Here is a 57,671-nt window from a genome sequence, read left to right as displayed (position 1 = left end):
TTTGAGTTATCTTTTTCAATTTTAGGAATAACAATTAATAAAAATAAAAATAGGATTATAACCGAGATAACCGAGAATAGTATTAAGTTTAGATTAAACGAACTTTTTATATCGCTCTTATAAACATTATAAAATAATAGTAATGGTAGGAAAACTTTAAAACAAATTGTATTCATTGAATTTAAAGTCTTTAAATCTAAAAGCTTTATATGCTTTAAATAATATCCAAGTGACATTACTAGAAATAGTGGAGAGACCACATTAAAAGATAGAATTAAATTATTCATACATATACTCCTTTATATTAAAATGTCAGTATACTCTAGTGTAAAAAAAATTATATGAAAAATCAATGAAACTCATATAAAAACACTTAAAATACACTAGAAAATCAATAATATAAAAAGTATGATTAATTTAAGGTAAATTATGCTAGAATAACAATATATTGTAAAATAGTTTGGAAATATATAATAAATAAAATAATTATCATAAATATATTAAATATGCTAAAGATGATAATAATAAATAATAGAATAAAATAAAAATTAATAAAATTAAATTTATAATTAATAATTATAATGTTTTAGAAAATATGTAGTATATATTTAATAATAAGAATTTTATGAACTTAATATAAAAAAGTAAATAGGAGGACTAACATGGTACCAGGACTTAAAGAAAGTTTATTAGGACTAATAAATGATCCAGCATACAATCCTCTAAAGAAAGAAGAACTTGCAGTTATATTTAATATACATCCAGCGGAGATGGCAATGTTTTTTAATTTTTTAGATGAATTAGAAGAAGATGGATATATATGTAAAAGTAAAAAAGGAAAGATAATGTCATTGAATCAAATGGGATTATTTGTAGGTAAATTCGTATCTCATAGAAAAGGATTTGGATTTGTTGAATCTGATGAAGAATTTACACAAGACTTATTTATACCAGCAGAGTATGTAAATACTGCAATGCATAACGATAGAGTTATAGCAGAAATTATAAACCCTGCAACTGAAGATAGAAGAGCAGAAGGTAAAATAATAAAAGTAGTTAAAAGAGAAGTTACTCAAGTTGTTGGACTATTTAAGCCAAGCAGAAACTTTGGATTTGTAATACCAGATAATAAAAAATTTAATCAAGATATATATATTCCTAAAAAGTTTTTCTTAGGAGCAAGAGAAGATGATAAAGTTGTTGTTGAAATAACTATATGGCCTTCAGAGGATAGAAAGCCAGAAGGTAAGATAGTTGAAGTTTTAGGACAAAAAGGTGAAAGAGGAGTTGAGATTGATTCTATAATTAAGGCTCATGGACTTCCAGAAGAATTCCCTAAAAAGGTTTTAGAAGAAGCTGAATTTGTAGCGGTTCCAATACCGAAAGAAGAAATAGAAAGAAGATTAGATATAAGAGAGTTAAAAACATTTACTATAGACGGTGAAGATGCTAAAGATTTAGATGATGCTGTATCTATAGAAAAATTACCTAATGGAAACTTTAAACTAGGAGTTCATATAGCAGACGTTACTCATTATGTAAGAGAAAAAAGTAAATTAGATAAAGAAGCTTTAAAAAGAGCAACTTCAGTTTACTTAGTTGATAAGGTAATACCAATGTTACCTAAAACTCTTTCTAATGGAATGTGTTCACTAAATCCATTTGAAGACAAACTTACTTTATCAGTATTTATGGAAATAGACCATAAAGGTGATGTAGTAAAACATGATATACATGAAACTGTAATAAATTCTAAAGCTAGAATGACTTATACAGAAGTATCTGACATACTAGAAAAAGACGATGAATTATTAAAGAAAACTTTCTCTCATATGGTTGAAGAATTTAAAATGGCTGAAGAGCTAGCTAGAATTCTTATGAAGAGAAGAGAAAAAAGAGGAGCAATAGACTTTGACTTCCCTGAAGCTAAGATAATTTTAAATAAAGATGGAGAAGTTGTAGATATAAAACATTATGAAAGAAGAATATCCAACAAGATAATAGAAGAGTTTATGCTTATAAGTAATGAAACTGTAGCTGAACATTATTTCTGGTTAGGTGTACCTTTCGTTTATAGAATACATGAAACTCCATCAGCAGAAAAAATGGAATCACTAAGTAAATTTGTTGCTACTTTTGGATACAATATAAAAGGTGATTTAGAAGAAGTTCATCCAAAAGCATTACAAGCAATAGTTGAAAAAATAAAAGGAACTAGAGAAGAAGAAGCAATAAGTACAATATTACTACGTTCTTTAAAACAAGCTAGATATGAGCCAAACTGTATAGGTCACTTTGGTTTAGCAGCTAAGTATTATTGTCACTTTACTTCTCCAATAAGAAGATATCCAGACTTACAAATACACAGAATTATAAAAGAACAATTAAATAATAAATTAACTCAAAAAAGACAAGAACAATTAAGCGGAATTGTTGATTATGCATCTACTCAATCTTCTGAAAGAGAAAGAGCAGCAGAGCTTGCTGAAAGAGATGTACATGATTACTACAAAGCTTGTTACATGGCTGATAAGGTAGGTCAAGAATTTGATGGTATTGTTTCTAGTGTAACTAACTTTGGTATGTTTGTTGAGCTAGAAAATACTGTTGAAGGTTTAATTAGACTTGCTAATATGGCTGATGATTATTATATTTACGATGAGATGACTTATACTATTATAGGTGAAAGAACTAAGAAAACTTATAAGATAGGTGATCCTGTTAGAATTAGAGTTGATAAAGTTAACGTAGACTTTAGAGAAATAGATTTTGCGTTATTAGGTAAAATAGATGACCAAGAGTAGTTGGGAGCTTCGGGGTAGGTGTTATGGAGTTTTCTTCCATGCAAAGTAAAGGGCGCTTTGCGAATGGAAGGAAAACTTCCATAAACACCAATCCCTTCGCTTTAGCTACTTTATTGGTCAACGTATTTTAAGCTTGAGAGTTAGGATTAAAAGATTTTTTTGTTTATATTTATTGGTTTGGTTAAGATTAAATTTTTTATTATTGGTGCGTATATTTATGTTGAGTTATTTTAATAATAAGCTTAGAATATAGTTAGTTATGTTGACTATAAGCTATAAATATGGTATATTTTTACTTATAATATGTAATTTATATTAATGAAATTTTTTTGTGAAGAAGGTGAACTTGTTGTCAGGTAAAAAGGTGTTAGCTACAAATAAAAAAGCAAGACATGAGTATTTTATAGAAGAAACTTATGAATGCGGTATAGAGCTTAAAGGAACAGAGGTTAAATCAATTAGACAAGGTAAGATTAACTTAACTGATGGTTTTGCATCTGTTGATAATAGTGAAGTATTTTTAAAACAAGTTCATATAAGTCCTTACGAGCAAGGAAATAGATTTAATGTTGATCCTCTTAGAGTTAGAAAGTTATTACTTCATAAGAGTGAAATAAGAAAACTTATAGGGGCAACTACTATAAAAGGTTATTCTCTTATACCACTTAGTATGTACTTAGTACGTGGTAAGGTTAAGCTAGAATTAGCTTTAGCAAAAGGTAAAAAGCTATATGATAAGCGTCAAGACTTAGCTAAAAAAGATGCTCAAAGACGTATAGAAAGAGAAATGGCTGGAAGATACTAAAAAATCCATTAGTTAACATTGATTTTTGTTTTCAAAAATATTATATTATATATACATTCTTAATTAACAAATAAAAACTGAATATAGAAATGGTGAAGTTTGCGAAAGAAAGACAGTCTTAAGGACTTTAAACTACCACGGGGGCGTAAAGGTTTCGACGTGGGTTTGGAACTTGGGGCTGCGTGCCGTGTTACTCTGGGTCACGTAAAAACTGGGGAACTTAAAATAAACGCAAACGATAATTACGCTTTAGCAGCTTAATTGACTGCTCGACCCGCCTAAGCCCTCCTGCCGGCTAGGCCTGGTCGTCATTTATGCAGGGAACTACTTTTGGGATGTCTCGACCAAAAGCGGAGTAATCGAGACTGGCCAATCACATAGCCTGCCGCTTGGCGATGTGAGAGGCGAGACGATAAGTAAAGTCGGCTACGCACGTAGATGCAATGAGGAAAAGACTTGCGGACAGGGGTTCGACTCCCCTCGTCTCCACCAATATTTGCCTGAGTAAGGCTACATAGATTGGAATTACTAGATTTTTAAAATTGGTAGTTCCTTTTTTATTACTCAAATAACACAATAGTAACACAACTACAGCTAAAAGTATAAATTTATAAAATAATAGGAGCGTAAGAATGAAAAAAAATATTTTAAGTCAAGATTTTTATGAAGACACCATATCTCGAGAATTAGTATCTATATTAGAAAAAGAAAAAAATTATTTTGATGAATGCACAATATTTTATAAGTATCCTGTATTTAGAGAGCTTGACGAAGAGCCTAAAATTCCAGATTTATTATTAGCATCTCCAAATTATGGGATAGTTATATTTAAATGCGATTCAACAAGTAAGGTTAGGGATGAAGAGTCATTAAAAGAAGTAGTAGAAGAATTATTGTGGATGGAAGATAATATTTTTTCTAGACTACTCCAAAGTTCTAATAAAAGATTAAAAAGTGGGAGAAGAAATTTGTCTTTTAATGTATCGAGTGTATTATTTGCACCTAATCTAGAAGATGTAGACATGTTAGAACTAGAGTGTTCCGTAATAACTAATAAAAGTGAACTTTTAAGTAATTTTGATAATATACAAAAAGATATGGAAAAAATAGATAATGAAATAATTTTAGATGCATTAGCTATAATAGAGGGATCAATAGCAATTACAAAACCTAAGGAGAGGGATTTAGGAAAAGGAGAAGATATAACTAAAGCTTATATAATGAGGAAGCTAGAAGAAGAGATAGCTAAATTTGATGATACTCAAAAATATGCGGCATTGTCTCAAATAGATGGGCCACAAAGAATACGAGGATTAGCAGGATCAGGGAAAACGATAATACTATGTATGAAAGCAGCTTTGTTACACCTTAAATATCCAACTAAAAAAATACTATATACTTTTATGACGAAAAGTTTATATGATTATATAGAAAAACTTATAACTAGGTTTTACAAGGTTATTGGAGATGGATCTCTACCAGATTTTGAAAATTGTATTCATATTAGACATGCATGGGGAGGAGAGAACATAAGAGGTGTGTATTATGAAGCTGCTATAAGAAATGGTATAGATTCCATAAGCTTTTCGGATGCTGCAAGAAAAGTTGGTAGAGGGGATGCATTTAATTATATATGTGATCAACTACTTTTAGATAGAAGAGGCAACTTAGAAAAAACATATGACTATGTATTTATAGATGAAGCCCAAGATTTTGGACCAGCCTTTTATAAACTATGTAGGTCTATAGTAAAGAATGATTGTATAGTTTGGGGATATGATGAACTTCAAAACATATTTAATATAGATATGCAAGATACAAATACGATTTTTAAAGACGATAGAATAAATTCTAAAGGTATTGATTTAGTAGAATTACAAAAGCAGTATCCAGATATGGACAATGATATAGTATTATCCAAATCATATAGAAATTTAAAAGAAATTATAGTATTAGCACATGCAATCGGGTTTGGTATATACAATGATACGTTAATTCAAAGTTTAGAGAATGATGAGCATTGGAGAGATTTAGGATATTCGATAATAGAAGGAACATGTGAAAATGGACATGAGGTCAAGATTGAAAGACCTGATTCAAGTAGTCCATTAGCGAATTGGTATGATAGAGATGTTGATGATATTATAAAAATGAATCTAGATGCAGATTTTGAAGAAGAAATTAAATTTGTATGCGATGAAATAGAGAACGCTATTAAAGTTGATAAACTTAGAGCTGATGATATTATGGTTATATGCTTGGATGATAGACATGCTAAAGGATATTTTTATGAAATTAGTGAGGATTTATATAAAAGAGGTATTTATACACATAATTTGACATTAAATTCTTATGAAAAGGGGTTTATAGAGGATGATTGTGTAACTTTAACAACTGTATATAAAGCAAAAGGTAATGAATCAGCAATGGTATTTATAGTTGGATGTGATGTATTTGAAAATAATAAAGATAGCATATCTATGAGAAATAAACTATTTACTTCTATTACTAGAGCAAAAGCTTGGATAAGATTAAGTGGATTAACTAAATCTCTTCAAAAGGAGATTACAAAAGTTAAAGACAAGAAATTTATATTAGAATTTACATATAAAGATTCAAAAATAATAAAGAGAGATTTAGCTGAAATCAATGCTAAAAAATCTCAAATTAGGGATAAGATAAGTGATCTTATATTTAATCTAGAAAAAGATGGTTATTCAAAGGAAGATATTATTAAATTTATTGAAGATTTTGATAAGGATGGTAAATAATCAAAATGAATGAAGCTAAAATTAAGGATTCCATACATAGGGCAATTAAAATCTTAAAAGAGGTTGATTTGTATTATAGTGAAAATAGATCTAGAAAATTTACATTAGACAAACATAAGTTTTCAGATAGGTTTATTAGTGCATCACAGACAGATGACTATAATTTAATATATAAAATAGGTATGGAAGATGCTGCATATGATATTCTATTGAAAGATAATTCATTTTTACAGTTCTCTATGGAGATTGAAAATAGTAAAAATAATGAGTTTAAACTTAGATATGCATATTATCAAAGTCCAAATAAAGTAAAAAATTATGAAGATTTTTTAGAAAGTATAGGTTTTGATTATGAGGAATGTGGAGATGCATTTCTTAATGATTACGACCAGTATGTATGGGAGTCACAAATTAATAAAGGGGCATGCCCTATAAGATATGATTTTGATTATGAGCTTTATAAAGGATTAAATCACTCTATATCACATATTCATATAGGACATAACAATGAAGTAAGAGTATCAACAGGAAAAATACTATTACCAGAAAAGTTTATTTTGTTCATAATTAGAAATGTATATCCAAATATATGGATATGCATTGTAGAAAATAAGAAATTATTACAGGAATGTTTAAAAATAAAAGCAAAATGTGAAGATATAGATTATGAGAGATTTTCAATTGAAGAGCGGAATTTATTGCATTTAACATAGAAAATGAAGTAGAAAGTGCTACTTCTTTTTCTATGTTATCAAATTTAAAATATAATCATTGCTAATTAGAAATAATAATTATTTGTAATTTAATATTTAATACTTAATTAAAAATCCAATCTAACTATAGTATAAAAATTTCATTTAATTTATCTATAGCTTCTAACTTAGTATCCTCCATAACATGAGTATAAATGTCTAACGTAATACTTATATCATAATGGCCCATTAACACTTGAACTGTTTTAGGTGGAACATTAGCTTCAAATAATCTAGTAGCATAAGTATGCCTTAATCCATGGAATTTAATAGGCTCAATATCGAGTTTGGTTAATGTACTCTTTAAATTCCTAGCAGGTCTTTTATCATCTATAGGATAACCTAAATTATCACAAAATACATAATCATTATTAGAATATAAATCTCCAAGTTTTAACCTGTTTTTACTTTGTTCAACCTTATGATCTTTGAGTTTGATCAATATATTCTTAGGAATAGGTATGGTCCTTATAGAATTTTTAGTTTTAGGTAATTGTTCAATAACTTTAGACTCTCTATTACCGTTTCTATCTATTTGAGTAACTCTTTGTAATGTTCTATTAACAGTTAGAGTACCAGTATTAAAATCTATATCACTCCATTTTAAACCTAATATCTCACCAAGTCTCAAGCCTGTACTAAGTGCAACTAAAAATAATACTTCTAGGTTATGACCTTTTATAGCTTCAATAAATAACTTTTGTTGATCTGAACTTAATACTTTGATTTCTTTAGTTGTATTATCTTTAGGTAGGGTAACCATTTTACAATAGTTCTTTTGGATATATCCTTGTTTTTCAGCTTCTGCAAGACAAGGTTTAAGTCTAGTATTTAAGCTTTTAACGGTTGATACAGGCTTATTATATAAGTCTATAAGCTCATTATAATGTTTTTGTAAGTGTGTAGCTCTTAAATCTTTTAATTTAATTTTACCTATGTTAGAGCCTTTAATATAGTTTCTATATATCCCCTCATATTTTTCAAATGATTTAGGTTTTAAGTCTTTTATTCTATAATCAAATAGCCAAGTATAATACCATTGTTCTAAAGTTAGCTTATCATCAGATGGCAAAGCTCCTAGACTCATTTGTTTCTTAAATTCCTCTAATTTTTCCTTAACTTCCTTTTGAGTTTTACCATAAAATTGTTTTCTAATATATTTTCCATTCTCATCTGAGCCAATTGATATAGAAGCTCTCCATCCTTTATTTACTCCATTAACTATATATTTACTTATAGAGCCTTCGCCATTAGCTCTTTTATTGGCCATTTTACTCACCTTCTTTATTATTCTTTAGCCGAAGCAAGTTTTTTAGATTTATTAGCTCGTCGTTCTACTTTTTTTAAATCTTCATGAAGAGGTAATTCTTCTGGCATTGTTCCGCCAAGTTCTTCTATAGTCTGTCTAACTTTTCTACCAACTTCAAAATGAGTTTCATTAGCTTTATATTTTCCCTGTATATTTTCACGTCTTAATTTTTCTTCTGTTTGAGTAGCTCTGAATAGGTTGGCTGCTAATTCAGTACTGCCCATATGATCTAATAGATCCTTTTTTTCGGATAACCCTTTTTTAGCCTTAATATCTTTATTATCTAACCCTCCATATAATCCTTTATAACCATGATTTTGAAAAATAGCATAATCTAAAGGTGTTTTTACGCCAGCATCTTTAGCTGCTGCAGCTAGCATTTTATTATGGGTTTTCATTTCTCCTCTTAGCTTTAATCTTTTTTCATCTTCTGATAATCTAGGGAACTCTTCTGCAAGTTCTTGTTTTCTAGTTTGAATAGCAAAATAACTTTGAGCTAAAGCAACCATTTCTTTTCTAGGATCTGCATTTTGAACAGTTAAATAACAAGCATATCTTGAAAGGAAATAATCCTTAACTTCTCTAATTGCACCTTTAGCTAAATTTATCATTTTGTTGGCATCAACAAAATGATCAGATACATTGATATTGCTATTTTCACATGCTATAATAGCCTTTTTTATAGCTGTTTCAAAATTTCTAAATTCTTTATATTCAAGGGCATCTTGTAAATCTCTAGCACTCCAATATTCATTTCCGTTTTCATCTATGTTTTTTATATTTTCAAATATAGTGTTACTCATATTTTATCTCCTCCAAATAAAATTTAATATAGTATTGTAGTTACTAGATAACGAATTTCAGTAACTACAAAATAATCAAAAAAATATTTATATTTAACTTTGGTATGAAAAGCTTAAGTTTATTGTGTAGTTATATTTTTAGACAAATGCTTAATATTATATGTCACTACAATGTTAATAGATGACGATATAAAAATTTCGATTAATTAGAGTAAAGTAAAGTTTATTAGATTAACGAAGTTTTACGTTCATCTCAATATTGAGTAATTCTCATAGTGTAAGTTTTATATTTATACTTAGCAAAATTTGTAACTACAATGTAATAGATGACCAGGGAAAAATCTTGGTTAATTATATTAAAGTAAAATTTCTGAAAACGAAAAATTACGTTCTCAAAATTGAGCGGTTATCATAGTGTAAGTTTTATATTTATACCTAGAAAAATTTGTCACTACAATAGAGTGTTAATTTACTCAGAATCCAATTTTGGATTTTTAGTTTTAATGTAGTGGTTACTAATTATCGGATTTATTTTTTAACCTCATTATTTTCTTTTTCTATTTTATACAATTCATATTCAACTAAATCAGTTACTTTTTTTATTATAGAATTAATTTGATCATCTGTTAAATATTCTAATACATCATCATTATGATCATCGTTATTATATGAATCTATGGATAGTGTAGTGTAAAAATCTTCATGACTTTCTAAATAGTTAAGAATAGAGCGGAGTAAGAATTTAGGGTTATTTTCAATACTGATAGCATAATCCTTCCAAGATTCTCCACACTCTTTCCAGGCTTCACTATTTTTCTTATGAATTTCTACAACGGACAAATCGGCATTACTAGAATTGTAAATTTTTTCAAAATAATTTTGAATTTTAGTCTTATTATCATTACTTATTCCGTTATAAAATAACTCGTCAAAAGGCTGTATATCTAAATCTGCTCGATTTGAAGTTATCATACAATTAAGTCGTTCAATGTCATTTATAGGATCATATCTTTTAATATAAGATTCTTTTTTTTGATAAAAATCATATTTTATACGAAGTAGCAATATCCAATTGTAAAGTTGGGTATCTGTTAATTCTAAAATATTTGCAGTTTTTAAGAATAATGTTTTATCTGAGAAATCACATTCGAAAAAACTAGAGAAAGATTTATCATTATGATTTGTACCTAGTAAAAGTGCTAATTCCTCTAAGAAATAAAAACCGTAAAATACTCTTTCTAAAAAATCAAATACATCTGGATTTGAATTTAATATATCTGTCCAACTTACAAGTATATCGAAATCAATAGATAATGCTTTTGCAATACTCTTTAAGGTGCTTAAAGAAGGGGTTCTTTTCCCTGTTTCATATCTTCCCAACGTAGACACATTAATTTCTAATATATCAGCAAGTTTTTGTCTTGATAAACCATGGAATTCTCTATTTTTTCTTATACTTTTTCCTATATCCATAATTTCCTCCTAAAATTAGTTTATATAAGTATTATATATGTATTAGTGCCGAAATGGAACAAAAAATGAAAAACATATAAAAAAAATAGTTGACTAATGCCAAAGTGGAATGATAAGATGTAAGCATAATGAAAAAATGCCGATTTGGCACAAAAGGTAGGTGGATTATATGCACTATAAATTAAATTTGAAGCTACTAAACTTAGAAATGATAAAAAAAGGTTATTCAATTAATCAGTTATCTAAAGAGAGTGGTGTTGGAAAGGCTACTATATCAAGATTAACAAGAGAAAAAGTAGTATCAAGGCCTAGTACTATATACAAGATAGCTAAAGCTTTAGAAATTAATGTAGAAGAAATACTTGAAGAAATAGAATAATAGGAGGGGATAATTTATGAGTAATACAAACTTAGATATACTAAAAACTCTACAAAGTACCCTTAATGTTTTAGTAAGTCAACAAGAGGAAGAAAGAGCTAGGGAGCAAGGTTATAGAGAAGTAATGACATATAAGAGAAATAAAGCAGAACTTATGACAGCTAAAGAAGCAGCAAAGGAATATCCTATAGGAGAAGCTAAGTTTAGAGAACTTTGTAGATCAACAAATAAAGGATTCCCGAGCATTAAAATAGGGTGTAGATATTACATAATAAAAGATAAACTAGATGACTGGTTTAGAGCTAATGCTGGAAGCTGTTTGTAAGGAGGTAGATAATATGGAAGATTTAAAATATATAATTTTTGATGGAGAAAAAATTCAAAGACATTATAACGATATATTTAATGAGCAGGGATCATATTTAGAAAGTGGATATTTAGTTGGTGTAAAAATATGTGACAAAGAATTTAATGTGTTTGTTAGTGATAATGAGGAAACAAAAGAAAGTAGGAGGTATGTAGCATTAGGAGACAATCAATTTGGGACAGTAACAGTAATAAAAGCATTAAAGAAGCTTATTAAATTTTTAGAAATGGGGATAGATATTGGTTTCTCTAGTAATTCAATAGAGTAGGTGAGTCGATTTGAAGGAAATTAATAAATATGATTCAATGGCTAAAACATATGAAGATCAATATCTTACAAAAAATGAAAAGTTAATATATGTGTACTTGATATTACTGCACAATAATATAAAGGGATACGCATATCCGAGCTATTCATCTTTGAAAAAAGCTTTATCAACTACAAGGGATGACACAGTATCAAAAGTAGTTAAATCATTAGAAGAAAAAGAGTACATAGAAAGAGATATTTCTCCAGGAAGAAATACAAAGTATTATCTATTAAAAAATATTAAAAGTACTACGAAAAACGAGAGTACTACAGAAAATGAAGGTACTACGAAAAGTGAAGGTGCTGCTACTACGGAAAATGAAGGTATACCCCTACGAAAAGTGAAGGACAATAGTATTAATATAGGATTAAATAATAATATTAATATAAGCACTAATAAAAAAGCTTCTAAAAAAAGCAATAAAACTTATATAGATTTATCACATATGGAGATTGAATATATAAAACTAACACAAGAGGAATATAACAAGTTAGTTGAAAAATATACAGAGGGATTAGTTAAAAAGAAACTTATAGATATGGAATCTTATGAAGCTAATAGGAAAAAGAAGTATTTAGATCATTATAAGGCTTTATGTAGTTGGTTAAATAAAGAAAAACCAAAGGAGCAACCGTTATATGAGAAACCAAGGGGAAAAGTTATAGAAATGAAGATAGGAGAAGGATAATATGCCAGAGCATTTATACAGTCAAGAAGCAGAGCAAAGTGTACTAGGGTGCATGATATTAGATAGTAGAACTATAGACTATATAAAAAATTTAAATGGTGATGATTTTTACTATGAATCTCATAAGGACTTATTCAACTCTATTATGCTGTTAAATAAAAAAAATAAGCCTATAGATTTAGTTACTATAGTGGAGCAATTAAAATCTATAGGCAAGCTAGAAGATGTAGGAGGAATTAGTTATATAACGAGCTTATCAACCATAGTTCCTAATACTTCTAGTATAGGGCATTACATAGATATTGTAAAAGGATTTAGCGACAAAAGAAGAATGATAATAGCTTCATATAAGTTTATAGAAAATATACGAGGTGGTAAGGATATCGATTCATCTTTAGAGATATTTGAGAAGTCAACAAATATTATTGATGAAGTTAAGGAATATAATAACACTCTTGATTACATAATGAGCAATATTTTTGACAAGTTAAATGACAAACCACAAGAAAAAATTAAAACTAATATAGCTATTATTGATAAACATACTAATGGAATTGGGAAAAAAGAGTTAATAGCTATCGGCGCTGGTAGTGGAGTTGGTAAGAGTGCTATAGCCTTAAAGATATCAATAGAAGCTTATAAAAAAGGCAAAAAAGTTATGATAATAAGTCGTGAAATGAGTAAAGAGCAAGTAGCTGAACGTATAATCTTGTCAGAGACAGGAATATCTAAATTAGATTATGAAAATAGAAGTTTTACAGAGAGTGATTGGGTAAAGTTAACAAATACTATGAGCAATTATTATACTAAAAACATAATTATAGACGATCAAATATCTACTATACAGGGGATAAAAAGAGCTATAAGAGTCAATAAGCCGGATTTAGTTATAGTTGATTATGTTCAATTATTAACTCCAAGCTCAATTAAAGATACAAGAGAAAGACAAGTAGCAGAACTTTCTAGAGAGTTAAAAAATATAACTTTAGACTTCGGAGTACCAGTAATTCAACTAACACAATTAGCAGAAAAGGGAAATGGAAATTTTAGACCTAGAGGAGAAAGTTATACAAGAGAATCAAGAGCTATATATCATGACAGTAATATAGTTATATACCTTCACAGAGTAACAGAAGAGAAAGAGCTTAATGAGGCTTATAAAAGGACTATATTTAATGAAAGAGGAAGCTTTGATGATATGAAAGCAACTATTGAAGCTCAAGGAATTAAGGGGAATAAATTCTTAGAAATTATAGTTGATAAAAATAGAAATGGTACAACAGGAAGTAATTATTATTGGTTTAAAGGCTCAGATTTAAACTATTATCCAATAGTATAAAATTTTAGAACGATATAAATTTTTATATATGAACATATGGAGATTGATAAATGAGTATTCAAAAATTAATTACAGAAATAAATAGAAAAGTTGGAGCATTAGAAATTATAGAGCATATAAGGGTTAAAAGATCTATATCCAAAAATAAAGATTTACTAGTTGGAGCTTTTATTGTAGAAGGTGGATTTTTAGAATTTAAAGGAGTTTCAGGATTAGAAATTGAGATTAAGATAAATAGATTTTTAAAGTATGAAAAAATAAACTCAGATATATATAGAATATATAACCAAAATATTAATCTATTAATTAGACCTTTAGAATAGTAAAAATATCTAAAATTTAGTACTTATAAAGCTTTTTAGACTTATTTTAGTATAAATCTACATTATGAATATAAAAAAGCAGTTACACACGGTAACCACTCTATCTACAAATAGAATTGTACCACGTGTAGTTGCTCTTAGTAAAGGAGTAAATGTATATGAATTATAATAAATTTAAAGTAATAAAAGAGATATTGATAAGAGCTAAGAAAAATTTCAAGAGTAAAGAAACTTTAGAAATAGCTATAAAATTAAATAAATTAAGATAAAACACACACATACTTAGGGAGATTTAGGACTAATGATAACAATAGCAATAGGGATAGAAGAACCAACGGTAACAGTTGAGATACATCACAAAGAGAATTTTTACTATCATGAAATTCAATGTGAGAACTTCAAAATAGCTCAAGAGGTAGCTGAAAAATTAAGAAAAGGAATACAAGATAAAATAAATATGTATAAATAAGGGGATGAATAAAAATGTGTAGATATAAAAATTACTATGTTTATGTTATAAGATATACCTTTAAGAATGGTTCTAGAGGAGAGCAGAAAATATTAAGTAAATGTGATAACATTGATAAATTAGTTTCTATTTTTAAAAAGCAATTAGATAGAGCTAAAAGAGCTAAGTTTAAAGTTTTAATAAATAAAAATACAAGCTGCGGAAAGCAAATTTTTAAGGTTGTTGATGGTTGGCTTTTAAATATGGATATAAGTAATTTCTATATAGAGTTAATGTAATGTTCTAAAGTCCTAGTTTTATACTAGGGCTTTTAATTAATAAATTAGTAGTGTAGAAATAATGTTTAGTTAAAATGTAAATTTACACTATATGGAGGTTGAGATATGTTTTGCAAAATAAGAAAGGGAAAAGAAACATATAGTATTTATATATGTGAAAGATATAGAGAAAATGGGAAGGTAGTGTCAAATGATAAGAAGATTTGTACATATGGATATCATAGCCTATATGATGATTTTGAGGATTACAATCCTAATTTTAATGAACTTCCAAAATCATTAAAAAAGATACTAACAAGAAGGATATTAAAGATTTATACGGTTGAATTATATAATGATTTAGAATGCAAATTGTTAAAGCTAAAAAAGGAATATTATCCTAAGTATGAGCAGCTATGTAGAAAGATAGATTTAAAGTGGGCAGAAGAAAAGGCGCAGAGAGAAGAAAAGTATAATGAATTTAAAGAACAATATAGAGATTTGTATTATAAAGAGATATCAGCTAAGTATCAAGAGGGTTACTTGAATGGTCAATTATCAAGTGCAAATTTTGGTAGTGGAAATAGTTTAGACATTGACAGTCAAGAAAAGTCACTACTTAAAGAAGCATTTAAATTATTAAGTCATAAATATCATCCAGATAAAGGTGGGTGTACTGATAAAATGGCTTCTATTAATAATTTAAAAGAAAAGATATTATAGATAGGAGAGGGTAATATATATGAGTAAAGGATATGAAATTTTTTTATAATGTAATAGGATTTATGCGATATATAAAGCATGAGCTACATTTGAAAATAATTAAATAATATTGAACAAGGTGTTAGTATGATGACACCTTGTTTTTATATATATATGGATTTGAGATTGTATGAGGTCATATGAATATATTGAAATATTTGGTATAATTTGGAGTATATAGATTAATTTAAATAGAAAAGGAAGTATTAATGCTTAAGAAATATATAGAAAATGAATTTAAAAGTTTGAAATTATATCCCAACTTTTGGTCTAGCAATGAACAATATTTATGCTTAGAGCTTGGAAGGGATATAAGTACATCAGATAATGATTATATAAAAGTTGTATATGATAGAGCTGTTAGTGTATTTAAAGATTTATTCAACGATAATGATGATATAATTTTTGTAATTAATGTTTATACATGGCTAGACTGTATCAATAGGTATGAGGAAAGTAAGTGTTGTGATTTATACTATAGTAGTGTTGAGAATATAAGACTAAAACAGTACTTAAGACATAAAGCAGAATTAAAAAAAGTTAATGTTTACTCAGAATATATATCTTGTGAAGATACGGATGATAATCTTAAGAAAATAGATCATTATTATGTAAAATGTAAAGTCAAAGATATAAAATATGGATTATTAATTGAGCAAATAACTAAAGAAGATCTAGGATATAGATTTAAAGGGTTAGCAGATTATTTTATAATAAATATTAATAAGCATTATGTATATAGAATGTGTACTGATGAATATATAGATTTAGTGTTTCTAAATAATGAAGATAGATTGAAAATAAGAGCTAAATATATAGATATAAATGATGATCAAGAAAACTATTATTAAAATAATATAGCTATACTTAATAATAGTTAAAGAATTATTTGTATGCTTAGTATTTTGTTAACTGAATGTAACTTGAATAAGATGATAGTATACATATAAAATAGAATTAATAAGGGAGGAGGAGTAAATATGAATAGAAGCATAGAAAATCCTATGTCAGCAATTTTTAAATGTCTAGCTACATCTGTATTATTTATGTTCATAGGTTTTATGTTTGGACAGATATTTATACCGGTTAGTTTTGCATATTATGCAAATATGATATTTACTTTTTTAATGATAGGACTTTTAATAATGTCTTTATTATCAAGAAAAAATATAATTCCTATAAGCTTTTCTATGAGTTTTGTTTATGCATTTACTTTTATTGATGGTATTCTTACATATCCATTATTACAATATTATTTAGAGGATTTAGGGACAGGTGTATTTACATCCATATTGGTTGCATCAATAGCGTTATTTGCAGTATTAGCTAAATTATCAAGTAGAAAAGAAGCTGGACATTATCTGGGACTAGGAAGTATATTATTCGCTGGACTTATAGGTATACTAATAGCATTGATAATTAATATATTTATAGGGGGAGCAATGCTTAGTTTATTAATAAGCATAGTAGGTGTAGTAATATTTTCTGGCTATGTTCTTTATGATATAAGTTTAATAAAGCATGAGATAGAAAATGGTGAAATAAGAGAAAAGAATGATCTATCTCTACATGTTTTAAACCTTTACTTAGACTTTATTAATATATTACTAGATTTATTGAATATAGCATCAATTTTAGATGATTAATATATAATATTTTTATAGAGGTGGCTAAACCCAATTTTAAAATGATTGGTTAAGCTATCTCTATTTTTATACATATAATGTTATAATAATTATAGTATAAATATAACAAAGGGGTGTTTATTATGATAACTAATGAAGATTATATAAGATATGAACCTATGGTATATAAGATTGCTAATAAATTTAAAAATAATATATATAAATTAGAGATAGAGGATTTAGTTCAAATAGGGTCTATGGGTTTTATAAGAGGGTTTAATACATATGACGATACAAGGGATTGTAAAAAAGATACTTGGATATATTCATGTATAAAGAGAGCTATATTAAGAGAATTTCAAAATTTAAAGAGAATAAAAAGACAATCTTTAGCTAATTCAATATCAATAGATACACCTATAGGTGGACTAGATGAGGATATAACAATAGCTGATACGATAGAAGATATAAATATAAATGTATCAGATGAAACTATAGATAAAATAACGATAGAAGCCTATAAAAAAGAAGTAAATATGATATTAAATGGAATAGAACATTATATTGCTTATGAAACCTTATTTACTGATAAGACATTAACTGAGGTATCAGCTTCAAAAGGAATAGAATACTCAAAGGCAAAGCATATACAAAATAAAGCATTTAGAGAATTAAAGTTTAAGAGTAAGTTAATACGTTCTAAGTATATGGAGTTAAAAGAGAAAGAGGCAGAGAATAACATAATTAATTTATATAAAGATCCTGCTAAATCAATTTATATACATGAAATAAGCAAAGAATTAAGAAATAAATACAGATATGAGCTTGATGTTATAGATACTATACAAACTATATTTGATGGACTAGATACATATAAGAGGAATAAGGTTATACAAGGATTTATATTAAGTTTAGATGATATTGTAGAAGCTAAAGATTTATTTATATATAAAACTATTGCAAAAGGGAATAGGGATTCTCTAAAGGATAAATATAGCTTTAGTGATATTTATTTTGTAGAAGATAGAATAAAAAATACTATTTCTAAAAATAAAGATTTAGTATATGATTTATGTAAAGATTTTGAGTATGGAAAATTTACAAATATAAACAAAGATGATGGTATTATAGACAATATAACGTATAAAAGCAGCTGCATATGATATAACTAAAAAACAAATATTATTATTTATTTAAGCTAGTCGATTTTTCGGCTAGCTTATTTTTTACATGAATGTTTAAATTTTTTTATATTAAATGTTAATATATCCAATTTTGTACACTTAACGACCAGTTATGCACTATATATTTACAAAATTTTACGAATAGAGCTAAAATTAAGTTAAATCATACTTTCTTAATTAAAACTATGAAAAGCCAAACTTTAAGAAATTAAAGGATGGAAAGCTAAGGAGCTAAGGGTAGAATACCTATGCTAGCAGGATATCAAGAGGAGGAGATTAAAATGAGTTTAAAAAAGAGAGTAAGTAAAGGGATAGCGTTAGTATTGATTGGAATAATATTTTCATTACCAGTATCAAATACTGTATTGGCTGCAGGTTTAGAACAAGAAGAGTCATATGATATGAGTTTGGATGAAGAAGTTTTAAATACAGATATAAATTCTATCATAGAAAATGAGTCAGATTTAATAGCGTCATATGGATTGAGTAAAGATCAAGTTATTCAATTAAATGAAGAGAGGGAATCATTTGATGTAGATACAAAATTATCTGACATGTTTTCTGATGAACAAGTGGAATTATTAAAGTTAGAATTTAAATCTACATATGGTGATGAAGATTTACTAAAAAAAGTAAGAGAAGAAAATAACATATTAACGGAAGTTAATGGTCATAGAGGAATAATTAAAACTACAATATATGATAATGAAGGACAGGTAAAAGATACAGTAGAAATTAATTACTTTGAATCATTAGAAAATTTAAATCAAGTAGGAAAAGAAAATAATTTAGAAATTATGTCTAGATCAACTACAGTAGTTCCATCTAAGCAGTATGGATCAGGAACTGTGTCTAGTGTATTTTATCCTTATATTAAGGTAACAAGAGATACAAAAGATAGGATATCTATTCATGGGATAAAATCAGGTCAAAAAAAGAGTTACTCTAAAGAAAAATATAATTGGAATAGTGGTAATACTTTAAATTTCTATAATAGTGTTAATAATGCGTCTGTACACTTCAATAAAATAGGATACAAATTAAGTGGAGCAGTTTTATCAAAATATATAAGTTACGTATCAGGTTTAATAGCTGCAACAACATTTGCACCAGCACTAGCAGTTGTTACAAGTGCATTAGCAGCTTTAGGCATAACTGTTAGTGGATTTGACATAGCAAAAGAAACTATAGCATTTCTTTATGACTTTGGACAAATAAATAAATACTATCATAAAATATAGAGGGCGTTAGAATGAAAATGTACTTTCCTTATATTATAGCTGGATTAGTTTTGATAAGTGTTGTATTTCTTATTTTTGGTTCTATAAAAAGCTTTAAAAAGGTTTACAACATGAATTATAGTAATAATAAAAATTTAATATATATAATAATATTTATGATTATATTATCCATTATAATTGTATTTTTATAATCATTTATTTTAAAAGAAAATAAGAATGAGGATAAAATTAACTTTATATATATTTTCATGATTATTATTATAAATGTCATTTTTAATTAAATGACTTGTAATATTGCAAACTAAACATTTGGATTAATTATAAAAGGTGCACCTATTTTAATTTAGGGTGCACTCTTTTTATATATTAATAAGGATTTCCAAAATGATGAATAAAAAATTACGAAATCAACTCACAAAACAAATAACTCAAATAAAAAAACGCGGTTAAATGGCTATTTATCAAGTTTTAAGTATTGTAATATCAATGTTGTCAAATGTGGTAGCAAAAGGAACGTTGTACACTTTTTATGGAGTACTACGAACGGAACGTTCCGATTGGGTGCACCTATAAAATAAGCTACAATACTGTATTTTACTTGGGTTTAAGCTTCTGAATCAATTTAGTATAATAAACAGTATAAATTCGCTTAGTATTTAGGTTATTATGGAGGTTATATATGAATGTTATTGATATAAATAATATAAAAGATTTATCAGGAGCATACTCAATAAAATTCGGTAAAGAAAAGAAATATGTAAATATAGAGGATGAGAAGATAACATTATTTGGTCGTATAAAAAGTTATGCTCATGGAGGTTGGTGTAACTACAGAATACAAGATATATTTATATCTAAGCAAAAGACAGGTTTTGGAGAAAAGAAATTCTTTGTTTGCCCAGAATGTGGTGAGCGAAGAACTAAAATTTATTGTTATGAGAATAAAGAAGTATTTAAATGTAGAAGCTGCTTAGGTAAAAATATATATTCTGAAAGATGTAATTTATATGATGGAGTAGGTACAGCTCTTATTGAATATAAGTTTTTTAATTTAATATCGGAGCTTGATTTAAGCGAAACCTCAAAGAAAAGACATATACCTTTTGATAGTAGATATTATGGATCATGCAAACCTAAATATATGAGGTATGAAAAGTTTGAGTTGATATTAAAGCAATTAACGGCCCTATCTGCTATGAGAGATACTGTTATATTGCAAAAATGTTCATATAGTACTAAGTATATTAATGGATTATTAAATAGTAATGCACTAAAGAAGCTTAAGTTAATAGATATACCTGACGCTATATGGTTTCATAAAGTATAAATTAACTATATCCGGTTGTACCCTTGTAAAACTTTTTACACCCTAAGTTTTTTTACCTTTCGAAATGGACTCAATTAATAGTATTAAAATGTAAAATATTGAAAATGCTAGTTTTATCCTTAAAAGGTTTGAATAATATTTGTTAGTATAATTATTTAAATGATTATCTACATTTTTTATAGGCCTTAAAAAGTAATCTGACGTTTCTGACTCCCTAAAAAGAGAAGTATTCGGCATTTTCGGCAGTCCTAAAAAGGGATTTTGAACTTTATGAATTCCATAAAAAATAAGTATTTGGAGTATTTAAAAAGGTAATGCTCACAATTCATAAATTAATAAATGAATATAGTTACTTATAATATTGCAGTCATAATATTAACTTAGTACTACTTAGTTAATAGTCATAAGGTTTAGATTTGTTGGAAAATGAGAGTGAAAAATAAGCTTCTTAATACAATAACAGGAGAATTATGTAAAAAAATAGCTTTTAAGATTTAGCTTATAATAAAATATAAAGCCTTAAATTAGACTATAAGGTACTTACATTATATTAGTAATGTATTTATACCTTGTAATGTTTAAAATGGCATATAAAAGATATAACACAAAATAACACAATAGTAACACAACTAATATGAAAAATAGTAGAAAATATAGATTTTAAATTATTTAACTGTACCAGTGTATATATTGGTATAACTGAATTTGGTTGAATATAGAAAAATATTAAAAATATAATTATAGAATCCCCTCGTCTCCACCATTAAAATCCACGAAAAGTCATACTAAATTTAGTATGATTTTTTTGTATGAAAGAATTATATATTTATTAAAAAAATGTTAACTCTATTATAACTAAGTTAAAAGTATATAAACTAAAAAAAAATATGCTAGTATGTTAAATAGGCTATGTTAAACTATTTGTTCAACATAGTCTATTAAAAAAATAAATTTAGTAGAGGTAATTAAGTTATGATAAAGAATTTTGCACATCGTGGATTTAGTGGTAAGTATCCAGAAAATACTCTTTTAGCATTACAAAAAGCGATAGAAATAGGTAGTGATGGCATTGAATTTGATGTTCAGTTAACAAAAGACGGACAAGTTGTAATTATACATGATGAAACTATAGACCGTACTTCTGACGGAACTGGATATGTATGTGATTATACTTATGATGAACTAATAAAATATGATTTTTCAGGACGTTATATGGGGAAAGTTGAAAAACAAAAACTACCTCTTTTAAAAGACTACTTTGAAATGGTTAAAGACACTAACATTATTTCAAATATAGAATTAAAAAATAGCATTCTTGATTATAAAGATATAGAACAAAAAGTGTATGGATTAATAGTGGAATATGGTTTAAAAGATAAAGTTATTATTTCATCTTTCAATCATGAAAGTATAATTAGAATGAAAAAAATTGATGAAAGTATTGTATGTGGTTTTCTTGTAGATTGTACTATGTTAGATGCACCAATGTATATCAAAAAATATAATGTTGAGTGCTTCCATCCTTCAGGATATAGCTTAACAAAAGAAAAGGTAGAAGCTCTACAAAATCAAGGTATATTGGTTAATGTATGGTTAGGAAGTCATAACATGGATTACAAAGAACTAATAGATATGGGAATAGATATACTAATATCAGATAATCCAGATCAAGTAAAAGAAATTATAAGCAACTTATAGGAGGGGATATGAAAATATTAGACAACCATGTGCACACTAGTTTTTCAAGTGATGCAAAGGATTCTATGGAAACTGTAATAAAAATAGCTATAAAAAAGGGATTAAAGTATTTAACTATAACAGATCATGTAGAAAATCATATTACAGGAGAATGGATAGACTACAATGACTATATACCTGTATTTAATCATTATAAAGAAAAGTATAAAGGTGAGATAGAGTTATTGCTGGGTATAGAAGTTGGATATGAAAGTGATAGACACGAAGGTCTTGAAAAAATAGTAAAATCTTATCCTTTTGACTTTGTAATTTGTTCTACTCATTGTATAGATGGTAAAAAAATACATGATAGGAGCTACTTTGAGGGAAAAAGTAAAAAAGAAGCTTATGATAGATACTTTGAGTATGTGAGAGACTGTACTAAAAAATTTAAAGAATTTAACATATATGGTCATCTTGATTACATCATAAGATATGGGACTTATGAAAATAATGAGATATGTTTTGAAGAGTATAAGCAAATAATAGATGAGATATTAATTAATATAATAAATAATGGTAGTGGGATAGAGCTTAATACCTCAGGCTATAGATATGGATTAGATAGCACTCATCCAAATATTAAATTTATAAAAAGATATAAGGAGCTAGGGGGAACTATCATTACTTTAGGTTCAGATTCCCACAGGGCTAAGGATTTATGTGCTGATTTTGATAAAGCTTGTGAAATTTTAGCAAGTTGTGGATTTGAATATGTATGTATATTCAAAAATAGAAAACCTAAATTTATTAAAATAGAAGAAAAAGATAAAAGTAATATTGCTTAGATAAGGCTGTATCAAATTTATTTGGTATAGCTTTTTTCCTATTGAGAAAATTATATTGTCTTACTTATATAAAAATTACTATTTTTTGGTTAAATTAAATTTAATAAATTTAATAAACACTTAATTAAGTTAACTATGTATTAACTACTACTTAATAATCAGTTAACAAATACACTATAAAATATAATTAAGTTGAGTAAATGAAACAAAAGGACAAGTTAAGGGAAATAAAATATTAGAATGAAATGGGAGTTAATATGGCAAAGATAATTTTAGAAAATATTAAGAAAAGTTATAGCAAAAAAAATACTGTAATAGAAAACTTAAATTTAGAAATAGAAGATGGTTCATTTACAGTATTAGTAGGTCCATCAGGATGCGGGAAATCTACAACTTTAAGAATGATAGCAGGTCTAGAAGATATTACAGATGGAAATCTATTTATAGGTGATAGGGATGTAACTAAGGTAGATGCAGGACAAAGGGGGATATCAATGGTTTTCCAAAATTATGCTTTATATCCTCACATGAGTGTAAAGGAAAATATAGAATTTGGATTAAAAAATAATAAAGTAAAAAAAGAAGAGAGAGAGAAGCTCATAGCAGAAGTTTCTTCAGTAGTAGGATTAGATGAATATTTAGAAAGAAAACCATCTGACTTATCAGGAGGTCAAAGACAAAGAGTAGCTTTAGCAAGGGCTATGGTAAAAACACCTAAGGTATTTTTAATGGACGAGCCTTTATCAAACTTAGATGCAAAACTAAGAAATCAAATGAGAAGTGAGCTTATCCAACTTCATAACAAGTTAAAGTCAACATTTGTATATGTTACTCATGATCAAGTCGAAGCAATGTCTATGGCAGATAAGATAGTAATAATGAATAAGGGTGAGATAATGCAAATAGATGCACCAAAAGAAATTTATCAAAATCCTAAAAATATATTTGTTGCTCAATTTATAGGAAGTCCAGCTATGAATATACTAGATATGAATGTATGCCACGAAAAATATGGATTTAGGCCAGAAAAAATTAAGTTAGAAGCAGATGATAATTTTGATGGAATAGTTTTAAACGGAACAATACTTACAAAGGAAATTTTAGGGTCAGAAGTGCTTTATTGTGTAAACGTACAAGGTAAAGATATAATGATAAAAACTGAAACTGATACTTTAAACTTTGATGAAAAAGTACAGTTATTCGTAAATAAATCGGATTTATATTATTTTGATACAAATGGAAATAGAATCGAAAATGAAAAACAAATACAGGGGTTATTTGAATTAATAAATGATAAGGAGAGTTTAAATGAAAAAGCAATATAAATCTTATCTATATATAATGCCTGCTTTAATAGGAGTACTTGTATTTGTAATATATCCAATATTGTACACAATATACTTAAGTTTTCAATCGGGAAGTTTGATGAGTCCAACTTTTACATTTGCAGGGTTAGATAACTATAAGGATCTTTTAAAAGATGGAGACTTTATAATAACTTTGAAAAATACAGCAATCTATACAGTAGCAATGGTTACTATTTCTATTTCATTAGCACTAGTATTTGCAGTATGGTTAAACAAACAAAGTTTTATGCACAAGCTTACACAGACTATAATATTTACACCTCATATAGTTTCTCTTGTATCAATAGGTGTACTATTTATGTGGCTTATGAATCCTGATTATGGATTTTTAAACTTTGTACTAGAGAAGATAGGTCTTGAACCATCTACATGGTTATCTAGTGATAAAACAGCTTTATTCTCAATAATACTAGTTGGGATATGGAAAACAGTAGGATACAATACTTTAGTGTTTGTAGCAGGTCTTCAAGGTATACCGAAGTATATTTATGAAGCTGCAAACTTAGATAATAGTGGACCAATAAAGACCTTCTTTAAAGTTACATTACCTCTACTATCACCAACAATATTTTTCCTATTAATAACAACGACAACAGCGTCATTCCAAGTGTTTGACTTAATAAATGTTATGACAAAGGGAGGACCAATAAACTCTACAAATATGTTAGTTTACTACATTTATGAAGCAGGGTTTAGATATTACGATATAGGGATAGCATCGGCTGCAAGTGTGTTCTTAATAGTATTAGTAGGTATTTTGACTTTTGCACACTTTAAACTATTATCTAATAAGGTTCATTACCAATAAAATTAGTAGGAGGAAAGATCTTGGAACAATTACAACAATCTAGCGCTTATAAAGAAAAAATAAATTTAAAAGAAAAACTATCGATTCTTAAAGTACCGTTAAAATGTTTGGAGTATGTGGTATTGGGTTTAATGATAATGATATTTGTATTTCCTTTTATTTGGATGATATCAACATCATTAAAAACTACAGCTGAAGCAATACAAATACCACCAACAATAATACCTAATGAATTTATCTTTGAAAACTATTTAAAGGCATGGAATTCAGGGCCATTCTTTAGATATTTAGGAAATAGTATATTTATTACTTCAGCAATACTAATTATGCAGTTTATAATTATGGTTCCAGCTGCTTATGCTTTCTCAAAAATTAAATTTAAGGGAGAAAAAATATTATTTGGAATAGTGTTAGTCGGGCTAATGGTTCCACCACAAATAACTTTTTTACCTGTGTATATTATGATGAGTAAACTTGGATTAATAAATTCATATGTACCATTAATACTTCCTTTCATGACATCATCATTTGGAATATTTTTACTAAGACAAAACTTCATGCAAGTATCGGATGAAATACTTGAAGCAGCGAAATTAGATAATGCTTCAGATTTCAAAATAATGTGGAAGATTATGCTGCCTATAGCTAAACCAGCTATGATTACATTTGGGTTATTTAGTTTTATATATCATTGGAACAATTATTTCTGGCCATTAGTTATGAGTAATACTGATTTGGTTAGAACACTTCCTATAGGTGTTGCTATGCTTAAGGAAAGTGAAGGTATAACAAATTGGAATATAGTAATGGCAGGGAATGTAATGCTTACAGCACCAATACTAATAATATATACATTCTTAAATGGTCAAATTAAAAAGGCGTTTGCATATTCAGGAATAAAATAATATTTTATTATAGGGGAGATTTAAAAATGAAATTAAAAAGAACGATATCGGCAACATTGGCTCTTACATTAATAGTAGGAACATTAACAGGATGCTCAACTAAAGGACAAGATACAGCAGTGGACTCAGTAAGTGATGGAAAGGTTCAAGTAGAATTTTGGAATGCTTTAACTGGTACAAATGAAGAAATCGTAAAGAGTTATGTAGATAAGTTTAATGCACAAAGTGAAGATGTAGAAATAAAAATGGTATCTCAAGGAGATTATTGGGAGAATGGAACTAAATTACAAGCTGCAATAGCTGCTGGTAATCAACCAGACTTAACAATGCTTGAAGTAACTCAAGTTGCTCAATTTGCATCTGTTGGAGCATTAGCAGATTTAGAACAATATGTAAGCAAAGAAAAGATAGATGATTTTTTACCAGGGCTTATGAGAGAATCGGAATATGATGGAAAGACTGTAGCAGTACCTTTAAACAGAAGCACTCCATTACTATATGTAAATAAAGAAATGTGTGAAGCTGCAGGACTTGATCCAGAAGGTCCAAAAAACTGGGATGAATTAAAAATGTATGCTGAAAAGTTAACAAACGAAGCGGACGGAGTAGTAGGTCTTGCAGTACCAATAGATATATGGTTCTTTGAATCATTAATATACCAACAAGGTGGAGAAATGATAGATGAAAACAACAAAGTTGCTTTCAATAATGAAATAGGTTTTAATGCTTTAGGATTATGGCAAGATATGATGAAAGAAGGAATAATGCAATTACCTCCAGGGGAAGGGTATGATGCATGGGATGCTGCAAAGGATGCATTCGTTAATGGAAAAGCAGGTATGACATTCCAATCTACAGCAAGTTTAGCAGGACTTATGGAGCAAGCTGAAGGTAAATTTACAGTAAATACAGCGTTCTTACCAGGGGATTCTCAATATGGAGTTCCAACTGGTGGAGCAAATGTTGTTATGATGGAAGGTTCATCTCAAGAAGAAAAAGAAGCTGCTGCTGAGTTCATAGAGTTTATGACTGATGAAGAAAATGCAGTTCAATTCTCTATAGATACAGGATATATGCCAATAACTAACACTGCATTAAATAGTGAAACAATACAAAATTTATATAAAGAAAAGCCTCAATATTCAACTGCTGCTAAGCAATTAGAATATGCATCTCAAAGACCAGGTGTAGTAGGATACGTTGAAGCTACTGAAAAGTTAATGAACGAAATGAAAAAAGCTTTAATGGATTTAAATGTTGATGTTAAAGAAACAGTTGAAAAAGCAACTGCAATAATGCAACAAGTAGTAGACAAAAACAATAAATAGTACATCTTATCCTCTTAATTTAAAATATACAAAAGGTGATGTTATCATAATTATATATAAATATATAGTAAATTGAAAAGAGATTAATATGCATAATCGTGGGTGTGATTACTGCGATTCGTTTCCACCATTCAAACCCTCGAAAATGAGGATAAGGAACTACTAAACCTTATAGTTTAGTAGTTTTTTATTTTGCCTTTTACAAATATTTTATTAATATAAGCTGTAGTAAAATTTACGTCATTGGCATCTACTGATTGTAGTCCATGTGCAAAAGTTGAATAGTTCGACCCAAGTTTATTTATAACAATAAACAAAAGTTTCAAATAGAGAAATTTCTATGATTACATGATATAATGAATATAAAAAATAATAATGAGGTGATATTGTGGCGAATATGAATGATGTAGCTAAAAGAGCCGGTGTATCAAGAGGTACAGTATCAAATTATATAAATAATGTAAAAATAAAAGAATCTTTAAGAATAAAAATAGAAGAAGCTATAAAAGAACTGGGGTATATACCAAATATAGCTGCAAGAGAATTGAAAACAAATACAGCTAGTAATGTAGTATTCATAGTACCTACAGTATGGAATCCATTTTTCTCTGAACTTACATATTACTTGCAAATAGAATTGAAAAAAATAGGTAAAAAGATGTTATTATGTAATTCTCAAGACAATTACTTATCAGAAATAGAGTATATTGAAATGGCAAAACAAAACAAAGTGTATGGCATTATATCTGTATCTTATAGTAATATCTTACCGCATTTGACTGAAAATTTACCATATGTTGCAATAGAAAGGTATTATAATGAATCAATACCTTATGTAACTAGTGATAATATAAATGGAAGTAAACTTGCTGTAAATGAATTATATAAAAGAAAATGTAAAAATTTATTACACATTACAAGAGAAGTAGAAAATAATAAAGCTTTAATGGATAGAAAGTTTGGTTTTGAAACTACATGTAAGGAATTAAATTTAAATTATAGTATTTTTAATTGCCATTGCAAATCTAGTGAATTTAGAAAAGAAGTAAACAAGTTTATAAAAGAATCATATAGCAACAATAATAAATTTGATGGTATTTTTTGTGCTACAGATAGATATGCACAGTATGTTATTGAAGCTCTTGAAGAAATGGAAATAAGAATACCAGATGATGTTCAGATAATAGGATTTGATGGAGCTAAAAGTTATTCTAATGAACATCTAAAAATTTCTACTATGAAACAAAATATTGAAGGGCTTGCAATAGAAGCAGTTAACTTACTTCAATTAGTAGTAAATAAAAGTGAAACTATAAATAATAAAATATTACCAGTAAGTTTTTTAGAAATTGAAACTACAAAAAGAATAAATGAACAATAATCTAAAATCATAGTTTTTCAGAACTGTGATTTTTTTTTAGAAAAATTTAAAAAAATGGCAAATGTTTTCTTGAAATGATTGGGAATTTATATTACAATAAAAATATAAAATTGGAACGTTCCAAAAATAAGGGGGAGAAAAAATGAATTATAAAAACATTGCTAAAGAAGTGATTAAAAATGTTGGAGGAAAAGAAAACATAGCAAGTGCAGCACACTGCGTAACAAGATTAAGATTAGTATTAAAAGATACAACAAAGTATGATAAAGAAATACTCGAAAATATTGAAGGGATTAAAGGTGTATTTTTTAATAGTGGTCAATTACAAGTTATATTTGGAACAAAAACTGTAGATCTTGTACATGCAGCTTTGATGGAGATATTAGGAATAAAAGAATCATCTTTAGCTGATGTGAAAAATGAAGCTAATAAAGATCAAAATAAAATTAAAAAACTGTTTAAAGCTTTTTCAGATATTTTTGTAGGTTTAATACCAGCAATAGTTGGATGTGCAATGATTTTAGGTTTAAGATCTTTATTTCTTACTGAAGGTCTATTTGGATTAGAAGGTACATTAGCTGATACATATAAATGGGCAAATGATACTGCATCATTTTTAAATATTATAGCTACAGGGTTGAATTTCTTACCAGTACTTATAGCTTACTCAGCAACTAAAAGATTTGGTGGAAATCCAGCACTAGGTATAATAATAGGATTAATATTAGTTCATCCTGACTTAGGAAATAGATTTGAATATTTACAAGGTACAGCTACTAATGTAGAATACTGGAACTTATTAGGAGTAAATGTACCGGCAGTAGCATTCCAAGGGGGAATATTCCCAGCTATACTGACATCTTTATTTTTAGCTACATTTGAGAAATTTATCACAAAACATGTTCCGCAAGTACTTTCATTCGTACTTGTACCTACATTAACTATAATAGTATCATCTTTAGCTTTATTCATAGTATTTGGACCATTAGGAGATGCTATGGCATCAGCTATTGGATATGTGTGTGAGATATTATATATGAAAACGGGAATTATAGGTGCTTTTGCATTTGCAGCACTTCTTCAACCATTAGTTATAACAGGAACACATCATGCAATAGGAAGTATAGAAGCTCAATTAATTGCACAAACAGGATTTAATTATATACAACCGTTATGGTCAGTATCAATTATAGCTCAAGGTGGAGCTTGTATAGGAATGTTCTTATTAGCAAGAAAAAAATCAAAATTAAGAGAAGTATCAGTATCTAGTTTTGTACCTACATTAGTGGGAGTTTCAGAACCTGCAATATTTGCAGTAAACTTAAAAAATTCTATAGTTCCATTTGTATGTGCAGCATTAGGAGCAGGTTTAGGTGGAATATATATGAAATTACTAGATGTAAAAGCACTAGGTTTTGGATTAACAGGAATACCGGGTATAACAATAGTAAATCCACCAGTAATGTTACATTATCTAGTAGGAAACTTAATAGCATTTATTGCTCCTATAGTATTCTTAGTTATATATCATAAAGTTAAAGGAGTACAAGGTATAGAAAAGTCAAAAGTAAGTGTTGCATAAATGATGCAAACGATAAAATAGTTTTATAAATATAATAAAAAAATAGAAACTTAGGAGACATTATGAAATTTAAAAAAGTAGAAAAATACACATATGTAGAAGATAAACATAAACCTTATTTAAAAGAACTAAGTGAGTTTGTTAGTAAAAGTGAATACTTACCAAAGTATCACATTTATCCTAAAAGTGGATTAATGAATGACCCAAATGGATTGGCATATTTTAATGGAGAGTACAATTTCTTTTATCAGTGGTTCCCATTTGAACCTACACATGGTATGAAACATTGGGGACACTTAACATCAAAAGATTTATTAACTTGGGAAGAGAAAGATATAGCATTGACACCAGATATGGAGTATGAAAAAAATGGATGTTATTCTGGAAACTCTATAGAAAAAGGTGGATTATTATATTTATTTTACACAGCAAATTATAAAACTGAAAATGATAGAATACCAAAACAAGCTGTAGCGATTATGGACAAAGGTGGAAATATAGAAAAGTATATAAATAATCCAATTATAGATGGAGCACCAGATAATATGACTGGAGATATTAGAGATCCTTTTGTTTTTAGAAAAGGTGAAAAGTACTATATGCTATTAGGGGCAAAAAGCAAAAAAGAAAAAGGTGCATTATTACTATATACAAGTGAAGATTTATTAATATGGAACTATATGGGAGAAATAAATCTTCCAATAGATACAGGATATATGTTAGAATGCCCAAGTTTTATAGAAGTTGAAGGAAAAGATGTAATAATACTTTCGCCTATGGGTCTTGAAAAAGAAGAATTAAAGTATCAAAATCAATTTTCAACAGTATATTTAGTAGGAAAATTAGATATAGAAAATATGAAATTTGACCTAGAGTATATGGATGAAGTAGATAATGGATTTGATTTTTATGCATCGCAAGCATTTTATGGAAAAGATAATAAGCCTATGATGGTATCGTGGTTTGGATGTGGAGAACAAGATCTTCCAACTGATAAAGAAATGTGGAAGCATGGTTTAACTATGCCTCATACTCTTAGATTAGTCGAAAATAGATTGTGTAATTTTGTATCAGAGGAATTAAATGATCTATTTAATGATAAGAATGAATTTGACAGTAATATAATAAAAACAAAATCTAATTCCTATCATATTAAATTTAATATGCGTAAAGAAGATGAAAATAAATGGGTTAGATTTGGTAATGAAAATGATTATTGGGAGTTAAACTTTGATTTTGATAAAAATGTAATTCAAGTAGATAGAAGTAATCTAAAATTAAAAGTAGACATAAATAATGGATTGAAAAGATGTGCAGAAGGCTTAAATAAAGAAGAATATAAAGTTGATATTTATGTAGATAACAGCTTTGTAGAGGTATTTATCAATGAAGGAATGAAGTCATTTGTATTTAGATGCTTTAATCTAAACAATGAAGAACATAATATACAATTCACACATGCAAATAAAGGAAGTATAAATTACTACAATAAATAAAAAAAGGCTAGTTTATCTAGCCTTTTAACTATAAGAAAAGGAAAGATATAAATATGATATACACAGTAACTCTTAATCCATCTATAGACTACGTAGTAGAAACATATAAATTGAAAATAGGGGAAGTAAACAGAGCTAATAATGAAGAACTATATCCAGGTGGAAAAGGTATAAATGTTTCACTTATGCTTAACGAACTGAAAGAAGAAAATACAGCACTAGGATTTTTAGGTGGATTTACAGGAGAATATATAGAAAATACTTTGGTTTCTAGAGGCGTAAATACGGAATTTATAAAATTACAAGAAGGCTTGAGTAGAATTAACTTAAAAATAAAGGATGAAGATGAAACAGAAATTAATGGTAAAGGACCTCGTATAAGTGAGGATGAGTTACGATTATTATATAAAAAAATTGAAAAATTAAAAGATGAAGATATATTAGTTTTATGTGGAAGTATACCACAATCACTAAGTAATACATTGTATGAAGATATAGTTAGTATGGTGGCTAAAAAGGATGTAAAAGTTATAGTAGATACAACTAGCAATCTTTTACTTAATACATTGAAATATAATCCATTTCTTATAAAACCAAATATCCATGAATTAGAGGAAATATTTAAAACTAAAATAGGCTCTATAGATAAGACTATTTTTTATGCAACAAAGCTTAAAGATATGGGAGCTAAAAATGTAATAATATCTATGGGAAAAGATGGAGCATTATTAGTTGATGAAAAAGGAGAAATATACTTAAGTAATGCGCCTAAGGGTAACGTTGTAAATACAGTTGGATCAGGAGATTCTATGGTTGCAGGTTTCATTAGTGGATATTTAAGGACTAAAGATTATAAAGAAGCATTAAAACTAGGAGCATCTTGTGGAAGTGCTACAGCATTTTCAAGTGGAATAAGTGGAAAAAAATTAATAGATATTTTGAAAAATGAAATTGAAATTAAAGAAATTTGTAAAATAAATATGTAAGGTGGCAAATATGAAAAAAGTAATAAGTATAGGAGAAGCTTTAATTGATTTTATACCTAATCAAAAAAGTTGTGAACTAAAGGATGTAATAGGTTTTGAAAGAGTAGCGGGAGGAGCGCCTGCTAATGTTAGTGCTGTAGTATCAAAACTTGGTGGAAAATTAAATTTCATATCAAAGCTAGGTAGGGATGCTTTTGGAGATCATATAATAGAGGTTTTAAAAGAGGCTAATGTAAATACAGATTATGTATTAAGAACAGATAAAGCTAATACAGGATTAGCTTTTGTTTCTTTAAAAGAAGATGGAAATCGTGATTTTTCATTCTATAGAAATCAAAGTGCAGATATGTTACTAGAAGAAAACGAAGTAAAAAAGGAATGGTTCAAAGATTGTCATAGCTTACATTTTTGTTCAGTAGATTTAATAGAGTGTCCAATGAAGTATGCACATAAAAAGCTATAGAATTTGCACTAGAAAATAAAAGTATAATAAGCTTTGATCCAAATGTAAGGTTACCTCTATGGGATAGCGAAGAGTCATGTAGAGATGCAATAATAGAGTTTTTACATTTAGCTCATATAGTTAAAATATCTGATGAAGAATTAGAATTTATAACGGGGTATGATACTATGGATGAGGCTAAAGAAGTATTGTTTAAAGGTAATGTGAAGCTAGTTTTATTTACAAAATGAAAAGGTGGAGCTGAGGCATATACTAAGGATAAAATTGTTAAAATACCTGGGAATGTTGTGGATGTAGTTGATACAACAGGAGCAGGGGATTCATTTATTGGTTCATTTTTATTTAAACTATTACAAGATGATATAAATATGGAAAGATTTGATAGTATTAGTGCTGAAATGTTAAAAGAATACTTAGTATTTCCAAATTGTTATGCAGCCTACAGTACAACTAAAAAAGGTGCGATTGGATCATATGCTACATTAGATGAGATAATAAAGTATATGAATCAATAAATTAGTATATAAGTATGAATCTAGGGTATTACTCCTATGATTCATCTTTACCATTAAAATCCACGAATACCTATATCCTTTTGGATATAGGTATTTTTATATTTTAAATATAAATACTATTGATAAAACTATCAAAAAAGTATTTACTTAAAGTATAAGAATTCACATAAAAATTACAAAAATACAATAAAAGTGTTTCAAGGAGGGGTTATGGTTAGGATAGCAATTTGTGAAGATGAAAAAGAAACACAAATATTATTAGAAAGTAATCTTAATAATATATTAAAACATACAAATAAAGAATATGAAATAAAAAAATATAGCTCTGGAGAAGAACTACTAGAAAGTGAATTAAATCATATAGATATATTACTTCTCGATATACAAATGGGACAAATAAATGATATGGATACTGCAAGAAAAATAAGAGAAATAGATGATAACATGGAAATCATATTTATAACTTCATTGATAGATTATGTTCAAGAAGGATACGAAGTAAGAGCGTATAGATATCTATTAAAACCCATAGAATTAGAAGAATTAAAAAAACATATATTAACATGTATCAGAGAAATTGAAAAAAACAAAAATCAGTATATTTTAATAAAGAATAAATCTAACACATATAAGATTTATTCTAATGAAATAACTTATATAGAAGTTCAAAAAAAGGATATGCTAATACATACAATAAATAAAGATTTTAATGCTAGATATAGTTTAGAAAAAATAGAAAAAGATTTAAATGTAGAAGAATTTGTAAGATGTCATAAGAGTTTTATAATTAACTTAAATCATGTAGAGAATATAAAGTCAAATGTTGCAATACTAGATAGTGGTGAAGAAGTACCTATTAGTAGATACAGACATAAAGATATAAAGGAAAAATTCTTGAAATTTATTGGTGATAGAATATGCTAAATCCTATAAATGACATGTTATTAATATTATCAATATTTATACCAATGATTATACTAGAAAGTATATTAACTTATAATAAAGATACAGATAGGTCTAAAAAGATTTCTTTTTTTATTTTATTATTATTAAACTATATTATAGTAAAAATAATAATATTATTTAGTGTAGGTAAATTTTATGAATATAATATTATTTATATCTTAACTTTTATTATTTGGGGAGCATATTATAATTATTTTTATACACTAGGAATTATTAAATATATAGTTTCATTTTTTTTATTTGATGTATATCACTCTTTGATAAGGGATATTATATCTAGAAGTTTATTTTTTATAGTTACAGGTAATGTGATTTCGTCAAAAGAAGCTTTATTGATTTCTAATTATGATTATGCTAAAGTTGAGATATATACATATATAATAATAATATCTATCTATATGATAGCTTATTTGACATTTAGGATTTTAAATAATAAATTACAATTATATGAAGATAATAAGATAAATTATATATATTTATCGATTGCTTTAATGGTAAATTTACTTACTATAGTTATAATTTATATAAACAAGAAAATAGAGCGATTTGGTGGATATTCAGAACTATATGTAGTTGGGTATATTGTAACACCAAAGTTAATATTAGCAAGTAGTCTTTTTATTATTGTGTTGTTTATAAAAATAATTAGAGAGAATAGAATACAATCTCAAAATGAAATAATAAAAAACAAATTAGATATGCAGTATTCTCATTATTTAAGTGTTAAGGAATCACATATGAAGGTTAAGAAGCTTTATCATGATATAAATAATCATATATATTGTATAGAAAATCTTAAAAATAATAATAGAGAAATTAATGAATATGTAAATAGTTTGAAAAATGAGATCAAAGAATTTAAATCAATCTACAATACAGGCAATATTATACTAGATATTATAATAAATGAAAAAAGTGATATATGTATAAAAAAGGGAATTAAATTTATTTGCGATATCAATTTTTCAAAGGTTAATTTTATAAAACCAATAGATGTATCTAGTATATTTGCTAATATTTTAGATAATGCGATAGAAGCTTGTGATAAAATACATGATGAAAATATTAATAGATATATTAGAATAAAAGGAACTATTTCAAAATGTTACTTTGTACTAAAATGTGAAAATAGCAAAGTTAATAGTTTGAAGTTTAATAAGAATATTCTATTGACAGAAAAAAAAGACAAGTTCATACATGGAATAGGAATTCAGAGTATTAAATCATCTATACAAAAGTATGATGGAGAATTATTATTTGAAGACGAAAAAAATAAATTTACAATAACTATATACATACCGCTTAATCAAAATACTGACAGTTGGGGCTTTTAACCTACCAGTTGGGGCATATATATTGATACTGAATATAAGGGATGTTATCTTTTAATAGCAAAAGATAAGGTCCCTTTCTTAGTTTGTGATAGAAAGATCTAAACAATAAATGGAGGAATATTAGATGAAAAGTATTTAACAAGAATGAATAATCAAAGCGTGTAAAATATCTGTAAATCTACTTAAAAGATTAATTGGATAAATAATTTATAATAAAATGGGAGGCTTGTATGGGAATTTACTTAAAAATGTCACTAGCATATTTAAGGAGAAATAAAATTAGAACGTCATTTTTAATACTTGGAGTTGTATTAGGTGTAGTACTTATATTTGGAACAAATGTTATAAAAGAGTCAAATAACAAAAATGATTTAGAAGCAATAGACAAGCTTTATGGCGGACATCATGTAGAATTTAGTGATTTAAATAATGAAGGTGTAGAAAAATTAAAAAAGGATAAAGATGTATCAAAAATTACAACAGTTCAAAATTTAGGAAGTGTTGTAAATGATAAAGGAAATTATATATTACTAAGATCAGCAAATGAAGATTATATCAAAGGTAAAGCGAATAAATTAACTGGTAGGCTTCCTAAAAATAATAATGAGATAGTTCTAGAAAAAAGGGCTTTAGAATCAATGGGAGAACCTTATAAGCTAAATTCTACTTTAAACCTTATAGTAAAAAAGGATTACAAAGATTCTGAAGGTAATAATCAAATTTATACACAAGATCAAGAATTTAAACTTGTGGGAATTATAGAAAAACCAGAAGGTTACTATGACGTTGTTTGGACATATGAAGGTTTTACTTATGGTAATTCAGAATTGGATAATATAATTCCAACAGAATTAGTTACATATAACAGTATATTAGATTTAAAAACTGGGATAAAAAATCTTGATAGAAATGTTAAAAAAATTAGTGATAGAAATGACTTAGGAAGAACAAGTTTCTTACAAAATGTACCACTTGTACAGAAACTAGCAGATATTGAAATAGAAAGTGCTAAATCAAAAGAATCAATTCAATTAGAAGTATTAATTATAATTGCAGCAGTAATTTTTATATTTAATATGTTTAACATAGCGCTAAATCAAACTATGAAAGAAATAGGACTTTTAAGGTTAATAGGCTCAAGCGAAAAGAAGGTTAGATTAATATTAATATATCAAGCTTTCATTATTATGGTTATAGGCATAATTTTAGCGTTAATACTAGGAACTTTATATTCATATGTAGGAGTTAATACATATAATGTTGAGATATATAAAGAAGCCTCGATTGCTCCAAAACTATATATAAGTAATAGAAATATTGTAAAACCTATATTAGTAGGAATATTCTCAGTATCTATTCCTTGTATCATAGCAATGTGTAAGATTGGGAATATATCACCTATAGAAGCAATGAGTAACAATGAAAAAGTTAAAAGTTATAGTAAGGGATATAAATTAAATAAAGTTTTAAACAAAATATTTGGATTTTATGGATTTATGGGACTTAAAAATATTGGAAGAAATAAATCTAGGTCAATTATATCATTAATATCAATTGCACTTGGAGGATATATATTTATAACTAATTTCTCAAGCATGCAAGATGAAGTAGGTGCTAAAATTGAGGACATGCAAAATAGATATGATGTAGTTATGCAGTTTAATGGAGCTGTCTCATATTTAGAAAGCTTAAAATACACAGATACTGATGTAGATAAAATAAAGTCTGTAGATGGGGTAAAAAGTGTAAATACAATAAATGTAGTTAGTGGATTCTTTGATTTCAAAAAGGATGAAATAAATGAAGAGTTTGCAAAGTATAACGGAATAGAAAATACAGAGCATAAAATGGACTTAAAAATATATGGAAATAATTATATAAATAAAGATTTAAAAAATTTGTAGAGTACGGAAATCTAGACGATTTAGGAAAAGAAACTGATGGTTATCCCAATGTAGCAGTATACAATTATTTTTATGAAAGAGAAAAGGATTATACTTTGAAAAAGGTATTTAAAGATATAGAGGTAGGAGATATTTTAACAATAAAAGTTCCAGCCAAAGAAGACAATAAAACTGTATATAAAGAAAGTAAAGTAAGAGTATGCTCAACACTAACACTAGACTGGATGTCTATGGGAGATGGTCAATTTGGGAATAACTTTGAAATTGTAACTTCAAAGAATCATTCAGAATCATTAATAGGAGAACAAAAATATACAAAGCTAGGTATAAATTTAGAAGACCCGTATGATGAAGTTGTAAATGAAAAGTTAGAAGAAATTTCAGATAGAATTCATTTATCTACTTTTAAAAGTAGAGTAGGATATGTAGAGTGGGCTAGTGAGTCAAGCCAAGAATATATAAAATCTAAGATATCACTTATAGTATTAGTCTTAATAATAGCTGAAATTAATATTTTCTGTACAATAAGAACTAATTTGCTTGTTAGAAGAAAAGAAATATCAACACTTAGAGCCTTAGGTCTTAGTATTAAAAATATGAGAAAAATGATTATTTATGAAGCATTAGCCTATTCAATATTGAGTTTTATGATTGCTTTAATACCAGCTATAATAAACCTAATTAAATTTGTAAATTTGAATAATGATGCTTATATAAACTATGGTATAGAAAACTTTATGGAATTTACATTCCCAGTTAAAGAATCAATAATATTTTTACTTATATCCATTACTATGTGTTTATTAGCAGCAATGACAGCTAATAAAGATTTTAAAGAAATGAATATTATTGAAGGAATAAAAGAGAATGATTAATTAAGTTTTATAAATTAGATGATATACAAGGAGATAATATTATGAAAAATTTAAGAGTTATAAATTTAAAAAAGGTATATGGTAGGGGAGAGAGTGAAGTAAGAGCTATTGATGGAATAAGTTTAGAAATACAACCAAATAAATTTACAGCTATAATTGGAAAGAGTGGTTCAGGAAAAAGTACATTACTTCATTGTATGGCTGGTCTTGATAAACCGACATCAGGAAAAGTTTTCATAGATGATTTAGATTTATACACTTTAAATGATGATAAGTTGTCAAAATTGAGAAGTGAAGAATTTGGATTTATATTTCAAAGTTATAATTTGATATCAGTTATAAATGTTTACGACAATATAGTGCTTCCAATATCGCTTAGTGGTGGTAAAGTAGACAAAAAGTATATTGATGATTTAATAGAGAAATTAGGGATAAAATCTCAAATTAAAAAGTTTCCAAATGAATTATCAGGAGGCCAACAACAAAGAGTGGCTATAGCTCGTGCGCTTGCAAATAAACCTTCAATAATATTTGCAGATGAGCCTACTGGAAACTTAGATAGTAAAACAACTAATGAAGTTATGAATTTATTAAAGTTTTGTATAGAAGAATATAAACAAACATTGGTTATGATAACTCATAATGATGAAATAGCTAGTAGCGCAGATAATACTATAAATATTAGTGATGGTAAAGTTATATAGAATACATTGCATAAATATTTAATAGTGAGTATTATTCATATGATTCTTATTTAATAAAGAAACAATATATTTAACTTTATTAGAGGATAAAAAAGTGATATATTAGTAATTAATAATAATGTTTTAAATGTAGTCGCACAAGTAGACAAGTTTATTATGTCAGCTTATTATGAGATATATGTTATAAAAGATAATTATTATAATAATCATCAGCATTTTAATAATGAGAAGCTTCTTTATAGTTTTATTTATATACTTTTTAATTGTAAGACAAGGTTATTTAAATGAAATAAAAGAAGAATTAATAGATTAAGTAAATTGTGGTTATAATTTTTATTAATTATATCAACTATTATAGTTAAAAAGGGATTGATTGTAAAATCAATATCTTTTAATTTTTACTATTATAATAAATAGTATATTTTATTACACAATAACTAGAATTATAATCTATAAATCATGTATAATATAATCAACAAACTAATGTGTCATTTGAATCAGAAAACTTTAGATAGAATTCATGTATTTGATGCTATACAATCTATAAATTATCTTATAGAAGAAAATCTGTATTTAAAGTATTCTGATAATTATATATTTAAGAAAAACGTTTACAAAAGTATGGTATTAATAATATAAAAAATAGCAGATGCATTAGATAAAATTATATTTAATGAATCTGCTATTTTTTATGTTACTTTTTAAATATTCGTTTAATATTCAAATAACATATCAATATTGATAAAACAATTTCATTGGTATAAAATTAATTATCAGATTTGCAAGAAGTAACAAAGGAGATGGGGAAGATTCATATACTAAATAAAAGTATTACATTTAAATTATTCTTATTAATGTTTACATTTACGCTACTAATAGTTGGTTTAATAGTAACATGGATTATAAGTGATACAAATCAAATGACTAAAAAAGAAATGTACGAGATGAGAAATCAAGTTTTAAGTGAAATTTCTAATAACATATCAATACTATTGTCCAATGTAGAAACAATAGGAAATAATATAGTAGTGGATAGTGAACTAATAGATATATTAGATGTACCTAAAGAACAACTTCCTAAAGATAAATACTTAAAGAACAAAATGGATTCATATGTAGAGGGATTGTTGAATGATGAGGTTTGGGAATATGGTGAGTTCAATATGAAGCCAGAATTATACGTAATTGGTGAGAATGGATTAACTTATAGTACCTATTCTAAAACTAAATATGATATAGATAAAATAAAAAATGAAGACTGGTACAATAAAATAATACAGGCTGATGGTAACACTGTACTTATTAATACATATAAAGATGAAAATGGAATAGGTCCATATAAAAACATCTTCAAAATGGGGCGATTAATAAAGGACTTAATAACAGAAAAAACTCTAGGTGTATTAATAATAGATATAAGTGAAACTATGTTGTACGATAGATATGCTGAAGCATTAAAGTCAGGGTCTAATATTTATATTATAGATTCACAAGGAAAAATAATATCAAGCAAAGATAAAAGAGATATAGGTATAAATTATAAAGAAGTTACAGGTAGCATAGAACATAAAAATAACAACTCAAGTAATATAGAAATAGTTTCTGAAATTAACCGATATGGATGGAGTATAATACAAGAAATTCCATCAAATATTTTGACTAAGCTATCCATTGAAATAGCTCAAAGGCTTTTAGTAATATTAATACTAGTAAGTTTAGTAGCTTTATTAATAGCCTATAAGTTATCTGTACTTATTACTAAACCAATATATAATATTAAAAATAAGATGGATGAGGTAATGCAAGGAAACTTAAAAGTTCAAGTAAAAGTAGACAAAGATGATGAGATAGGACAACTAGAGGAATCTTTTAATAGTATGGTTAAATGGTTAGATTACTCTATATCAGAAATAAAGCAACAAGAAGAACAAAAAAGAGTAGCAGAATTAAGTTTTTTACAGGCACAGATAAATCCTCACTTTTTATATAACACTTTAAGTGGAATTAGATTTTTAATATCTATGAATAAAACAGAAGAAGCAGAGGAAATGCTTTATAGATTTACTAAATTATTAAGAAGTATATTACCAAAAGCTAGCGAAATGATTTCTTTAGAAGAAGAAATCAATAATATTGAAAACTATGTAGAGCTACAAAAAATGAGACATCCTAATTGCTTTGATGTTAGTTACGACATAGATCCAAGTATAAATGAATTTAAGGTTCCATCTTTTATTTTACAGCCAATTTTGGAAAATGCTATTTTGTATAGTATGGAAAAGGAGCACAATAAAGGAATTATTAGTATAACTGGCTATAGAAGAGATGATGGAGTAAGAATAGTAATAGAAGATAATGGAATAGGAATGACTCAAAATCAAGTAAAGGCTGTATTAAAAAAAGAAGAAAGTATGAATAGAGTGGGAGTAATAAATGTTCATGAAAGAATACAGTTAAATTACGGAGAAGAATATGGATTAAAAATAGAAAGTATAGAATCTGAAGGAACGAAGGTCATATTTATTTTACCTAGTTAGGGGGAGTGCAAGTTGTTAAATATATTAGTAGTAGAGGATGAAGCACCTATAAGGGACTGGATAGCTTATACTGTAGACAATATTTCAGAAAAATTTAAGGTTTTAGCATCTGCATCAAATGGAAAAGAAGCATATGAATTAGCAGTCAAATTTAACCCACAGGTTATTATAAGTGATATAAAAATGCCTATAATGGGTGGAATAGAGCTTACAAAAGAAGTAAAAAAAGTAATGCCAGACACTTATATAATATTACTTACAAACTATGCAGAATTCTCATATGCAAAGCAGGCTATAAGTTGTGGTGTACATGAATATCTTATAAAGTCAGATATAAGACCTAAAGAACTAAAAGATGTTCTTACAGGAATTTATGAGAATATAAAAGATAGCAATAATAGCTTAAATACTACAGGTACTGAGGTAAAAAATAACTATGAACTAGATGAAAATAAATATTCAAAAGCTATAGCAAAATCTATGGAATATATAGAGCTTAATTATAAAGAATCTATATCATTAGGAGAAATATCAAAGCATGTATATTTATCTCCTGAATATTTTTCAAGGTTATTTAAAGAAGAAGTAGGAGAAAACTTTAGCACATATCTCACTTTATTCAGAATGAAAAAAGCTGAGGAATTATTAAAAAATACAAATATGAAAATATGTCAAATATCTAATGAAGTAGGTTATGTCAATTCTAGTTACTTTTCAAAAACATATAAGAAGTATAAAGGAGTATCTCCAGAAGATGATAGATATTAAGAAAATGTCAATATTGTTCAATTAAAATCAATATTTTACAAATCTAATTAATGATAAGCCATAAATTTATCAATATAATGTTATGGCTTATCAATATAATTCATAGCAAGAAAACGTTATTTATAATAAAATACTAGTAAAGAAAGAGATACTTAGTTATCTGCTTTACTATGTATTATCATAGGAGGCAATAGTGATCAAATCTAAAGAAAATATAATAGTAGCTATTTCAGTATTATTAGTTCTATTTATAATAATAATTTATCCATCAGAGAATAGCGAAAGTAAGTTTGGAGATCTATCCAATGAAAATGTAACCCAAATAGGTGTAGTATTTAATAAGCATGGTCTAGGAGATAAATCTTTTAATGATTTATGTTTTGAGGGTATCTTAAGAGCTCAAGATAAATTAAACATAGAATTTGATTACTATGAATCTAAATCTGAAGAAGATTATGAAACTATAGCTAGAGAATATGCGAGTAGTAAAAAATACGACTTAATAATATCTATTGGTTTTGAACAAGAAGAAGCTGTAAAAAAAGTTTCAAAAGAGTTCCTAAATCAAAAATTTACATTAGTAGATTCTAGATTAAATCTCTCAAATGTAAGTTCAATAAATACATTTTGGACAGAACAAACATTTCTTAATGGTGTTATAGCTGGACTGCTCATGAAAGAAGATAAACTTCAAGATGAAGAAGTTAGTGGAATTATCCTTGGAATGGATATGAAACATCTAAGAGAAGGGGCTATAGGATTTGAAGCAGGAATTAGATATATAAATCCAGATGCAAAAGTTATAGTAGGAGTAGTTGATGATTTTTCAAATCCTGCTAAGGCAAAGGAAATGGCTCTTTCTATGTATAGAAAAGGAGCTAAATATATCCAACATATAGCAGGAGAATCTGGATTTGGAGTATTTGCAGCTGCAAAAGAAGTTGATAAATATGCATTTGGAATTGATGGAAATCAAAATTTTTTTGAACCAGATTATATAGTAGCGACAGCTATAAGGCATGCGGATGACATAATATATAACGAGATTGAATCAGTTGTAAAAAGTACTTGGTCACCTGGTATGCATAGTTTTGGAATCAAAGAAAATGTTATAGGCTATGAAATAGCAGGGTCTAATGTAGAGATACCAGAAAAAACAATACAAGTTGTAGAAGAAATAAAAAATGACATAGTAGAAGGAGAATTGTATATACCTTCAACCTATGAAGAGCTAGAAATATGGACTCAGTCCAATCAATATAAAAAATAAATATATAAAAGGGAGAAAGTTATGAGACTATACGATATAATATCTAAAAAAAGAGATAATAAGGAATTATCTAAGGATGAAATTGATTTCTTTATAGATGCGTATACTAGCGGAGAAATTCCTGATTATCAAGCATCTGCATTATTAATGGCGATATACCTGAATGGTTTTACAAAAGAAGAAACAGTTAATCTTACTATGGCAATGGTTAACTCAGGTGATGTTGTAGATCTTAGTATGATAGATGGAGTAAAATTAGATAAACATAGTACAGGTGGAGTAGGAGATAAGACTTCTCTTATATTAGTACCAATGGTTGCTGCAGCTGGAGGAAAGGTTGCCAAATTATCTGGTAGAGGACTTGGGCACACTGGTGGAACATTAGATAAATTAGAATCTATACCAGGATTTAATATATCAGTAAAAGAAGATAAATTTATAGATATGGTTAGAAATGCAGGGCTAGTTATAGCAGGTCAAACCCAAAATTTAGTTCCAGCAGACAAAAAAATATATGCACTAAGGGATGTTACTGCAACAGTAGACAGTATACCTTTAATAGCTGCAAGTATAATGAGTAAGAAGATAGCCTCAGGTTCAGATGCAATAGTACTAGATGTTAAATATGGAGAAGGCGCATTTATGAAAACAGCTGAAGATGCAGAGAAATTAGCAATAGCTATGGTTGAAATAGGTAATAGTGTAGGTAGAAATACATCCGCAGCAATTACTTTAAATGGAGAACCACTAGGATATGCAATAGGAAATGCTCTTGAGCTACAAGAAGTAATAGAAATATTAAAGGGTGAGGGTCCAGATGATTTAAGAGAGTTATGCTTACAATTAGGAGCTCAAATGCTTATGTTAGGAAATATAGAACCAGATGTTGAAAAAGGTAGAGCTAAATTAGAAGATATCTTAAAAGATGGAAGTGCATTAGCGAAATTAAGAGAATTAACAGTTCTTCAAGGAGGAGATCCTAAAGTTATAGATAATCCAGAATTATTTGAAATAGCGCCATTAACTCATGAAGTCAAAGCTACTAAAGAAGGATATGTATATGACTTAAATGCAGAAAAAGTTGGAGTTTCTTCATTACTTACAGGGGCTGGAAGACATACAAAAGATGATGAATTAGATTATGGAGCAGGGATAAGACTTAAAAAGAAAATGGGTGATTATGTAAAAGTAGGAGATGTATTAGCTATATTATATTCAAGTGATAAAGCTAAGTTTGAAAAGGCTGAAGAAGAATTGCTAAGTGCATACAATATACAGAGTGAAAAACCAGAAAAGACTAAGATAATACACAAAATAATAAGATAGTATATTAAAAATAATATCTGAATTTTAAATATAAGAAAAGTTGAAATCATTTATTAATCATTGTAATAAGGAGAAAAGAGCAATGGATAAAAAAGTAATTTTAAAAACAGTAGATCACACCTTATTAAAACAAACATCTACTTGGGAAGATATAAAGGTAATATGTGAAGAAGCAATAAAGTATGAGGTAGCTTCTGTTTGTATACCACCATCATTTGTAAAGAGAGCTAAAGAGTTTGTTGGTGATAAGATGCAAGTTTGTACAGTAATAGGATTTCCTAATGGTTATAACACAATGTCTGTAAAGGTATTTGAAACTAAAGATGCAATAGCAAATGGTGCAGATGAAATTGATATGGTAATAAACTTAGGTATGCTAAAAGAAGGTAAGTTTGATGAAATAACTGAAGAAATAAAAGCTATAAAAGAAGTTTGTGGTAAAAATATATTAAAAGTTATAATAGAAACCTGTCTTTTAACAGAAGAGGAAAAAATTCAGATGTGTAAATGTGTGACAGATGCTAAGGCGGATTTTATAAAGACATCTACTGGATTTAGTACAGGTGGGGCAACAGCTGAGGATATAGTGTTATTTAAAGAGAATATAGGAAAAGACGTTTTAATAAAAGCAGCAGGTGGAATAAAAGATATTGATACAGCTAAAGACTTTATAAATAAAGGTTCAGTAAGACTTGGTACTAGTTCAATAATAAAAATTATAAACAATGAAGAAGTAACAGGGTATTAATATGAAAAAGTTTAATAGAGTATTTTTAATAGTATTAGACTCTGTTGGAATAGGTGAACTAGAAGATGCAAAAGAATATGGTGATGTAGGGGCTAATACTCTTTGTAATCTAGCAAATAAGGTAGGAGGAATTAAACTTCCTAACCTTCAAAAAATGGGTCTAGGAAATATAGCATGTATCAAAGGTGTGGAAAAAGTAAAGGATCAAATAGCATATAGTACAAAGTGTGGAGAATTATCAAAAGGAAAGGATACAATAACTGGTCATTGGGAAATGGCTGGTATATGCATAAATGAACCTTTTAAAGTATTTACTGAAACAGGATTCCCAAAAGAGCTTATAGATGAACTTGAAGAAAAAAGCGGTCATAAATTTATTGGAAATATATCAGCATCAGGAACTGAAATAATTCAAAATTTTGGTGAAGAACATATAAAAACTAAAAGTTTAATATTATACACATCAGCAGATAGTGTTCTGCAAATAGCAGCAAATGAAGAAGTTATACCGTTAGAAGAATTATATAAAGTATGTGAAATAGCAAGAGAAGTTACATTACAAGAAGAATATAAAGTTGGTAGAATAATAGCAAGACCATTTGTAGGAACTAAAAAAGAAAACTTTAAACGTACTTCAAATAGAAAAGATTATGCTTTAAAACCACCAACAAAAACAGTGTTAGATGCTCTTTGTGAGAAAAGCTTAGATGTTATAGGCATAGGCAAGATAGGAGATATTTACTCTTACCAAGGGATAACTAAAAGTATAAAAAGTAAAAGTAATGAAGCTGGAATGAATGAAGTTATATCTATTGCAAAAGAAAATTTATACAACGGATTAATATTCTTAAACTTAGTAGATTTTGATGCTTTATATGGACACAGAAGAGATGTAGAGGGTTATAAGAAATCATTAGAGGTCTTTGATTATCAATTAGGAATTCTTATCAAAAATCTTAAAGAGGATGATCTTTTAATAATAACAGCAGATCACGGTAATGACCCGACGTTTAAGGGAACAGATCATACAAGAGAATATGTACCAGTTATAGTTTATAATAAATCTTTAAAAGATCCTAAAGAAATACCTAAGCTTAAGACTATGGCAGATATAGGAGTTACTATATTAGATAATTTTAGTGAAGAAAATCAAACTTACAATTTTGAAATCGGAAAATCATTCATGGATGTTATTAAATAATAAATTATAGGAGTGAATAGTATGAAAAACTTATATAACAAAATAGTTGAAAGTACTACATATATAAAATCGAAAATTAAAATAGTACCACGAATAGGATTAATACTAGGTTCTGGTTTAGGAGTATTAGCGGATGAAATAGAAAATCCAATAATAATAAGTTATGATGAAATACCAAATTTCCCAGTATCAACAGTAGAAGGTCACAAGGGTCAATTAGTTATAGGACAATTACAAGGAAAAGATGTTGTAGCGATGCAAGGAAGATTTCACTACTATGAAGGATACATAATGCAAGATACTACTTTTCCGATAAGAGTAATGAAAGCATTAGGTGTTGAGATTGTATTTGTGACTAATGCAGCAGGTGGAGTCAATAAAGAATTTATACCAGGGGATTTAATGATAATAAAGGATCATATAAATTTTGGTGGATATAATCCATTAATAGGATCAAATGACAATAGATTAGGAGTTAGATTTCCAGATATGTCTAAAGCTTATACTCCAGAATATATAGAAGTTGCTAGAAAATGTGCGAAAGAACTAGAAATAAACATAAAAGAAGGCGTATATGCATTCTTCACTGGTCCTACATATGAAACACCAGCAGAGGTAAGAATGGCTAGAGTTTTGGGGGCTGATGCAGTAGGAATGTCTACAGTACCAGAAGTAATAGTTGCTTCTCACAGTGATCTTAAAGTTGTAGGTATATCTTGTATAACCAATATGGCAGCAGGTATATTAGACCAACATTTAAATCATGAAGAAGTTATAGAGACTACACAAAAAGTTAAGCTACAGTTCTTGAATTTAGTTAAGAAAATAGTTAGTGAAATATAATTTTGATTGAAAAAATGATCACGTATATGTGTCATAAATAGAAGGAGATAGCATGTTAAAATTATTAAACGCCTTAGGAATATTTGTTTTGCTAGGAGTATTATATTTATTTTCAGCTAATAAAAAAGAAATTAATAAAAAGATGATCATAAAAGCTCTTGTTCTTCAATTTATTCTTTCATTTTTACTAGTAAAATTTCCATTAGGGAGAATGGTATTAGAAAGAGTATCAGATGTAGTAACTAACATATTGAGTTATGGAAGAGAAGGTTTAAGCTTCATATTTGGAGGATTGTCAGATTCAGCAATGCCAACGGGATTTATATTTGGAATACAAGTTCTAGGTAACATTATATTTATATCAGCACTTGTGGCGGCACTATACTATCTAGGTATCATAGGGTTTGTAGTCAAAGGAATCGGTGGGGTAATAGGAAAAATACTTGGAACTAGTAAAGTAGAAAGTTTTGTTGCTGTTGCAAATATGTTTTTAGGTCAAACTGAATCACCAATACTTGTAAGTAAGTATTTAAGAAGTATGACTGAAAGTGAAATAATGTTAGTTTTAATATCCGGTATGGGTAGTATGTCAGCTACAGTACTTATGGGTTATGCAGGAATGGGTATACCTATGGAATATCTTTTAATAGGAGGAGCACTAGTTCCGTTAGGAAGTATTATAGTATCTAAGCTTATACTTCCTGAAAAAGTAATAGAAACATCAAATATAGAAGAAATAGTTGTACATTCAGACGGAAATGCAGCTTCACAAGAAGCTACACTTGCTATGACAAAGTTAGCATCTGATGAAGTGAGTATAGACAATAAAGGTGATAATACAAACCTAATATCTGCTATATCTCAAGGTGCTAATGATGGGCTTAACATGGCTCTTGGTATAGGTGCATCACTTATAGCAATAATATCATTAGTTGCATTAGTTAATGGATTGTTAGGAGTATTTGGAGTATCATTAGAGCAAATATTATCTATTATATTTGCTCCTATAGGATTATTAATGGGTGTACCAAAAGAAAATATATTAACTGCGAGTCAATTACTTGGAAGTAAGTTAGTATTAAATGAATTCGTTGCTTTTGGTCAATTAGGTCAAATATTAAGCACATTAGATTATAGATCAGGATTAATGATGTCTATATCTCTTACAGGATTTGCGAATATATCTAGTATGGGTATATGTATATCTGGTATATCTGTATTTTGTCCAGAAAAAAGAGAAATATTATCTAGATTAGCATTAAAAGGTATGCTAGGTGGATTCTGTGTAAGCTTATTAAGTGCTTTGATAGTAGGTTTAATAGTAGCTATATAATTTAAAAAGTATTGTCATATATGACAATACTTTTTAAATTGATAAATTATGAATTTAGTCGGGGGAATATCATGTATAAACAATTAGAAAATCATGCTATAAATATAAGACAGAATATAGTTGAAATGATAACAGAGTCAAAGTCAGGCCATCCAGGTGGATCATTATCATCAGTTGAAATACTTACGTATTTATATTTTAAAGAAATGAATATAAATGAAAATAATCTAAATATGAAAGAAAAAGACTATTTTGTATTGTCTAAAGGGCATGCAGCTCCAGTACTATATGCTACTTTAAGTGAAAGAGGATTTATACCAAAAGAAGAACTTATGACATTAAGAAAAATAGGATCTAGACTACAAGGACATCCGGATAGTAAAAAGATAGATGAAATAGATGTATCCACAGGATCTTTAGGACAAGGTATATCAAATGCAGTAGGATTGGCATTAGGAATAAAGATTGATGATGGAAACTCTAGAGTATATACCTTACTTGGAGATGGTGAATTACAAGAAGGAATAGTGTGGGAAGCTGTAATGAGTGCTTCTCATTACAAACTAGATAATTTAGTCGCAATTATTGATTATAACACACTACAGATAGATGGTAAAAATGAAGATGTAATGAATATTAAGCCTTTGGATAAAAAGTTTGAAAGCTTTGGGTGGAATGTAATAGTAATAGATGGACATGATTTTAACCAAATAGAACAAGCTTTTGATATGGCTAAAAAAATACATGATAGACCAAGTGTTATAGTTGCAAGAACGACAAAAGGTAAAGGCGTATCTTTCATGGAGAATAGTATAGGTTGGCATGGAAGTGCTCCAAATACTGAGCAAAGAGATATAGCTATAAATGAATTAGAAGATGTGAGAAAGGAGTGTTTATAATATGGGATTATCAACACGTGAAGCATATGGAAAAGCATTAGTTGAATTAGGAAGAAATAATGATCAGATAGTAGTATTAGATGCAGACCTTTCAAAATCTACTAAAACATTAGAATTTGCAAAAGCATATCCAGAAAGATTTATAAATGTAGGTATAGCAGAGCAAAATCTTTTGGGAATAAGTTCAGGTTTAGCTGGGTATGGCAAGATACCTTTTACTAGTACTTTTGCAGTATTTGCAACAGGTAGAGCATTTGAAATAATCAGAAACTCAATATGTTATCCAAAGGCTAATGTAAAAATAGCTGCAACTCATGCAGGAATAACTGTAGGAGAAGATGGGGGATCTCATCAATCTATAGAAGATATAGCAATAATGAACTCCTTACCTAATATGAGTATATTAGTTCCTGCTGATGCTAAAGAAACAAATGAAATAATAAAGTATGCAGCTAAACATGTAGGACCCGTATATATAAGATTAGGAAGACTTAATAGCGTAGATATATTTAGAGATGATTATAAATTTGAATATGGAAAAGGTGTATGTTTAAAGGAAGGTAATGATTGTACAATAATTTCTACTGGACTTATGACAGACATGGCAAAAAAAGCTTGTGAAGAACTTAAAAATGAAGGAATAGATATAAGATTAATACATATGCCTACTATAAAACCGATAGATAGAGAAATAATAGAAAAAGCAGCTAAGGAGACCGGTTTTATATTAACTTGTGAGGAACATTCAGTAGTGGGTGGATTAGGACAAATAGTAGCTGGAGTTACTTCTGAAACATCACCAACTAAAGTTATTAAGTTAGGAATAAATGATGTATTTGGAGAATCAGGCACTCCAGAACAGTTACTAGAGAAGCATGGCTTAACAACAGAAAATATAATTAATATGATAAAAGAAAACCTAAATAAAAATAAATTATAATGGGAGAATTTATATGAAAATATTTATAGATACAGCAAATGTAATTGAGATAATAGAAGCTAATAGCTGGGGCATAATAGATGGAGTTACAACTAATCCGTCACTTATAGCAAAAGAAGGAAGAGATTTACAAGAAGTAATAAATGAAATTTGTACTATAGTTGATGGACCAATAAGTGCAGAAGTAATAAGTTTAGAAGCTGATAAAATGATTAAGGAAGCTATGGATTTAGTAAGATTACATAAGAATATAGTTATAAAGATACCTATGTGTATAGAAGGGTTGAAGGCAGTTAAGTTATTAACTGAAAGGGATATAAAGACAAATGTGACATTAATATTCTCATCTCAGCAAGCTTTATTAGCTGCAAAAGCTGGAGCTACATATGTAAGTCCATTTGTAGGAAGAGTTGATGATATAGGAATTAAAGGTAGTGAGTTAATAACTGAAATAGCTAATATATTTAAAACTCATAGTATGAAAACAGAAATAATTGCAGCAAGTATAAGGAATCCTATACATGTATCTGAATGTGCTTTAGCAGGAAGTGATATAGTAACTATACCATTTGGGGTATTAAAGCAAATGGTTAAGCATCCTCTCACTGATATAGGTATAGAAAAGTTTTTAGCTGATTATAGCAAGAGATAATTTGATTTACCTAAATATTATGATAGTTATAAATTAACTTTATATAATATTTAAGTAATTAAAGAATAATTAAATTTAAAATGATGGAGATTATTCATGAGATTCCCATTTAATACTGAAATACACAAAAAAGGTATTGATTTTTCAATCAATACCTTTTTTGATCACAAATTTTTCTATAATGAGTCAAATAAATTAATAGTGTTTATAGTATTGAAAAAATATATAGGCAGCAATATAATGAAATTATAACATGTCATAAAATGTAAAAAAGGGATGGGGAGAATTGAAAAAGACAATATCGTTAGAAGAAGTCATAAATATAGAATCATTTCAAAAGATACAAGATGATATAGCTAAAGCTACTGATACAGCTATAATAATGGTTGATTATACAGGAAGACCAATAACTAGTCATAGTAATTGTACTAAATTTTGCTCTAGAATGAGAGAAATAAAAGAATACTCAGTACTTTGTGAAAAGTGCGATTCTAGAGGAGGTATAGAGTCAGCAAGAACAAAAGAGGCATATATATATAAGTGCCATAAAGGAATAGTAGACTTTGCAGTTCCAATAATAGTAGGAGACCAGTATTTAGGAGCTATTATGGGTGGGCAAATTTTAGTTGAAGATGACGAGAGTTTAGATCTAGAAGAAGTTGTAAGAAGAAATACGGATTTTAGACATCTAGATGACAAAACAATTAAAGAGTTAGAAGAAGAGTACAAAAACCTTCCAACTGTTAAATTTGAAAAAGTAAAGGCAATAGCGCAAATGATGTTCCACACTAGTAATTATATAGTTCAAGCCGCTGTAAACAATAGATTATCGAATGAATCTATTAGAAAAGTAACTTTTCAAAAAAATAATGAAAGTACAATAGACGATGTATATATAGGTAGTGAAGAAAATATAAATGTTAATTTAAAAACTAACGAAAATGATGACGATTCACCAATAATAAAGGCAATTGAATATATAGATGAAAACATACATGAGAATATAACTTTAGATAAGATGGCATTTGTTTGTAATTTAAGTCAATGCTACTTTAGTAAATTATTTAAAAAGGAGACAGGACTGAATTTTATAACATATTTAAATGATAAAAAGATTGCAAAAGCTAAACAATTATTAAAAAATACAGATAATCCGATAAATAATATTGCTATAGACTTAGGATTTGAAGATTGTGGGTATTTTATAAGACTGTTTAAAAAGCTAGAAGGTATAACACCAAAAAAATACAGAGATTTATATAAAATGGGTAGTTCTATTTAATAATAGGACTATTTTTTTATACAAAAATTGTCCTATGCAAAAAAGTCCTATTTGATAAGTAAGTTAAAGACTAAAATTTTAAATAAAAAGACAAAACACTAGGATGTATTTGATTTCAAAAAAAGTTAAACTTATAACAAACGAAGAAATACATAACTTAAGGGGGAAATATGAAATTGAAATCAAAAAGATTTGAAGCATTAGCTAAACGTCCTGTAAATCAAGATGGACTTATTGGTGAATGGTCAGATGAAGGATTAGTAGCAATGGATAGCCCTAATGATCCTAAACCTTCTATAAAGATAGAAGATGGTAAGGTTATTGAGTTAGATAATAAAAAAAGAGAAGATTTTGATATGATAGATAAGTTTATAGCTGATTATTCTATAAACTTAGAAAAAGCGGAAGAATACATGAGTTTAGGCTCTTTAGAAATAGCTAGAAAATTAGTAGATATAAATGTTGGAAGAGAAGAAATAGTTGAAATAAGTACATCTATAACTCCGGCTAAAATAGTTGAAGTTGTATCACATATGAATGTTGTTGAGATGATGATGGCAATGCAAAAAATGCGTGCAAGAAAGACTCCATCAAATCAATGTCACGTAACAAATGTAAAAGACAATCCAGTTCAAATAGCTGCTGATGCTGCAGAAGCAGGAATAAGAGGATTTTCAGAACAAGAAACAACAGTAGCAATAACAAGATATGCACCATTTAATGCAATAGCAATACTTATAGGTTCTCAGGTTGGACGTGGAGGAGTATTAACTCAATGTTCCGTAGAGGAAGCAACAGAACTTGACTTAGGTATGAGAGGATTAACTAGTTATGCGGAGACCGTTTCTGTTTATGGTACAGAATCAGTATTCACAGATGGTGATGATACTCCATGGTCAAAAACATTTCTAGCATCAGCTTATGCATCAAGAGGATTAAAAATGAGATATACTTCGGGGACAGGTTCTGAAGCACTAATGGGATATGCAGAGGGTAAATCAATGCTTTACTTAGAAGCAAGATGTATATATATAACTAAAGGTGCAGGAGTTCAAGGGCTTCAAAATGGTGCTGTTAGTTGTATTGGAATGACAGGGGCAGTACCATCAGGAATAAGAGCAGTACTTGCAGAAAACTTAATATGTTCAATGCTTGATATAGAGTGTGCATCAGGAAATGACCAAACATTCTCACACTCAGATATAAGAAGAACAGCTAGAACTTTAATGCAGATGTTACCAGGAACAGACTTTATATTTTCAGGATATAGCGCAGTTCCAAACTATGATAACATGTTTGCAGGTTCAAACTTTGATGCAGAAGATTTTGATGATTACAATATACTTCAAAGAGACTTAATGGTAGATGGTGGTCTTAGACCAGTAAATGAAGATGAAACAATAGCAATAAGAAATAAGGCAGCAAGAGCAATACAAGCAGTATTCAAAGAACTTGAATTTCCAACTATAACAGATGAAGAAGTAGAAGCCGCAACTTATGCACACGGAAGTAAAGATATGCCAGAAAGAAATATAGTTGAAGATTTAAAAGCAGCAGAAGAGATGTTAAAAAATAGAATAACAGGGCTAGATATAGTAAAAGCATTAAGTAAACATGGATTTGATGATGTTGCGACAAATATATTAAATATGCTTAAACAAAGGGTTACAGGGGATTACTTGCAAACATCAGCAATATTAGATGAAAAATTTGATGTAATAAGTGCTGTTAATGATATAAATGATTACCAAGGTCCTGGAACTGGATATAGGATAAGTGAAGAAAGATGGAATGAAATAAAAAATATACCAAACATAATAAAACCAGAAGATATAGATTAAGGGGGTGGATATATATGGATAAGTTTGAAATGCCAGATCTTCAAATAGAAGAAATTGGAGATGCTAACGTTGGAACAAGATCAGATGAGGTTGTTATAGGTATAGGACCTTCATTTTTAAAGCATCAAACAAAAACTATAGTAAATGTACCACATGAAGAGGTTTTAAGAGAAATTATAGCAGGGATAGAAGAAGAAGGATTACATGCACGTGTAGTTAGAGTATTAAGAACTTCGGATGTTTCATTTATAGGAAATGATGCAGCAAAATATAGTGGTTCGGGAATAGGGATAGGAATACAATCAAAAGGTACAACTATAATACATCAAAAAGATTTACTACCGTTAAATAATATAGAATTATTTCCACAAGCTCCACTTTTAGATTTAGAAACTTTCAGATTAATAGGTAAAAATGCAGCTAAGTACGCTAAAGGAGAATCTCCAAATCCAGTACCTACTAGAAATGATCAAATGGCTAGACCTAAATTTATGGCAATAGCTGCGTTACTTCATATAAAAGAAACCAAACATATAGTAGAGAATAGTAAGCCAGTACAAATAGAATTTAAGTTTTAATTAGAGAAAGGAGATAGATTATGCAAACAATTAAAATGACTTCTAAAGAATACCCTTTAGCTACCAAGGTACCAGATATTATAAATACACCTACAGGAAGAAGATTAAATGAAATAACATTAGAAAGTGTCATTCAAGGTGAAATAAAGCCGGAAGATATAAGAATATCTAAAGAAACATTAGAAATGCAGGCACAAATAGCGGAACAAATGAATAGACACGCGGTAGCAAGAAACTTTAGAAGAGCAGGTGAACTTATAAATGTTCCAGATACAAGAGTGCTTGAAATGTATAATGCATTAAGACCATATAGATCTACGAAAGAAGAATTATTAGCTATAGCAGATGAACTTGAAAATGAATATGATGCTAAAGTAAATGCAGAATTTGTAAGAGAAGCATCTCGAGTTTACGAAGAGAGAAAAAAATTAAGAGTAGAGTAATAAAAGGATGTAACTGATATGAAAATAATAGCAGGTGTAGATATTGGAAATGCTACTACAGAAGTAGCACTTGCAAAAGTATATGATAATAAAACAGAGTTTATTTCAAGTGGTATAGCTCCAACAAGTGGTATAAAAGGTACTAAAGATAATATAGATGGAGTTATTGCATCCTTAAAAAGAGCACTTATAAGTGCTAATTTACAAATGAGTGATTTAGATTTAGTAAGAATAAATGAAGCAGCACCAGTTATAGGTGATGTTGCTATGGAGACTATAACGGAAACTATAATAACTGAATCAACTATGATAGGCCATAATCCATCTACACCTGGTGGACAAGGTCTTGGAATTGGAAAAACAATAAATATAAAAGACTTAGATTTGCTAAATGGTGATGATTTAGAGGAAAGTTATATTCCTTTAATTTTAAAAGAAATGAACTTTTTAGAAGCATCTCTTAGAATAAATCATGCAGTTGAAAATGGAATTAATATAACTGGTGCAATAGTTCAAAACGATGATGCTGTGTTAATAAATAATAGACTTAATAAAAGTATACCTATAGTTGATGAGGTAACTTTATTGGATAAGGTCCCTTTAAATATGCTATGTGCAGTAGAAGTTTCAGCACCTGGAAATGTTATAGATACACTTTCAAATCCTTATGGTATAGCAACTGTATTTAATTTAACTCCAGAAGAAACTAAGATTATAGTACCAATATCTAGAGCTTTAATAGGAAATAGATCAGCAGTAGTTATAAAAACTCCTAATGGTGATGTAAAAGAGAAAAAAATACCTGCTGGAAAAATGACTATAGAAGGCGAAAGAAGAAAAGAAGTTGTTGACGTAGAGCAAGGTGCAAATAAGATAATGAATG

The 57,671-nt window shown here is 28.0% G+C and carries 54 protein-coding genes, 1 other RNA gene, 1 pseudogene and 1 riboswitch (2 of these 57 only partly in view); of the genes and pseudogenes, 52 read left to right on the top strand and 4 right to left on the bottom strand.

Annotation, left to right across the window (positions count from 1 at the left end):
- Positions 1-287, bottom strand: partial view of an AEC family transporter gene (locus tag I2A66_RS06250; protein ID WP_195251246.1) — the start only. The gene continues 658 nt to the left of window position 1, outside the view; 287 of the gene's 945 nt are visible here — the first part of the coding sequence; its start codon is at positions 285-287; the stop codon falls past the left edge of the window.
- Between the two features lie 375 nt (positions 288-662).
- On the opposite strand from I2A66_RS06250, the gene rnr reads away from it, so the two are divergent.
- The 5 genes from rnr to I2A66_RS06225 all read left to right on the top strand — a co-directional run bounded on the left by rnr (position 663) and on the right by I2A66_RS06225 (position 7,093).
- On the top strand, positions 663-2,804 hold the full coding sequence (gene rnr / locus I2A66_RS06245; protein WP_195251243.1) for a ribonuclease R: 2,142 nt from the start codon (positions 663-665) through the stop codon (positions 2,802-2,804).
- Between the two features lie 349 nt (positions 2,805-3,153).
- The gene (gene smpB / locus I2A66_RS06240) at positions 3,154-3,609 is read left to right on the top strand and encodes an SsrA-binding protein SmpB (protein ID WP_147516193.1); all 456 of its coding nucleotides are present in this window, start codon (positions 3,154-3,156) and stop codon (positions 3,607-3,609) included.
- A 139-nt stretch (positions 3,610-3,748) separates the two neighbouring features.
- Positions 3,749-4,101: a transfer-messenger RNA gene (gene ssrA, locus I2A66_RS06235) on the top strand.
- Positions 4,102-4,241: 140 nt separating this feature from the next.
- Entirely contained in the window at positions 4,242-6,380 is a 2,139-nt protein-coding gene (locus tag I2A66_RS06230; protein WP_195251241.1) for a DEAD/DEAH box helicase, read from the top strand.
- Positions 6,381-6,385: 5 nt separating this feature from the next.
- Positions 6,386-7,093: a DUF2290 domain-containing protein gene (locus I2A66_RS06225; protein WP_195251239.1), complete on the top strand. Its 708-nt coding sequence runs from the start codon at positions 6,386-6,388 to the stop codon at positions 7,091-7,093.
- Positions 7,094-7,217: 124 nt separating this feature from the next.
- Here I2A66_RS06225 and I2A66_RS06220 read toward each other — a convergent pair whose 3' ends face one another.
- The 3 genes from I2A66_RS06220 to I2A66_RS06210 all read right to left on the bottom strand — a co-directional run bounded on the left by I2A66_RS06220 (position 7,218) and on the right by I2A66_RS06210 (position 10,717).
- Positions 7,218-8,402, bottom strand: coding sequence for a tyrosine-type recombinase/integrase (locus I2A66_RS06220; RefSeq protein ID WP_195251237.1), 1,185 nt, complete (start codon positions 8,400-8,402; stop codon positions 7,218-7,220).
- 17 nt (positions 8,403-8,419) lie between these two features.
- On the bottom strand, positions 8,420-9,244 hold the full coding sequence (gene dinD, locus I2A66_RS06215) for a DNA damage-inducible protein D (RefSeq protein WP_195251235.1): 825 nt from the start codon (positions 9,242-9,244) through the stop codon (positions 8,420-8,422).
- A gap of 528 nt (positions 9,245-9,772) precedes the next feature.
- On the bottom strand, positions 9,773-10,717 hold the full coding sequence (locus tag I2A66_RS06210; RefSeq protein ID WP_195251233.1) for a helix-turn-helix domain-containing protein: 945 nt from the start codon (positions 10,715-10,717) through the stop codon (positions 9,773-9,775).
- Between the two features lie 169 nt (positions 10,718-10,886).
- Here I2A66_RS06210 and I2A66_RS06205 point away from each other — a divergent pair, with 169 nt between their 5' ends.
- From I2A66_RS06205 to I2A66_RS05985, 47 genes and pseudogenes are all read left to right on the top strand, one after another.
- The gene (locus I2A66_RS06205; protein ID WP_195251231.1) at positions 10,887-11,096 is read left to right on the top strand and encodes a helix-turn-helix domain-containing protein; all 210 of its coding nucleotides are present in this window, start codon (positions 10,887-10,889) and stop codon (positions 11,094-11,096) included.
- A 16-nt stretch (positions 11,097-11,112) separates the two neighbouring features.
- A complete protein-coding gene (locus tag I2A66_RS06200) occupies positions 11,113-11,421 on the top strand; it encodes a helix-turn-helix domain-containing protein (RefSeq protein ID WP_195251229.1) in 309 nt (102 codons plus the stop codon).
- A 13-nt stretch (positions 11,422-11,434) separates the two neighbouring features.
- Positions 11,435-11,731: a hypothetical protein gene (locus I2A66_RS06195; protein WP_195251227.1), complete on the top strand. Its 297-nt coding sequence runs from the start codon at positions 11,435-11,437 to the stop codon at positions 11,729-11,731.
- A 10-nt stretch (positions 11,732-11,741) separates the two neighbouring features.
- On the top strand, positions 11,742-12,461 hold the full coding sequence (locus I2A66_RS06190; RefSeq protein ID WP_195251225.1) for a helix-turn-helix domain-containing protein: 720 nt from the start codon (positions 11,742-11,744) through the stop codon (positions 12,459-12,461).
- Position 12,462: 1 nt separating this feature from the next.
- A complete protein-coding gene (locus tag I2A66_RS06185; protein ID WP_195251224.1) occupies positions 12,463-13,800 on the top strand; it encodes a replicative DNA helicase in 1,338 nt (445 codons plus the stop codon).
- Positions 13,801-13,850: 50 nt separating this feature from the next.
- Entirely contained in the window at positions 13,851-14,123 is a 273-nt protein-coding gene (locus I2A66_RS06180) for a hypothetical protein (RefSeq protein WP_122639037.1), read from the top strand.
- A gap of 301 nt (positions 14,124-14,424) precedes the next feature.
- Entirely contained in the window at positions 14,425-14,592 is a 168-nt protein-coding gene (locus I2A66_RS06175) for a hypothetical protein (RefSeq protein ID WP_195251223.1), read from the top strand.
- Between the two features lie 14 nt (positions 14,593-14,606).
- A complete protein-coding gene (locus I2A66_RS06170) occupies positions 14,607-14,870 on the top strand; it encodes a hypothetical protein (RefSeq protein WP_122639038.1) in 264 nt (87 codons plus the stop codon).
- Between the two features lie 105 nt (positions 14,871-14,975).
- Positions 14,976-15,572, top strand: a complete 597-nt coding sequence (locus tag I2A66_RS06165) for a hypothetical protein (protein WP_122639039.1) — start codon at positions 14,976-14,978, stop codon at positions 15,570-15,572.
- 248 nt (positions 15,573-15,820) lie between these two features.
- Entirely contained in the window at positions 15,821-16,462 is a 642-nt protein-coding gene (locus I2A66_RS06160; protein WP_122639040.1) for a DUF3885 domain-containing protein, read from the top strand.
- A gap of 129 nt (positions 16,463-16,591) precedes the next feature.
- Entirely contained in the window at positions 16,592-17,257 is a 666-nt protein-coding gene (locus I2A66_RS06155; protein ID WP_195251222.1) for a Bax inhibitor-1 family protein, read from the top strand.
- Between the two features lie 122 nt (positions 17,258-17,379).
- Positions 17,380-18,399, top strand: a complete 1,020-nt coding sequence (locus I2A66_RS06150; RefSeq protein ID WP_195251221.1) for a sigma factor — start codon at positions 17,380-17,382, stop codon at positions 18,397-18,399.
- Positions 18,400-18,602: 203 nt separating this feature from the next.
- Positions 18,603-18,687, top strand: a riboswitch (cyclic di-GMP riboswitch).
- 14 nt (positions 18,688-18,701) lie between these two features.
- Positions 18,702-19,661 carry a hypothetical protein gene (locus I2A66_RS06145; protein ID WP_195251220.1) on the top strand — a complete coding sequence of 320 codons (960 nt, stop codon included), beginning with the start codon at positions 18,702-18,704 and terminating at the stop codon, positions 19,659-19,661.
- Positions 19,662-20,340: 679 nt separating this feature from the next.
- The gene (locus I2A66_RS06140; protein ID WP_195251219.1) at positions 20,341-20,988 is read left to right on the top strand and encodes a hypothetical protein; all 648 of its coding nucleotides are present in this window, start codon (positions 20,341-20,343) and stop codon (positions 20,986-20,988) included.
- Between the two features lie 972 nt (positions 20,989-21,960).
- Positions 21,961-22,686: a glycerophosphodiester phosphodiesterase gene (locus I2A66_RS06135; protein WP_122639047.1), complete on the top strand. Its 726-nt coding sequence runs from the start codon at positions 21,961-21,963 to the stop codon at positions 22,684-22,686.
- 8 nt (positions 22,687-22,694) lie between these two features.
- Entirely contained in the window at positions 22,695-23,513 is an 819-nt protein-coding gene (locus I2A66_RS06130) for a histidinol-phosphatase HisJ family protein (protein ID WP_147516194.1), read from the top strand.
- 257 nt (positions 23,514-23,770) lie between these two features.
- On the top strand, positions 23,771-24,838 hold the full coding sequence (locus tag I2A66_RS06125; protein WP_195251218.1) for an ABC transporter ATP-binding protein: 1,068 nt from the start codon (positions 23,771-23,773) through the stop codon (positions 24,836-24,838).
- Entirely contained in the window at positions 24,822-25,688 is an 867-nt protein-coding gene (locus tag I2A66_RS06120) for a carbohydrate ABC transporter permease (protein ID WP_195251217.1), read from the top strand. Before I2A66_RS06125 ends, I2A66_RS06120 begins: the two co-directional genes overlap by 17 nt.
- Positions 25,689-25,708: 20 nt before the next feature.
- Positions 25,709-26,593 carry a carbohydrate ABC transporter permease gene (locus I2A66_RS06115; RefSeq protein WP_243238674.1) on the top strand — a complete coding sequence of 295 codons (885 nt, stop codon included), beginning with the start codon at positions 25,709-25,711 and terminating at the stop codon, positions 26,591-26,593.
- Positions 26,594-26,619: 26 nt separating this feature from the next.
- Positions 26,620-27,921 (top strand): ABC transporter substrate-binding protein, encoded by a 1,302-nt coding sequence (locus I2A66_RS06110; protein ID WP_195251215.1) that lies wholly within the window; start codon positions 26,620-26,622, stop codon positions 27,919-27,921.
- A gap of 397 nt (positions 27,922-28,318) precedes the next feature.
- The gene (locus I2A66_RS06105; protein WP_243113325.1) at positions 28,319-29,302 is read left to right on the top strand and encodes a LacI family DNA-binding transcriptional regulator; all 984 of its coding nucleotides are present in this window, start codon (positions 28,319-28,321) and stop codon (positions 29,300-29,302) included.
- A 142-nt stretch (positions 29,303-29,444) separates the two neighbouring features.
- Entirely contained in the window at positions 29,445-30,884 is a 1,440-nt protein-coding gene (locus I2A66_RS06100; protein WP_147516197.1) for a PTS transporter subunit EIIC, read from the top strand.
- 62 nt (positions 30,885-30,946) lie between these two features.
- Positions 30,947-32,380 carry a glycoside hydrolase family 32 protein gene (locus I2A66_RS06095; RefSeq protein ID WP_147516198.1) on the top strand — a complete coding sequence of 478 codons (1,434 nt, stop codon included), beginning with the start codon at positions 30,947-30,949 and terminating at the stop codon, positions 32,378-32,380.
- Positions 32,381-32,433: 53 nt separating this feature from the next.
- Positions 32,434-33,366 (top strand): 1-phosphofructokinase, encoded by a 933-nt coding sequence (gene pfkB, locus I2A66_RS06090; RefSeq protein ID WP_195251214.1) that lies wholly within the window; start codon positions 32,434-32,436, stop codon positions 33,364-33,366.
- A gap of 10 nt (positions 33,367-33,376) precedes the next feature.
- Positions 33,377-33,829 (top strand): PfkB family carbohydrate kinase, encoded by a 453-nt coding sequence (locus I2A66_RS17595; protein ID WP_330615451.1) that lies wholly within the window; start codon positions 33,377-33,379, stop codon positions 33,827-33,829.
- Positions 33,826-34,344 (top strand): annotated as a pseudogene (locus tag I2A66_RS17590) (PfkB family carbohydrate kinase). The gene I2A66_RS17595 and the pseudogene I2A66_RS17590 overlap by 4 nt, the downstream one beginning before the upstream one ends.
- 210 nt (positions 34,345-34,554) lie before the next feature.
- Entirely contained in the window at positions 34,555-35,268 is a 714-nt protein-coding gene (locus I2A66_RS06080; protein WP_147516200.1) for a LytR/AlgR family response regulator transcription factor, read from the top strand.
- Complete coding sequence (locus I2A66_RS06075) at positions 35,262-36,644, top strand: ATP-binding protein (RefSeq protein ID WP_195251213.1); 1,383 nt, start codon at positions 35,262-35,264, stop codon at positions 36,642-36,644. The genes I2A66_RS06080 and I2A66_RS06075 overlap by 7 nt, the downstream gene beginning before the upstream one ends.
- A gap of 230 nt (positions 36,645-36,874) precedes the next feature.
- A complete protein-coding gene (locus I2A66_RS06070; protein ID WP_243238673.1) occupies positions 36,875-38,548 on the top strand; it encodes an ABC transporter permease in 1,674 nt (557 codons plus the stop codon).
- A gap of 95 nt (positions 38,549-38,643) precedes the next feature.
- Positions 38,644-39,423: an ABC transporter permease gene (locus I2A66_RS17145; RefSeq protein ID WP_243238671.1), complete on the top strand. Its 780-nt coding sequence runs from the start codon at positions 38,644-38,646 to the stop codon at positions 39,421-39,423.
- A 41-nt stretch (positions 39,424-39,464) separates the two neighbouring features.
- Complete coding sequence (locus I2A66_RS06065) at positions 39,465-40,127, top strand: ABC transporter ATP-binding protein (RefSeq protein WP_147516201.1); 663 nt, start codon at positions 39,465-39,467, stop codon at positions 40,125-40,127.
- A 779-nt stretch (positions 40,128-40,906) separates the two neighbouring features.
- A complete protein-coding gene (locus tag I2A66_RS06060) occupies positions 40,907-42,664 on the top strand; it encodes a sensor histidine kinase (RefSeq protein ID WP_243238670.1) in 1,758 nt (585 codons plus the stop codon).
- A gap of 12 nt (positions 42,665-42,676) precedes the next feature.
- Positions 42,677-43,432, top strand: coding sequence for a response regulator transcription factor (locus tag I2A66_RS06055; protein ID WP_147516203.1), 756 nt, complete (start codon positions 42,677-42,679; stop codon positions 43,430-43,432).
- A 193-nt stretch (positions 43,433-43,625) separates the two neighbouring features.
- Positions 43,626-44,702 (top strand): BMP family lipoprotein, encoded by a 1,077-nt coding sequence (locus tag I2A66_RS06050; RefSeq protein ID WP_195251212.1) that lies wholly within the window; start codon positions 43,626-43,628, stop codon positions 44,700-44,702.
- Positions 44,703-44,723: 21 nt separating this feature from the next.
- Positions 44,724-46,028, top strand: a complete 1,305-nt coding sequence (locus I2A66_RS06045; protein WP_122639064.1) for a pyrimidine-nucleoside phosphorylase — start codon at positions 44,724-44,726, stop codon at positions 46,026-46,028.
- Between the two features lie 82 nt (positions 46,029-46,110).
- A complete protein-coding gene (gene deoC, locus I2A66_RS06040; RefSeq protein WP_122639065.1) occupies positions 46,111-46,776 on the top strand; it encodes a deoxyribose-phosphate aldolase in 666 nt (221 codons plus the stop codon).
- A 1-nt stretch (position 46,777) separates the two neighbouring features.
- On the top strand, positions 46,778-47,977 hold the full coding sequence (locus I2A66_RS06035; RefSeq protein ID WP_195251211.1) for a phosphopentomutase: 1,200 nt from the start codon (positions 46,778-46,780) through the stop codon (positions 47,975-47,977).
- A gap of 21 nt (positions 47,978-47,998) precedes the next feature.
- Positions 47,999-48,820 (top strand): purine-nucleoside phosphorylase, encoded by an 822-nt coding sequence (locus I2A66_RS06030; RefSeq protein WP_195251210.1) that lies wholly within the window; start codon positions 47,999-48,001, stop codon positions 48,818-48,820.
- A gap of 52 nt (positions 48,821-48,872) precedes the next feature.
- Positions 48,873-50,153, top strand: a complete 1,281-nt coding sequence (locus I2A66_RS06025) for a NupC/NupG family nucleoside CNT transporter (RefSeq protein ID WP_122639068.1) — start codon at positions 48,873-48,875, stop codon at positions 50,151-50,153.
- A gap of 71 nt (positions 50,154-50,224) precedes the next feature.
- Positions 50,225-51,052: a transketolase gene (locus I2A66_RS06020; RefSeq protein WP_122639069.1), complete on the top strand. Its 828-nt coding sequence runs from the start codon at positions 50,225-50,227 to the stop codon at positions 51,050-51,052.
- Position 51,053: 1 nt separating this feature from the next.
- Positions 51,054-51,992: a transketolase family protein gene (locus I2A66_RS06015; RefSeq protein ID WP_122639070.1), complete on the top strand. Its 939-nt coding sequence runs from the start codon at positions 51,054-51,056 to the stop codon at positions 51,990-51,992.
- A gap of 13 nt (positions 51,993-52,005) precedes the next feature.
- Positions 52,006-52,644, top strand: a complete 639-nt coding sequence (gene fsa, locus I2A66_RS06010; RefSeq protein WP_195251209.1) for a fructose-6-phosphate aldolase — start codon at positions 52,006-52,008, stop codon at positions 52,642-52,644.
- A gap of 286 nt (positions 52,645-52,930) precedes the next feature.
- The gene (locus I2A66_RS06005) at positions 52,931-53,926 is read left to right on the top strand and encodes a PocR ligand-binding domain-containing protein (protein WP_122639072.1); all 996 of its coding nucleotides are present in this window, start codon (positions 52,931-52,933) and stop codon (positions 53,924-53,926) included.
- A gap of 170 nt (positions 53,927-54,096) precedes the next feature.
- On the top strand, positions 54,097-55,767 hold the full coding sequence (locus tag I2A66_RS06000; protein ID WP_164488988.1) for a propanediol/glycerol family dehydratase large subunit: 1,671 nt from the start codon (positions 54,097-54,099) through the stop codon (positions 55,765-55,767).
- A gap of 14 nt (positions 55,768-55,781) precedes the next feature.
- On the top strand, positions 55,782-56,345 hold the full coding sequence (locus I2A66_RS05995; RefSeq protein ID WP_122639073.1) for a propanediol/glycerol family dehydratase medium subunit: 564 nt from the start codon (positions 55,782-55,784) through the stop codon (positions 56,343-56,345).
- Between the two features lie 20 nt (positions 56,346-56,365).
- On the top strand, positions 56,366-56,788 hold the full coding sequence (locus I2A66_RS05990; protein ID WP_122639074.1) for a diol dehydratase small subunit: 423 nt from the start codon (positions 56,366-56,368) through the stop codon (positions 56,786-56,788).
- Positions 56,789-56,806: 18 nt separating this feature from the next.
- On the top strand, positions 56,807-57,671 hold the beginning of the coding sequence (locus I2A66_RS05985; protein ID WP_195251207.1) for a diol dehydratase reactivase subunit alpha. 953 nt of this gene lie beyond the right edge of the window; the window shows 865 of its 1,818 coding nt (coding positions 1-865); its start codon is at positions 56,807-56,809; its stop codon lies off the right edge, out of view.

The sequence above is a fragment of the Romboutsia sp. 1001713B170207_170306_H8 genome, from assembly GCF_015550495.1.
In the GTDB taxonomy this organism is placed as follows: domain Bacteria; phylum Bacillota; class Clostridia; order Peptostreptococcales; family Peptostreptococcaceae; genus Romboutsia_E.
This window is presented reverse-complemented; position numbering and strand designations above follow the sequence as displayed.

What these genes read in the sequence shown, in the direction of transcription:
- rnr (WP_195251243.1), top strand. Translation starts at nt 663, where the DNA reads ATGGTACCAGGACTTAAAGAAAGTTTATTAGGACTAATAAATGATCCA.
- I2A66_RS06230 (WP_195251241.1), top strand. Translation starts at nt 4,242, where the DNA reads ATGAAAAAAAATATTTTAAGTCAAGATTTTTATGAAGACACCATATCT.
- I2A66_RS06225 (WP_195251239.1), top strand. Translation starts at nt 6,386, where the DNA reads ATGAATGAAGCTAAAATTAAGGATTCCATACATAGGGCAATTAAAATC.
- I2A66_RS06220 (WP_195251237.1), bottom strand. Translation starts at nt 8,402, where the DNA reads ATGGCCAATAAAAGAGCTAATGGCGAAGGCTCTATAAGTAAATATATA.
- dinD (WP_195251235.1), bottom strand. Translation starts at nt 9,244, where the DNA reads ATGAGTAACACTATATTTGAAAATATAAAAAACATAGATGAAAACGGA.
- I2A66_RS06210 (WP_195251233.1), bottom strand. Translation starts at nt 10,717, where the DNA reads ATGGATATAGGAAAAAGTATAAGAAAAAATAGAGAATTCCATGGTTTA.
- I2A66_RS06205 (WP_195251231.1), top strand. Translation starts at nt 10,887, where the DNA reads ATGCACTATAAATTAAATTTGAAGCTACTAAACTTAGAAATGATAAAA.
- I2A66_RS06200 (WP_195251229.1), top strand. Translation starts at nt 11,113, where the DNA reads ATGAGTAATACAAACTTAGATATACTAAAAACTCTACAAAGTACCCTT.
- I2A66_RS06195 (WP_195251227.1), top strand. Translation starts at nt 11,435, where the DNA reads ATGGAAGATTTAAAATATATAATTTTTGATGGAGAAAAAATTCAAAGA.
- I2A66_RS06185 (WP_195251224.1), top strand. Translation starts at nt 12,463, where the DNA reads ATGCCAGAGCATTTATACAGTCAAGAAGCAGAGCAAAGTGTACTAGGG.
- I2A66_RS06180 (WP_122639037.1), top strand. Translation starts at nt 13,851, where the DNA reads ATGAGTATTCAAAAATTAATTACAGAAATAAATAGAAAAGTTGGAGCA.
- I2A66_RS06175 (WP_195251223.1), top strand. Translation starts at nt 14,425, where the DNA reads ATGATAACAATAGCAATAGGGATAGAAGAACCAACGGTAACAGTTGAG.
- I2A66_RS06170 (WP_122639038.1), top strand. Translation starts at nt 14,607, where the DNA reads ATGTGTAGATATAAAAATTACTATGTTTATGTTATAAGATATACCTTT.
- I2A66_RS06165 (WP_122639039.1), top strand. Translation starts at nt 14,976, where the DNA reads ATGTTTTGCAAAATAAGAAAGGGAAAAGAAACATATAGTATTTATATA.
- I2A66_RS06160 (WP_122639040.1), top strand. Translation starts at nt 15,821, where the DNA reads ATGCTTAAGAAATATATAGAAAATGAATTTAAAAGTTTGAAATTATAT.
- I2A66_RS06155 (WP_195251222.1), top strand. Translation starts at nt 16,592, where the DNA reads ATGAATAGAAGCATAGAAAATCCTATGTCAGCAATTTTTAAATGTCTA.
- I2A66_RS06150 (WP_195251221.1), top strand. Translation starts at nt 17,380, where the DNA reads ATGATAACTAATGAAGATTATATAAGATATGAACCTATGGTATATAAG.
- I2A66_RS06145 (WP_195251220.1), top strand. Translation starts at nt 18,702, where the DNA reads ATGAGTTTAAAAAAGAGAGTAAGTAAAGGGATAGCGTTAGTATTGATT.
- I2A66_RS06140 (WP_195251219.1), top strand. Translation starts at nt 20,341, where the DNA reads ATGAATGTTATTGATATAAATAATATAAAAGATTTATCAGGAGCATAC.
- I2A66_RS06135 (WP_122639047.1), top strand. Translation starts at nt 21,961, where the DNA reads ATGATAAAGAATTTTGCACATCGTGGATTTAGTGGTAAGTATCCAGAA.
- I2A66_RS06130 (WP_147516194.1), top strand. Translation starts at nt 22,695, where the DNA reads ATGAAAATATTAGACAACCATGTGCACACTAGTTTTTCAAGTGATGCA.
- I2A66_RS06125 (WP_195251218.1), top strand. Translation starts at nt 23,771, where the DNA reads ATGGCAAAGATAATTTTAGAAAATATTAAGAAAAGTTATAGCAAAAAA.
- I2A66_RS06120 (WP_195251217.1), top strand. Translation starts at nt 24,822, where the DNA reads ATGAAAAAGCAATATAAATCTTATCTATATATAATGCCTGCTTTAATA.
- I2A66_RS06110 (WP_195251215.1), top strand. Translation starts at nt 26,620, where the DNA reads ATGAAATTAAAAAGAACGATATCGGCAACATTGGCTCTTACATTAATA.
- I2A66_RS06105 (WP_243113325.1), top strand. Translation starts at nt 28,319, where the DNA reads ATGAATGATGTAGCTAAAAGAGCCGGTGTATCAAGAGGTACAGTATCA.
- I2A66_RS06100 (WP_147516197.1), top strand. Translation starts at nt 29,445, where the DNA reads ATGAATTATAAAAACATTGCTAAAGAAGTGATTAAAAATGTTGGAGGA.
- I2A66_RS06095 (WP_147516198.1), top strand. Translation starts at nt 30,947, where the DNA reads ATGAAATTTAAAAAAGTAGAAAAATACACATATGTAGAAGATAAACAT.
- pfkB (WP_195251214.1), top strand. Translation starts at nt 32,434, where the DNA reads ATGATATACACAGTAACTCTTAATCCATCTATAGACTACGTAGTAGAA.
- I2A66_RS17595 (WP_330615451.1), top strand. Translation starts at nt 33,377, where the DNA reads ATGAAAAAAGTAATAAGTATAGGAGAAGCTTTAATTGATTTTATACCT.
- I2A66_RS06080 (WP_147516200.1), top strand. Translation starts at nt 34,555, where the DNA reads ATGGTTAGGATAGCAATTTGTGAAGATGAAAAAGAAACACAAATATTA.
- I2A66_RS06075 (WP_195251213.1), top strand. Translation starts at nt 35,262, where the DNA reads ATGCTAAATCCTATAAATGACATGTTATTAATATTATCAATATTTATA.
- I2A66_RS06070 (WP_243238673.1), top strand. Translation starts at nt 36,875, where the DNA reads ATGGGAATTTACTTAAAAATGTCACTAGCATATTTAAGGAGAAATAAA.
- I2A66_RS06065 (WP_147516201.1), top strand. Translation starts at nt 39,465, where the DNA reads ATGAAAAATTTAAGAGTTATAAATTTAAAAAAGGTATATGGTAGGGGA.
- I2A66_RS06045 (WP_122639064.1), top strand. Translation starts at nt 44,724, where the DNA reads ATGAGACTATACGATATAATATCTAAAAAAAGAGATAATAAGGAATTA.
- deoC (WP_122639065.1), top strand. Translation starts at nt 46,111, where the DNA reads ATGGATAAAAAAGTAATTTTAAAAACAGTAGATCACACCTTATTAAAA.
- I2A66_RS06035 (WP_195251211.1), top strand. Translation starts at nt 46,778, where the DNA reads ATGAAAAAGTTTAATAGAGTATTTTTAATAGTATTAGACTCTGTTGGA.
- I2A66_RS06030 (WP_195251210.1), top strand. Translation starts at nt 47,999, where the DNA reads ATGAAAAACTTATATAACAAAATAGTTGAAAGTACTACATATATAAAA.
- I2A66_RS06025 (WP_122639068.1), top strand. Translation starts at nt 48,873, where the DNA reads ATGTTAAAATTATTAAACGCCTTAGGAATATTTGTTTTGCTAGGAGTA.
- I2A66_RS06020 (WP_122639069.1), top strand. Translation starts at nt 50,225, where the DNA reads ATGTATAAACAATTAGAAAATCATGCTATAAATATAAGACAGAATATA.
- I2A66_RS06015 (WP_122639070.1), top strand. Translation starts at nt 51,054, where the DNA reads ATGGGATTATCAACACGTGAAGCATATGGAAAAGCATTAGTTGAATTA.
- fsa (WP_195251209.1), top strand. Translation starts at nt 52,006, where the DNA reads ATGAAAATATTTATAGATACAGCAAATGTAATTGAGATAATAGAAGCT.
- I2A66_RS06000 (WP_164488988.1), top strand. Translation starts at nt 54,097, where the DNA reads ATGAAATTGAAATCAAAAAGATTTGAAGCATTAGCTAAACGTCCTGTA.
- I2A66_RS05995 (WP_122639073.1), top strand. Translation starts at nt 55,782, where the DNA reads ATGGATAAGTTTGAAATGCCAGATCTTCAAATAGAAGAAATTGGAGAT.
- I2A66_RS05990 (WP_122639074.1), top strand. Translation starts at nt 56,366, where the DNA reads ATGCAAACAATTAAAATGACTTCTAAAGAATACCCTTTAGCTACCAAG.